We start from the raw sequence: 56,693 nt of genomic DNA, 5'->3' as shown, positions 1-56,693 counted from the left end.
ATAGGGATCGAGCGACAGCCAGATCGTGCGCAGCAGAACCTCGCCCTGCCCGGGTGTCGGAACTGCGAATTCCTCCAGGCGAAAATCAGACGGCTTGGGTTCGCCGACCGGACGCGCGGCGAGAACGATGCGTTTGCCTTGGGACATGACTTCCTCCGAACTGTGTTTCGGCGTGAACGGAAGCGGAGGCAGCGAGGCGCGTCAATACAAAAGCAGCGGAGCGGCACACTCACTGTCATCGCCCGACTTGATCGGGCGATCCAGTATTCCAGAGACGATTGTTATTGAGCCGAAAAGCCGCGACGTACTGGATGCCCCGGTCAAGCCGGGGCATGACACCGTCATTTGGGCGAGCGCGCCGAACCCACGCGCGCGCGGCGATGTGCGGAGCGAGCGACTAACCCCCGCCCGGATAATTCGGGCTCTCGCGCGTGATCGTGACGTCGTGGACGTGGCTTTCGCGCAGGCCGGCGCCGGTGATGCGGACGAACTGGGCCTTCTCGTGCAGCTCCTTCATGTCGCGTGCGCCGACATAGCCCATCGCAGCGCGCAGGCCGCCGGCGAGCTGGTGCATGACGTGGCCGACCGCACCCTTGTAGGGCACCTGGCCCTCGATGCCTTCGGGCACGAGCTTGAGCGTGTCCTTGATGTCCTGCTGGAAGTAGCGATCGGCCGAGCCGCGCGCCATCGCGCCGACCGAGCCCATGCCGCGATAGGCCTTGTAGGAACGGCCCTGCCACAGGAAGACTTCACCGGGCGTCTCGTCGGTGCCGGCGAGCAGCGAGCCGACCATGGCGATATCGGCGCCGGCGGCGAGCGCTTTCGCGAGGTCCCCGGAGAACTTGATGCCGCCGTCGGCGATGACGGGGATGTCGGCCTTCTTAGCCGCTTCCACCGCATCCATGATCGCAGTGAGCTGGGGAACGCCGACGCCCGCAACGATGCGGGTGGTGCAGATCGAGCCCGGGCCGATGCCGACCTTGATGCAATCCGCGCCCGCATCGATCAGCGCCTGGGTGCCCTCGGTGGTGGCGACGTTGCCGGCGACGACCTGCACCGAGTTGGACAGGCGCTTGATGCGGTTGACGGCATGCAGCACATGACGGGAATGGCCGTGTGCGGTGTCGACCACGACGAGGTCGACGCCGGCATCGATCAGGCGCTCGGTGCGCTCGAAGCCGGTATCGCCGACAGTGGTCGCGGCGGCGACGCGCAGGCGCCCCTGCGCATCCTTGCAGGCGAGCGGATGAGCAACCGCCTTCTCCATGTCCTTCACGGTGATGAGGCCGACGCAGCGATATTGCTCGTCGACGACGAGCAGCTTCTCGATGCGATGCTGGTGCAGCATCCGCCGCGCCTCGTCCTGGCTGACATTCTCGCGGACCGTGACGAGGTTTTCGTGCGTCATCAGCTCGGAGATCTTTTGCTGACGATTGGTCGCAAAGCGCACGTCGCGGTTGGTGAGAATGCCGACCAGCTTGCCCGGAATGTTCTTGCCGGCGCCGGTGACGACGGGAATGCCGGAGATGCCGTGATCGCTCATCAGCTTCAGCGCGTCGTCGAGCGTGGCCTCGGGGCTGATGGTGAGCGGGTTCACCACCATGCCGGACTCGTAGCGCTTGACCTGCCGGACCTGTGCCGCCTGCCCTTCGGGGTCGAAATTGCGGTGGATGACGCCGAGGCCGCCGGCCTGCGCCATCGCGATCGCCATGCGCGCCTCGGTGACGGTGTCCATGGCCGAGGCCATGATCGGGATGTTGAGCGGAATGGCGCGGGTGACGCGGGAGCGGATGTCGACCTCGCCCGGCATGACGTCCGACAGGCCCGGCTTCAGCAGCACGTCGTCGAACGTAAAGGCTTCGCGGATGCCCTGAAGTTGCACCGTGGCCATTGCCAACTCCTTCCTGCGGCCTTGCCGCAAATTCTGATGGATGAGCGCCGCCCTCGGCGTACCTTGCGGCATCGCCTTGAGAATCGGAGCCCATCGGTGGGGTTGACGCGGGTCGATAGCACGGCCGCGCGACGAATCAAAGCAATTCGGACCGCCGGCCAGCCATGCACAGGGGTTTTTGGCAATTTCAGCGGGGATAGGCTCGGTACGCCCTCCCCCCGCCGTCATTCCGGGGCGCGCCACTTGGCGCGAGCTATGGTGCGCAATTGCGCACCATAGTTCGCTATTTCGTCCCGCCCCGGAATGACGGGTGCCGAGGGTCACACCGTCGTCACGCAGGAGTTAGGTGCCATGCGTCGTTCCGCGATGGTCGCAGGCGGGCGGCGATGATAAGCCGCGAGTGATCTCTCCCTCCCCCTTTCATTACCAATCCGTCATGGTCGACAAGCAACGTGTCATTCCGCTGATCGTCGCCACTGCTCTCTTCATGGAGAACATGGACTCGACGGTGATCGCCACCTCGCTGCCGGCGATCGCGGCCGACATCGGCACCAGCCCGCTGACGCTCAAGCTCGCGATCACCTCCTATCTGCTGTCGCTCGCGGTGTTCATTCCGGCGAGCGGCTGGACTGCCGACCGGTTCGGTGCGCGGATGGTGTTCGCGGTCGCGGTCGGCGTGTTCATGGTCGGCTCGGTCGGCTGCGCGCTCTCGACCTCCGTCACCGATTTCGTGTTCGCGCGCATCCTGCAAGGCATGGGCGGCGCGATGATGACGCCGGTCGGGCGCCTCGTGCTGCTGCGCTCGGTCGACAAGAGCGCATTGGTCAACGCCATGGCCTGGGTGACGGTGCCTGCCCTGATAGGTCCCGTGATCGGCCCACCGCTCGGCGGCTTCATCACCACCTACGCGTCCTGGCACTGGATCTTCCTGATCAACATCCCGATCGGGCTGCTCGGCATCTTCATGGCGCTGCGCTTCATCGATCCCATCAAGAGCGAGACCCAGGAGCCGTTCGATCTCTACGGCATGGTGCTCGCGGGCATTGGACTTGCCGGCATCGCCTTCGGGCTCTCGGTGGCCGGACTGAACCTGCTGCCGTGGAGCACGGTCGCGGCGCTGGTCGTGGGCGGTGCGATCTCGATGACGCTGTATGTGCTGCACGCCCGGCGCACGGGGTCGCCGGTGCTGGACTTCTCGCTGCTGCGGCTGCCGACGCTGCGCGCGGCCGTGTACGGCGGCTTCCTGTTCCGGCTCGGCATCGGCGCGCTGCCGTTCCTGCTGCCGCTCCTGATGCAGATCGGCTTCGGCCTCTCGCCGTTCCATTCCGGCCTCGTCACCTTCGCCTCCTCGCTCGGCGCAATGGGCATGAAGACGCTGGCGGCGCGCATCATCCGCACCTTCGGCTTCCGCAATCTGATGACGGTGAACGCGATCATCAGCGCATTCTTCCTCGCCGTCTGCGCGCTGTTCACGGTGACGACGCCGCTGCTCATCATCATGGTCATCCTGGTGGTCGGCGGCTTCTTCCGCTCGCTGGAGTTCACTGCGATCAACACCGTCGCCTATGCCGACGTCGAGACCGCACAGATGAGCCGCGCCACCACGCTGGTCAGCGTCAACCAGCAGCTGGCGATCTCGGCCGGGGTCGCCGTCGGCGCGGCTTGCGTCGAGACCACGATGTGGTTCAGCCATGTCAGCGAGATCAACGCCACCGTCTTTGCGCCGGCCTTCGTCGTTGTCGCACTGGCCTCGGCGGCGTCGAGCTGGTTCTTCTGGCAGATGCCGGCGGACGCCGGCCACGAGATCTCCGGCCGCAAGGCCGTGGAGATCGCGAGCCGCAAGGGCGCCGGCAAGGGTGCGGAAAAGGCGGCCGTCAAGGCGGCCAGCGAGGATACGCAGGACGTGCGGGACCAGCGGCTGGGGTAGTTTCTCGCTCGTCATTACGAGCGCAGCGAAGCAATCCAGAATGCCTCCGCGGCAACAGCCTGGATTGCTTCGTCGCTACGCTCCTTGCAATGACGGATGATGTGGCTAGTGCTGTGTCCCGCCGCGAAACCCCGTGGCCAGCACGTAGCGTTCCGAGGAATCCTGCCGGCTCGCGGCCGGCTTGACGTGGCGCACGCTCGCGAAGTCGCGCTTGAGCTGGGCGAGCAGATCGGCGTCGGCGCCGCTCTGGAATGTCTTGGCCAGGAACGCGCCGCCGGGCTTGAGCACGTCACAGGCAAACGCCGCCGCGGTCTCGACCAGACCGACGATGCGGAGCTGGTCGGTCTTGCGGTGGCCGGTGGTGTTGGCGGCCATGTCGGACATCACGACGTCGGCGCCGCCGCCCAGCATCGCGGTGAGCTTTTCGGGCGCGTCGTTGTCCATGAAGTCCAGCTGCGCGAAATCGACGCCGGGAATCTCGGGCATCTCGAGCAGATCGATCGCGACGACCTTGCCCTTGCCTTCCGTGGAGCCGACGCGCTTGGCGGCGATCTGGCTCCAGCCGCCAGGCGCCGCGCCGAGATCGACCACGGCCATGCCGGGCTTTAACAGCCGATACTTGTCATCGATCTCGAGCAGCTTGAACGCGGCGCGCGAGCGATAGCCCGCGGCCTTGGCCTTGGCGACATAGGGATCGTTGAGCTGCCGCTCCAGCCACAGCTTCGACGACAATTTGCGCTTGCCGCCGGTCTTGACCTGAACATGCAAGCGGCCGGTGGTGTCCTTGGCCATCTCACCAGCTCCTGAGCGCGCCGTCCTCGCGCATCATCTCGACCAGCATGCCTTCGCGCAGGCCCCGGTCGGCGACGCGCAGGCGCGGCAGCGGAAAGGCGCGCCTGATCGCATCGAGGATGGCGCAACCGGCGAGCACGAGATCGGCGCGCTCGACGCTGATGCAGTTGTTGGACGCGCGCTCCTCGTAGCTCATGCCGAGCAGCTTGTTGATGGTCGCGGCGATGTCGGAATCGTTCATCCAGATGCTGTCGATGCGGCGGCGGTCGTAGCGCGCAAGGTTGAGATGGATGCCGGCGAGCGTCGTCACCGTGCCCGAGGTGCCGAGCAGATGCATGTCGGCGAGATCGCCGCCGTGCTCCTCCGCGAACGGCGCGACATGGTTCGCGACCTCCTGCTCCATCGCAGCGTAGATCTCCGGCGTCACGTCGCGTCCGCCGAACTGCTCGGCGAGCGTGACCACGCCATAGGGGATCGACATCCAGGCCTTGATGCGCGGCTCCGGATTTTCCGGGTCGCGCTCGATCCGCACCAGCTCGGTCGAGCCCCCGCCGATGTCGAACAGGATGGCGCCGCGCCCCCTCGGATCGACCAGCGGCGAGCAGCCGAGCACCGCCAGCGCGGCCTCGGTCTCGCGGTCGATCACCTCCAGCTCGATGCCGGTCTCGGCCGCAACGCGGCTGCGGAACCCCTCGGCGTTCGAGGCCGCGCGGCAGGCCTCGGTTGCGATCAGCCGCAGCCGCCGCGCTTTGCGCAGGTTGATCTTGTCACGGCAGATGCTGAGCGCGGCGATGGCGCGCTCGATCGCGGCCTCGCTGATGCAACCGGTCGCCGAGACGCCCTCCCCGAGCCGGATGATGCGCGAGAAGGAATCTACGACACGAAAGCCGTCCTGGGTCGGACAGGCGATCAGCAGCCTGCAATTGTTGGTGCCGAGGTCCAGCGCCGCATAGACGCCGGTTCCCGACGCCTGTGCGCCTGCCGCCGGTTCGGTGGCCAACGCCACTGCCGCCATCGACCGCTCCAGCTCGCCGTGCGGCGCATGGCCGTCGCGGAGCCGCGTGTGGTCATTCATACAAACTGTCTTTCCGCGGCCGGTCGGGCCGGTCTGGAATTGCTTTTTCGCCTGAAACATTAGCAGCGCGGCGGGTATGCGCAACAACGCATCACATGGGACCATGCCCATTCGTGCGTTGTCGTGAACGGGGTCGTGGGTTATCTCAGAAGAGTCCGGTGCCATGCTGCCGCGAAATTGCGCAAATGCCGGCTTTTCAGGTCAATTCCATGCAAGAACACACCAAATCGTCCACGCTCGAGAACGCTATTGCACTGCAAAAATATGGCGTCGGGCAGCCCGTCCGCCGCAAGGAGGACGACACGCTGGTGCGCGGCAAGGGCCGCTATACCGACGATTTCAACCTGCCCGGCCAGGCCTATGCCGTGGTGGTCCGTTCCACCCACGCCCATGGCCTCATCCGCGGCATCGGGATCGATGCCGCCAAGGCGATGCCCGGCGTGCTGGGCGTGTGGACCGGCAAGGATCTCGACGCCGCCGGCTACGGCCCCTTCACCTGCGGCCTGCCGCTGAAGAGCCGCGACGGCTCGCCCCTGCTGCAGACCAACCGCCAGCCGCTGGCGACCGACAAGGTCCGCTTCGTCGGCGATCCCGTCGCCTTCGTGGTGGCGGAGACGCTGGCGCAGGCCCGCGATGCCGCCGAGGCGATTGAGCTCGAGGTCGAGCCGCTGCCGGCGGTGACCGACCCCGAGGAAGCCGCCAAGCCCGGCGCGCCGCAGCTCTATGAGCACATCCCTGATAACGTCGTGCTCGACTACCATTATGGCGACGTCGACAAGGTCAACGCGGCCTTCGCCAGCGCCGCCCACGTCACCAGGATCGATATCGAGAACACCCGCGTCGCCGTGGTCTCGATGGAGCCTCGCGTTGGGCTGGCCTCCTACGACAAGACAACCGAGCGCTACACGCTGCAGGTGCCGACGCAGGGCGTGGCTGGCAACCGCGCCAACCTCGCCAAGAACCTGAAAGTGCCGAACGAGAAGGTGCGTATCCTCACCGCCAATGTCGGCGGCTCCTTCGGCATGAAGAACATCAACTATCCCGAATACATGTGCATCCTGTATGCGGCGAAGGCGCTGGGCCGGCCGGTGAAATGGCTCGACGAGCGCTCGACCGCCTTCCTCTCCGACAGCCACGGCCGCGCGCAGAAGATCCATGCCGAGCTCGCACTCGATGCCGAGGGGCATTTCCTCGCGGCCAGGCTGTCCGGCTACGGCAATGTCGGCGCCTACATCACCGGCGTCGCGCCCGGGCCGCTCTCGCTCAACACCGGCAAGAATTTTTCCAGCGTTTACCGGACGCCGCTGATGGCGGTCGACATCAAGGTGGTGCTGACCAACACCACGCTGATGGGCGCCTATCGCGGCGCCGGCCGGCCCGAGGCCAATTATTACATGGAACGGCTGATCGACCGCGCCGCCGACGAGATGGGCATCAACCGGCTGACCTTGCGCAAGCGCAACTTCATCAAGCCGAACCAGATCCCGTTCGCGGCCTCCTCCGGCGTCACCTATGACAGCGGCGACTTCCAGGCCGTGTTCAACAAGGCGCTCGAGATATCCGACCACGAGAACTTCGCCAAGCGCAAGAAGGAGAGCAGGAAGGCCGGCAAGCTGCGCGGCATCGCGGTCGGCTCCTATCTCGAGGTCACGGCGCCGCCGAGCCCCGAGCTTGGCAAGATCGTATTCGATGCTGACGGCACCGTGCAGCTCATCACCGGCACGCTCGATTACGGCCAGGGCCATGCCACCCCGTTCGCACAGGTGCTGAGCGCGCAGCTCGGGGTGCCCTTCGACAGCATCAAGCTGGTCCAGGGCGACAGCGACATCGTCCACACCGGCAACGGCACCGGCGGATCGCGCTCGATCATGGCCAGCGGCCAGGCCATCGTAGGCGCTGCCAAGCTCGTCATCGAGAAAGGCAAGCGCGCGGCGGCGCACCTGCTCGAAGCGTCGGAGGCCGACATCGAGTTCGAAGGCGGCAGGTTCACCATCGCCGGCACCGATCGCAGCATCGACATCATGGAGCTCGCCAAGCGCTTGCATGACGGCAAGGTGCCGGAGGGCGTGCCTGACAATCTCGATGTCGATCACACCAGCGAGCCGATCGCCTCGGCGTTCCCGAACGGCTGCCACGTCGCCGAGGTCGAGATCGATCCGGACACCGGCGTGGTGCAGATCGTGCGCTACAGCGCGGTCAACGATTTCGGCACTGTGATCAACCCGATGCTGGTCGCGGGCCAGCTCCACGGCGGCGTCGTGCAAGGCATCGGCCAGGCGCTGATGGAGCAGATCCGCTACGACGACAGCGGCCAGCCGATCACGGGCTCGCTGATGGACTACGCCCTGCCCCGCGCCGAGGACGTCCCGAACATGACGATCGGCGATCATCCGGTCCCCGCCACGACCAACCCGCTCGGCAGCAAGGGCTGCGGCGAAGCCGGCTGCGCCGGCAGCCTGTCGACGGTGGTGAACGCGGTGATCGATGCGCTGTCGGAGTATGGCATCAAGCACATCGACATGCCGCTGACCCCGGAGCGGGTGTGGCGTGCGATCCAGGACGCGAAGGCCAAGGCGGCGTAGGGGCTGCCGGAGGGACGCTCGCCGCCTCCACACCCACAACTGTCATCGTCCGCGAAGGCGGACGATCCAGTATTCCAGAGATTGCGCGGCTGGAAGCGAGAGGCCGCGGCGTACTGGATGCCCCGGACGAGCCGGGGCATGACACCGCCTTTGGCGCGACTGGCGTCGCCTTGCCCGGTCTTCGCTACGCCGCCGCCTGCTCGCGCGGCTGGTAGATCGCGGTGTGTTGGCAATGGGCCAGCGGCGTGGTGCCGTTGGCGACGACCAGCGCGTCGAGCTCGACGAAGCGGTGGCCCTTCTTCTCGTAATTCGCGGTGACTTTTGCCCGCGCGGTGATCTCGTCGCCGGCGCGTGCGGCCGACAGCAATTGCATGCGGCTGCCGACGTGGATCCACGGGCCCAGGATGGTGTTGTCCACGAGCACGCGGTTCATCACGCGCTGGATCAGGCCGGGATGGCCAAGCCCCTCACGCGCGAAGATCGGATCGTTCTCCCTGATGTCGGTGAGATAATCCGCCGCGTCCCGCCCAATCCAGCGGCGCGGCGCCGTGCCCAGCCATTTGCCCGTCTCGAACGTCGCGGGACCGACCGGCTTGCGCTCGGCCACCACGGGCACCGCGACATAGTCGTCCAGCGACACTGCCGGCGCGGACGCCGGCAGTGACGCCGTCCCGGTCGCGCAGAGCTCGGTACGACTGAACACCTCGATGGTCAGCAAGCCCTCGTGCTCGGTGGCGTCGACATCGGCGGTCTCGCCGTCATAGACCGGCTTGATGAAGCGCGCCTCGATCAATCCGCGCGCCAGGAAATCGCGCCCCCAGCGGGCGATCGGGACGTGCATCATGTAGGCGAAGACGTCGACGCCCGGCACCAGCCCGCCGGAAAAGCCGAAGCGCTGCGCCACCTTGTCGTCGTGCATCTTGTTTTCGGATTGCTTGGCGGTGTTGTAGGCCTCGACGCGGTAGGTTTCGAGCCGGTTCGGCATGGCTGGCGTTCCCCATATTCTTGTTGCTGCAGGGCCGATCGTAGGCCCGGGGGAACAGCGGTCAATCCCCTCGCCTTTGCGGCCCGGATGGGGTACCACGCGGCGAATGACCGACACCCCCACCCGCATCTATGTCGATGCCGACGCCTGTCCGGTGAAGGACGAGATCTACCGCGTGGCGATCCGGCACGGCGTGCCCGTCAGCGTGGTCGCCGGCAATTTCATCCGTGTGCCGCAGGACCCGCTGATCGAGCGCATTGCCGCAGGGAGCGGCATGGACGCGGCCGACGACTGGATCGCGGAGCGCGCCCGCCCCGGCGACGTCGTGGTGACCTCGGACATTCCGCTCGCCAGCCGCTGCGTCAAGGCCGGCGCCGACGTGCTCGCGCCGAACGGCAAGCCGTTCACCGAAGAGTCAATCGGGATGACGTTGGCGGTGCGCAATCTGATGACGGATCTGCGCTCGGCCGGCGAGGTTACGGGCGGCCCCAGATCATTCGCGCCGCGCGACCGCTCTGCCTTCCTGTCCGCACTCGACCAGACGCTGCGGCGGATCGCTCGGCGTCGCGCCGATGCAGCCGCAACCAGTCAGGGCTGACCATGGCGCCGCCGCTGATCCAACTCAAAGACATCAGGCTGACCTTCGGCGGCACGCCGCTGCTGTCGGGTGTCGAGCTCAACGTCGCGCCATCCGAGCGGGTCTGCCTGATCGGCCGCAACGGCTCCGGCAAATCGACGCTGCTGAAGATCGCGGCCGGCCTGGTCGAGCCCGATGGCGGCACGCGCTTCGTGCAGCCCGGCGCCACCGTGCGCTATCTGCCGCAGGAGCCTGATTTCGGCGCGCACAAGACCACGCTTGCTTACGTCGAGTCCGGGCTCGCGCCCGGCGACGACCAGCATCAGGCGCGCTATCTCCTGGAGCAGCTCGGCCTCACCGGCGAGGAGAACCCGCACGACCTCTCCGGCGGCGAGGCCCGCCGCGCGGCGCTGGCCTATGTGCTGGCGCCCTCGCCTGACATTCTGCTGCTGGACGAGCCGACCAACCATCTCGATCTCGCCACCATCGAATGGCTGGAAGGCGAGCTCGACGGCCGCCGCAGCGCGCTGGTGATCATCAGCCATGACCGCCGCTTCCTGACCAATCTGTCGCGCTCCACCGCCTGGCTCGACCGCGGCCGGATCAAGCAGATCGACCGCGGCTTTGCCTCGTTCGAGAGCTGGCGCGACGAGGTGCTGGCGGAGGAAGAGCGCGACCAGCACAAGCTCGACCGCAAGATCGTCGACGAGGAGCACTGGCTGCGCCACGGCGTCTCCGGCCGGCGCAAGCGCAACGTCAAGCGCCTCGCCAATTTGCATGCGCTACGCGACCAGCGTCGCAATTATCGCGGCACGGCCGGCACCGCCAGCCTCGCAGCCAGCGAAGCCGAGCAATCCGGCAAGCTGGTGATCGAGGCGAAGGGCATCACCAAGGCCTATGGCGAGCGCAAGATCGTCGACAATTTTTCGACCCGCATCCAGCGCGGCGACCGCCTCGGCATCATCGGGCCGAACGGCGCCGGCAAGACCACGCTGGTCAATTTGCTCACGGGCGGCATGCAGCCGGATTCCGGGACGATACGTCTCGGCGCCAATCTGGAGGTAGCCACGCTCGACCAGCACCGCGAAAGCCTCGACCCCAAGTCGACACTGGCGGAGGCCCTGACCGGCGGACGCGGTGATCAGATCATGGTCGGCGGCAAGCCGAAGCACGTCGTCGGCTACATGAAGGACTTCTTGTTCGCGCAGGAGCAGCGCGGCACGCCGGTGGAGGTGCTCTCCGGCGGCGAGCGCGGCCGCTTGATGCTGGCGCGCGCGCTGGCCAAGCCCTCGAACCTCCTGGTGCTGGACGAGCCGACCAACGACCTCGATCTCGAAACCCTCGACGTGCTCGAGGAGATGCTCGGCGACTACGAGGGCACGGTGATCCTGATCAGCCACGACCGCGACTTCCTCGACCGCGTCGTCACTTCCGTGATCGCGCCCGAGGGCAACGGCAAGTGGACCGAATATGCCGGCGGCTACAGCGACATGCTGAGCCAGCGGGGTGCAGACCTCAAGCGCGAGACGGCGAAAGCGCAACCGGTTGCGGAAAAGAAAGAGGAGCGCTCCGCTGCTCCCACCTCCGCGCCGAAGCGGAAGCTGAGCTTCAATGAGAAGCACGCACTGGAAACCCTGCCGAGAAAGATGGAGACGTTGCAGGCCGATATCGCCAAGCTGCAGCGCGTGCTCGACGATCCCAATCTTTATACCAAGGATCGCAAAAAATTCGACGATACGTCGGCCGCCATCGCCAAGGCACACGAAGAGCTGTCGGCCGCCGAAGAGCGCTGGCTCGAACTGGAAATGCTTCGCGAAGAGATAGAACAGGCATAGCTTATGACAACAACCCTTGCCGCCAAGATCGCCCGCGAATACGGCACGCCCTGCGCCGTCATCGACATGGACCGGGTCGAGCGCAATATCGCGCGGATCCAGAAGGCCTGCGACGACGCCGGCATCGCCAACCGTCCGCATATCAAGACGCACAAGAATCCGAGCATCGCGAAGATGCAGATCGCGGCCGGCGCCAAGGGCATCACTTGCCAGAAGCTCGGCGAAGCCGAGATCATGGCCAATGCCGGCATCGACGACATCCTGATCAGCTACAACCTGATCGGCGACGAGAAGATGGCGCGCCTCGGGGCGCTGCAGGCCAAGGCCAACATGACGGTGGCCGCTGACAATTCGACCGTCGTTGCGGGACTGCCCAAGGCTGCCGCGGCGTCCGGCCGCCCGCTCTCTGTCGTGGTCGAGTGCGATACGGGGCGCAAGCGCGCCGGCGTCGAAACGCCGGCCGAAGCCATTGCGCTGGCGCGCGAGATCGCCGGGTCCAAGGGGCTCGAATTCGCTGGCTTCATGCTCTATCCGACCGAGAACGGCTGGGCGGACGCGCAGAAATTCTACGACGAGGCGCTGGCCGGCGTGCGCGCGCACGGGCTGGACGCAAAAATCGTCTCGACCGGCGGCACGCCGAACCTCATCAACATCGGCAAGCTCAAGGGCGGCACCGAGCACCGCTTCGGCACCTACATCTATAACGACCGCATGCAGGTCGCCGCGGGCTCGGCGACCTGGGACGACTGCGCGCTACATGTCTACTCCACGGTGGTGAGCCGCGCCGCGCCCGAGCGCGGCATCCTCGATGCCGGCTCGAAGACGCTGACGACGGATGCCGGCGGGCTCGACGGCCACGGCCTGATCCTGGAGCACCCCGAGGCCAAGATCGCGAAGTTCGCCGAGGAACACGGCTTCCTCGATCTCTCCCGCAGCAACACCCGGCCCAATGTCGGCGACGTCGTCCGCATCGTGCCGAACCATGTCTGTGTCGTCGTCAACATGATGGACGAGGTCGTGATGGTCCGCGGCGAGGAGATCATCGGCACGCTGCCGGTAGCGGCGCGGGGGAAGCTGCGGTAGCGGCTGCCGTAGGGTGGGCAAAGCGAAGCGTGCCCACCATGAGCCCCTTACGCGCGAACTCGTGGGCACGGCGCTTTGCGCCTTTGCCTACCCTACGATTTCTGCAATTGGGCGAGCCACCTGAGCACACCCCTGCCCGCCGCAGCCCCCGTCGCGAACGAGGCCTGCAGCAGATAACCGCCGGTCGGCGCTTCCCAGTCCAGCATCTCGCCGGCGGCGAACACGCCCGGCAATTTGCGTAGCATGAAGCGGTCGTCGAGCTCGTCGAAGGTGATGCCGCCCGCGGTCGAGATCGCGCGCTCGATCGGGGCTATGCCTGTGAGCTGCACCGGAATGGCGTTGATCAGCTGCGCAAGCTCCGCCGGCGCGAACGAGGCCAGCGTTCGGCCGGACGCAATGGCGGCCTCCTGCATCAGGCCGATGCCGACCGGCGACACTTGCGCGGCCTTGCGCAAGAAATTCGCCAGGGATTGCTTGCCGCGCGTGCCTGATAGCCGCGTCGTCAACGCGCCGGCATCGAGGTCGGGCCGCAATGCGATCATCAACGTCGCGTGGCCGAGTTCGAGCACGGCTTCGCGCAGCTCCGCCGACAGCGCGTAGACCGCCCCGCCTTCGATGCCGCTGCGGGTGATCATGGCTTCACCGCGCACCGTGTGTGCACCGATCGTCAGCGCTACACCCTTGAGCGGCTGTCCCTCGAAGCGATCGCGGAACACGTTTGACCAGGCGACCGTGAAGCCGGAATTGGCGGGCCGCAGTCTGGAAATGGCAATGCCCCTGGCAGCGAGGTGCCCGACCCAGCCGCCATCCGAGCCGAGCCGCGGCCAGCTCGCGCCGCCAAGCGCGAGGACCGTGGCGTCGGCAACGACCGCCGCCTCGCCATCGGGCGTTCGAAACAGCAGCCGCCCCTCGCCGTCCCATCCGGTCCAGCGATGCCGGAAGGCAAACCGCACCCCGCTGGCGTCGAGGCGCCGCAGCCAGGCGCGCAGCAAGGGCGAAGCCTTGAACGCGTTCGGAAACACCCGGCCGCTGCTGCCGACGAAGGTCGGCTCGCCCAATGCTTCACTCCACGCCCGCAGCGCCTCGGGCGAGAACGCCGCGATCGCCGCTTGCAGATTCGGTGCCGCCTCGCGGTAGCGCGCCATGAACTGGGCGAGCTGTTCGCTGTGGGTGAGATTGAGCCCGCCCCGGCCCGCCATCAGGAATTTGCGGCCCGCGGACGGCATCGCGTCATAGACGGTGACGCGCGCGCCGCCCTGCGCCAGCACCTCCGCCGCCATCAGCCCGGCGGGACCGGCACCGATGACGGCGATGTCGTTATGGGTTGAGGTCATGGCGGGAGTTTAGGGCAGATTCTCACGCCTCGCTCGTCATTCCGGGGCGCGCCACTTGGCGCGAACCCGGAATCCATCAGGCGGCGGACTCTGAGGAGCAATGGATTCCGGGTTCGTCGCTTTGCGACGCCCCGGAATGACAACTTAGAGCTTGATCCCCGCCCGCGCCGCGGCCTGCGCCACGTATTTCTGCGTCTGCTCGAACGCGCCCGTCAGCGCCCTGGCCTTCGACATGTCGCTGATCTCGGCGAAATGCGCGGCGACGGCGTCGGGCGTCCATTCGGACTCCGGCAGGTTGATGCCCTCGCTCTCCAAAATCTTGATCACGGCGAAGGAGCCGGCGCCGGCGCCCATGATGGTGCGGGTCGGGGCGTCCTCGCTGAGCATGTACTCGACCGCGGGCGTGATCGCGTTCGGCTTCATCAGCTGCAGCGCCTGCGGCGGCAGCAGCTCCTCGGTCATGCGGGTCGCGGCCGTCGGCGAGATGATGTTGACGCGGATGTCGTTCTTGCGGCCCTCTTCCGCAAGCACGTTCATCAGGCCGACCATGCCCGACTTCGCCGCGCCGTAATTGGCCTGGCCGAAATTGCCGTAGAGGCCGGAGGACGAGGTCGTCAGCACGATGCGACCGTAATTGCGGTCGCGCATGCCGGCCCAGGCCGCCTTGCAGCAATAGAAGGTGCCGACGAGGTGCACGTCCAGCACCTTCTGGAAATCGGCCGCCTCCATCTTGCCGAATGACTTGTCGCGCAGAATGCCGGCATTGGCGCACAAGAGGTCGACGCTGCCCCATTCCTTGGTGGCGCGCTCGACCATGGCGGTGACCTGTTCGAAGTTCGAGACATCAGCGCCGTCGGCCATCGCCGTGCCGCCGGCCTTGCGAATTTCCTCGACCACGGCTTCGGCCGGCGACAGCGAACCGCCGGTGCCGTCGCGCGCGCCGCCGAAATCGTTGACGACGACTTTGGCGCCGCGGCTCGCCAGCCCCAGCGCATGCGCCTTGCCAAGACCATTGCCCGCGCCGGTGACGATGGCGACGCGTCCGTCGAACCTGATTGCCATGAGTGCAGTTCCTGCTTCCTTCTTCCTTCTCTCCTTGCGGGAGAAGGTGGCGCGAAGCGCCGGATGAGGGGTTTGCTTCTACGAGCGAGTCCGCGGAGAGAGACTCCCTCACCCGCCTCGCGTCCCGCGAGGCACCCTCTCCCACAAGGGGAGAGGGTGAACCCCGCTCTGGGTTGCTTTTTGAGCAGCGATGGGTTGCCGGGTCAAGCCCAGCCACGACAGGCGGAGTTACGCGAAATAGATCAACCCCAGCCAGTCCGCGGCCAGCGCCGGCTTGTCCTCGCCTTCGATCTCGACCGTGACGTTGGTGCGGGACTGCAATTCGTTCGGCTTGCGCAGCTTGGTTTCCGCCAGCACGAAACGGCCGCGGATGCGCTTGCCCGCGCGCACCGGCGAGATGAAGCGCAGCTTGTCGAAGCCGTAATTGACGCCCATCGTGGTGCCGGCGATCGCCGGCATCACTTCATAGGACATCACCGACAACATCGACATGGTCAGGAAGCCGTGCGCGATGGTGGTGCCAAACGCGGTTTCCTTCCTGGCGCGCTCCGGATCGATGTGGATGAACTGGTGATCCTCGGTGACGTCGGCATAGGTGTCGATGCGGGGCTGGTCGATCAGATGCCATGACGACACGCCGATCTCCTTGCCGACCAGGGCCTGATAGGCCTCGAGCGTGATCGGCGGCGACTTCCAGATTTGGTTCATTTGGTCACTCCTGGTGCCGTCATTCCGGGGCGATGCGGAGCATCGAGCCCGGAATCCATCGCGCCGCAGAGCCTGCTGCGAAATGGATTCCGGGCTCGCGCTTCGCGCGCCCCGGAATGACGAAATCTCACTAACTTTCGCCCCGTGCCTTCACCAGCTCCGGAAAATCCTCCTCACGGAATTCGCGGCCGCGCAGGGGATCGTCGCGATCGTCGTCGCGTTCGAGCCGTCGTAGCTGCACGCGACGGATTTTGCCAGAGATCGTCTTCGGCAGCTCGGTGACGATTTCGAGGCGGCGGATACGCTTGAACGGAGCCAGCCGGCTATGCAGATGCCTGAAGATGGAGAGTGCCGTCTCCGGCGTCCGCTCCGTGCCCGAGGTCAGCAGCACGAAGGCCTTGGGAACGGCAAGGCGGATCGGGTCCGGGCTCGGCACCACCGCGGCTTCCGCGACGAGCTCGTGCTCGAGCAGCACGCTCTCGAGCTCGAACGGGCTGATGCGGTAATCGGACGACTTGAACACGTCGTCGGAGCGGCCGACGAAGGTGAGATAGCCCTCGTCGTCCTCGAACACGACGTCGCCGCTGCGATAGAGCTCGCCTTCGGCGCCGGACAGCTTGCCGTCGTCGCCCTGGTAACCCTGCATCAGGCCGGCGGGCCGCGCGGCGCCGAGCACCAGTGTGACCTCGCCTTCCCTGGCGGGATGGCCGTCGGCGTCGCTGATCTGCACGCGATAGCCCGGCAGCGGCCGGCCCATCGAGCCGATCTTGATCTTCTGACCCGGCGAGTTGCCGGCGAGCGCAGTGGTTTCGGTCTGGCCATAACCGTCGCGGATGGTGAGGCCCCAGGCCGCCCGCACCTGGTCGATCACTTCAGGGTTGAGCGGCTCGCCGGCGCCGCAGACCTCGCGCAAGCTCACCTTGAACGCGGCCAGATTCTCCTGGATGAACAGCCGCCACACCGTCGGCGGCGCACACAGCGTGGTGACGCCGCAGCGGCCGATGGTGGCGAGCAGGCCTTTCGCATCGAAGCGCGGCTGGTTGACCACGAACACGGTCGCGCCCGCATTCCACGGCGCGAAGAAGCAGCTCCAGGCGTGCTTGGCCCAGCCGGGCGAGGAAATGTTGAGATGGACGTCCCCGGGCTTCAGCCCGATCCAGTACATGGTCGAGAGATGGCCGACGGGATAGCTGCGCTGGCTGTGCCGGACGAGTTTCGGCTTCGCCGTCGTGCCCGAGGTGAAATAGAGCAGCATCGGGTCGTCGGCGTTGGTTAAACCGTCGGCAGCAAAACTTTCGGAAGCCTTTGCCGCGTCATCGTATGACAGCCATCCGTCGGAGGCCGCGCCGACCGCGATGCGAGCGATGTTGTCCACACCAAGGCTCGCAAATTTCGCGACCTGATCCTCGGCGGCAACCACCGCCTTGGCCTTTCCGCGATCGAGCCGGTCGCGTAGCTCATCCGCCGTGAGCAGCGTGGTTGCGGGAATCACGACGACGCCGAGCTTCATCGCCGCCAGCATGGTCTCCCACAGCGGAACCACATTGCCGAGCAGCAGCAGCAGATGATCGCCGCGCTTTAGGCCTTGCGCGCGGAGGAAATTCGCGACTTGGTTGGAGCGCTTGGAGAGCGCCGCAAAGGATAGCTTTGTCTGGCGGTCCTGTGCGGCATCGACGATCCAGAGCGCGGGACGATCCCTGCTCTCCGCATTGGTTGCCAGCTCGGCGTCGAACCAGTCGAGTGCCCAGTTGAAGGGGACCGGATCCGGCCAACGGAAGTCTTGGACCGCCGTCTCGTAATCCGTGCGATGTTGCAGAAGGAACGCGCGCGCTTCCTGGAATGTCGTCATCAAGCTTTCCCGGCCAGACTCCTAACGTGCTTGATAATTCCGGAAAAATCCACCCCACCCTGGCCGGCTGCGTCGAAAGACTGATAGATCTCCTGCGCATGCTTGCCGAGCGGCGTGGCGGCACCGGCAGCCTTGGCGGCATCCTGCGCCAGCGTCAAATCCTTCACCATCAGCGCCGAAGCGAAGCCCGGCTTGTAGTCGTTGTTGGCGGGCGAGGTCGGCACCGGGCCCGGCACCGGGCAATAGGTCGTCAGCGACCAGCACTGGCCCGAGGAGGTCGAGGCGACGTCGAACAGCGCCTGATGCGAAAGACCGAGCTTCTCACCGAGTGCAAAGGCCTCGCTGACAGCGATCATGGAGATGCCGAGGATCATGTTGTTGCAGATTTTTGCCGCCTGGCCGGCGCCGGCGCCGCCGCAATGCACGATCTTCTTGCCCATGTTCTCCAGCACCGGCTTGGCCGCGGCAAACGCCTTCTCCTCCCCGCCGCACATGAAAGTGAGCGTCGCGCCCTTGGCGCCGCCGGTGCCGCCGGAGACGGGCGCATCGACCGAAAGCACGCCGTGCTTCGCGGCCAGCACATGTGCGGCCCTCGCGCTCTCGACGTCGATGGTGGAGCTGTCGATGATCAGCGCGCCCTTGGTCATGGCAGGAACGACCTCGTTCCAGACACCGAGCACGTGCTTGCCCGCGGGAAGCATGGTGACGACGACATCGGCGCCTTTCACCGCAGCGGATGCACTGTCGGCAATGCCGGCGCCATCGGCCTTGGCCTGATTACGCGAGGCTTCGACGAGGTCGAATGCCACCACCTTGTGGCCGGCCTTGACGAGGTTAGCCGCCATCGGGCCACCCATGTTGCCCAGACCAATGAATGCGATCGTGGCCATTGTCGTTTCCTCCGCTGTCGCGTTGTTTGTTAAGTAAACTTCAGCTCGTCTGCGCCGATCTCGGCGAGATACGGCGCCAGCATCTCCGGCGTCACATCCTCGATTCTTCGCGGCGACCAGGTCGGGTTGCGGTCCTTGTCGATCACGGCGGCGCGCACGCCTTCGCGAAAATCATCGCTGCGGAAGACTTCCAGCGCGGCGCGGTATTCCCGCACCAAACACTCCTCCAGGCTCGATGAAGCGCGCGCGAGCCGCAAGAGCTTCAGCGTCACCACCATGCCGCGCGGCGATTTTTCGTTGAGCGTCTTGAGCGTGGCCAGCGCGAAGTCGGAGCCGTCGCGCTCGAGCGCCGCCACGATGTCCTCCATGCGGTCGAAACCGAACAGCGCGTCGATGACAGGCTCCTTCGCGGCCACGGGCCCCCCGATCTCGGCGGTTGAAAAGCTGCCGATGAGCTTGCTCACGTCGGTGGCGGTCGCGCCGGAACCCAGCTTCGTCAGGGCCTCGCGCAGCTCGGGCAGCTTCACCGCCGGCACGACCCAATCGGCGAACTTGGCATGGATCGCATCCGGCCCGTTCATGGTCTGGCCGGTCAGCCCGAAATAGGTGCCGATCTCGCCCGGCGAATGCGCGAGCAGATAGGTGCCGCCGACATCGGGGAAGAAGCCGAGACCCACTTCGGGCATAGCGAGCCTGGTGCGATCGGTGACGACGCGGTGGCTGGCGTGGGCGGACAGACCGACGCCGCCGCCCATCACGATGCCGTCCATGAAGGCGACATATGGCTTCGGAAATTTCTTGATCCGGGCGTTGAGGATGTATTCCTCGCGCCACAGGATCTTGCCGAGGTCGCCGTTCACCTTCGAGCTTTCCCAAAGCGCGCGGATGTCCCCGCCGGCGCAGAGCCCGCGCTCGCCGGCACCTTGCAGCACGATCACGGCGACTTCAGGATCGGCCTCGAAGCGATCGAGTGCCTTGTCGATGTCGCGAAACATCTCCAGCGTCACGGCATTGATCGCCTTGGGACGGTTGAGCCTGATGATGCCGGCCGCCCCCTCGACGCGGGCGATGAGATCGCCTTCTTCCACCCCGCTCATCGCGCGCCCTCGATCAGTTTGCGCGCTACGATGAGCCGCATGATTTCATTCGTGCCTTCGAGGATCTGGTGCACGCGCAGATCGCGCACGATCTTCTCGATACCGTACTCGCTGAGGTAACCGTAGCCACCGTGAAGCTGCAGCGCATGGTTGGCGACCTCGAAGCCGACATCGGTGCCAAACCGCTTGGCCATCGCGCACAGCATGGTGGCGTCGGGGTCCTTGCGGTCCAGCGCCGCCGCGGCACGCCACAGGAAGGTGCGGGCGGCCTCGAGCTCGATCGCCATGTCGGCGAGGCGGAATTGCAGGGCCTGGAATTCGTCGAGACGCTTCCCGAACGCCTTGCGCTCCTTCATGTAGGCGCGCGCCTTGTCGAGCGCAGTTTGGGCACCACCAAGAGAACACGCCGTGATGTTGAGGCGGCCGCCGTCGAGGCCGGCCATCGCGATCTTGAAGCCCATGCCCTCTTCGCTCAGCCGATTGGCGACCGGCACGCGGGCGTTCTCGAACATCACCGCACGGGTCGGCTGCGCGTTCCAGCCCATCTTGCGCTCGTTGGCGCCGAAGGAGACGCCCGGCGTCTTGCCGTCGATGACGAGGGTCGAGATGCCGCCGGGACCGTCACCGCCGGTGCGCACCATCGCCACCAGCAGATCGGTGCCGCCGGCGCCGGAGATGAACTGCTTCTGGCCGTTGAGGACGTAATGGTCGCCGTCGCGCACCGCGCGGGTGCGCAGCGCCGCTGCGTCCGAGCCGGCGCCCGGCTCGGTCAGGCAGTAGCTGGCGATCAGCTCCATGGTGCAGAGCTTTGGCAGCCATTGATGGCGCTGGGTGTCGCTGCCGTAGGCGTCGATCATCCAGGACGCCATGTTGTGGATGGAGATGAAGGCCGAGGTGGTCGGGCAGCCGGTCGCCAGCGCCTCGAAGATCAGCGCCGCGTCGAACCGCGTCATCGCGGAGCCGCCGACATCGTCGCGAATGTAGATGCCGCCCATGCCGAGCGTCGCGGCCTCGCGCATGACGTCGACGGGGAAATGCTTCTCCTCGTCCCAGCGCAACGCATGCGGCGCGATCTTCTCCGCCGCAAACGCGAGTGCCATGTCGCGAACCGCGATCTGATCCTCGTTCAGAGCGAACTGCATCTCAAAGCCCCCGCCGGGATAGGGTCACTTCTCCCCGGAGGGGAGAGGTCGATTTGCGCAGCAAATCGGGCGAGGGGGTGCTGCTCCCATGAGAGACCGTAACCCCTCACCCGCGCCTTCGGCGCGACCTCTCCCGAAGGGAGAGGTGTTGTCCCGACGCCGCTGCAGCTCACGCCGACCGCGTCACTTCATCAGCGGGATCGAGAATTCCGCACCTTCCTTGACGCCGGACGGCCAGCGCGAGGTCACGGTCTTGGTCTTGGTGTAGAAACGGACCGAATCCGGACCGTGCTGGTTGAGATCGCCGAAGCCCGACTTCTTCCAGCCGCCGAAGGTGTAATAGGCGATCGGAACCGGGATCGGCACGTTGATGCCGACCATGCCGACGTTCACCTTGGCCGCGAAGTCGCGCGCGGCATCGCCGTCGCGGGTGAAGATGGCAACGCCGTTGCCGTAGTCGTGCTCCGACGGCAGCGCCAGCGCTTCCTTGTAATCGTGCGCGCGCACCACCGAGAGCACCGGGCCGAAAATCTCTTCCTTGTAGATCCGCATGTCCTTGGTGACGTTGTCGAACAGCGAGCCGCCAAGATAGAAGCCCTTCTCGTAGCCCTGCATCTTGAAGCCGCGGCCGTCGACCGCGAGCGTGGCGCCTTCCTTGATGCCGATGTCGATGTAGCTCTTGACCTTCTCGACCGCCTCGCGCGTGACCAGCGGACCGTAATCGGCGGACGGATCGATCGAGGTGCCGATCTTGAGGCTCTCGACGCGCGGGATCAGCTTTTCCATCAGCCGATCGGCAGTGGACTTGCCGACGGGGACCGCGACCGAGACAGCCATGCAGCGCTCGCCGGCCGAGCCGTAGCCGGCGCCAATCAGCGCGTCGACCGCCTGGTCCATGTCGGCGTCGGGCATGATGATGGCGTGGTTCTTGGCGCCGCCGAAGCACTGGCAGCGCTTGCCGGTTTGCGCGGCGCGCTCGTAGATGTACTGCGCGATCGGGGTGGAGCCGACGAAGCCGATGGCCTTGATGTCGGGGTCGTCGAGGATGGCGTCGACCGCCTCCTTGTCGCCGTTGACGACATTGAGGATGCCGGCCGGCAGGCCCGCTTCCATCATGAGCTCAGCGAGCAGCATCGGCACGCCGGGATCGCGCTCTGACGGCTTGAGGATGAAGGCGTTGCCGCAGGCGATCGCCGGCGCGAACTTCCACATCGGGATCATCGCCGGAAAATTGAACGGGGTGATGCCGGCGACGACGCCGAGCGGCTGGCGCATCGAATAGATGTCGATGCCGGGACCTGCTCCTTCCGTGTATTCGCCCTTCATCAGGTGCGGGATGCCGCAGGCGAACTCCGCGACCTCGAGGCCACGCTGGATGTCGCCCTTGGCGTCCGGCACGGTCTTGCCGTGCTCGCGGGCCAGCAATTCGGCGAGCTTGTCGTAGTCGCGCTGCACCAGCTCGAGGAACTTCATCATGACGCGGGCGCGGCGCTGCGGGTTGGTGGCGGCCCATTCTGGCTGCGCGGCGCGCGCGTTCTCGACGGCGGCGCGGACCTCGGCCTTGGACGCCAGCGCCACCTTGGCCTGAACGTCACCGGTCATCGGCTCGAAAACGTCGGCGGTGCGGCCAGAGGTGCCCTTGACCTCCTTGCCACCGATGAAATGTCCGATTGAACGCATGGAATGATCTCCTGAGGTCCGAGCCTGAACGCTTTGACAAATCCTATTGACCTGCATTTTATAGGATTCAAGTCTGAGATAATGCACCATAGATGTGCGAAAATGCTGGATCAAGGCGCTATCGACTGGGACGACTTTCGCTTCGTGCTGGCCATCGTGCGGGGCGGCTCGGTCTCGGCTGCGGCCAAACAGCTGGGCGTCGACCATGCCACGGTGATCCGCCGGGTCGACCGGCTGGAAAGGCACCTGTCGGCAAAACTGTTTGACCGGCGCAAGACCGGCTATCTCCTCACCGAGGCCGGCCAGCGCGTCGCCGACAGCGCCGAAGCCATGGAATCCACCATCGTCGCCAACCAGGAGCAGGTCGGCGGCTCGGTGGCGCGGCTGACCGGCACGGTGCGGATCGGGGCACCCGACGGCTTCGGCACCGCCTTCCTGGCGCCGCGGCTGACGCCGTTCGCCGACCGTTATCCCGATCTCGACCTGCAATTGGTGGCGACCGCGCGGCTATTCAGCCTCTCCAAGCGCGAGGCTGACATCGCCATCAGCCTGACCATGCCCAAGGAGGGCCGCATCGTCGGCCGCAAGCTGCTCGACTACCGCCTCGGCCTCTATGCCGCGCCCGCCTATCTCGACCGCTTTCCAATGATCACCTCGCGCGAGGTGCTGCCGCAGCACCGCTTCGTCGGCTACATCGAGGAGCTCCTGTTCACGCCGGAGCTCGATTATCTGCCGCAGGTGTCGCCGCGGATCTCCGCGCGCTTCCGCAGCGCCAATCTGATCGCCCAGCTCAATGCCACGCTCTCCGGTTTCGGCATCGCGGTGCTGCCCCACTTCATGGCGACCGACTATCCGCAACTGGTTCCGGTGCTGCCCGACGAGATCTCGATCACGCGGACGTTCTGGATGCTGATGCACGCCGACAGCAAGGATCTGGCGCGCATCCGCGCGGTGGCGGATTACATCGGCGAGATCGTCGAGCGCGAGCGGGCGTTGTTTGCGGGGCGGTAGCACCGCGTCGTAGTCCTGTAGGGTGGGCAAAGGCGCAGAGCGCCGTGCCCACCATATCTCTCCGATAGCAACGAAGTCGTGGGCACGCTTCCGCCTTCGCTCTTCGAGCTACGGCGGACAAGTCGCTTTGCCCACCCTACAGGACCCCGCCTAGGTCTTCGCCTTCTTCGTCACCGCCACCTTCGGCTCGCGCTTTGCGCCCTCCAGGGCAACGTCCCGGCCCGCCTTCAGCACCTCGTCGGACAGCTCGCTCGACCCCGCGATACGCGCGAGCAGCATGGTGCCGGCCATCGTCGCCAGCGTCGCGATCGCCTGCTTGCGTGCGGCCTTGCGCGGCAGGTTCGGGATGTAGTCCGCCAACAGCTCGATCATCTCGTCGAGCTTGCCGGCAAAGGCCTTGCGCGCCTTCGGGCTCTCGCGGGCGATCTCGGCACCGAGGGCGGGAATCGAGCAGCCATGGCCGGGATTGTCGCGATGCAGCGCCGAGAGATAGGCCTCCGCGATCAGCGCCAGCCGCTTTTCCGGCGAAACCTCGTCGGTGATCTTGCGCCAGTGCTCCATCGAGCGGTCCATCGCATAACCGAACGCCTCGATCACCAGCGCCTCGCGGGAGTCGAAATGCGCGTAGAAGCCGCCATGGGTCAGGCCGGCCTCCTTCATCAGATCGGCGACGCCGATGCCGTGGGCGCCCTTCTCGCGCAGCCGCACGGAAGCCTTCCTGACGATACGGTCGTGGGTTTCCTGCTTGTGTTCCCGGGAATAGCGCATGCGGGTCTCATTGAATGTCGGAAATCATTTCATAACACGCGGAGGCCGAAATGGCTGCATTAATTCATGTTAAGTTGCTGCCGATCATGGAAAAGGTTGCAGTTGCATGCACCGCGAGGGCGCCCTTGCCGTCGCGGACGAAGCCCTCGGTGTAGCTGGTCTGCCGCCCCAGCTTGATCACCTTGCCTTCGGCCGAGATCAGCCCGGAACGGACCGAGAGCGGACGCAGGAACGCCAGCTTCAAGTCCAGGGTCACCGAGCTCTGGCCGGCCTCGAGCCGGGTCGAAATCGCACAGCCCATGGCGGTATCGAGCAGCGCCGCGGCGGTCGCGCCGTGGATGAGGCCGATGGTGTTCTCAAGATCCTCACGCGGCTCCAATTCCATGACAATCCGGCCTGGCTCGACCACGGCCATGGTGAAGCCGATCAGTTTCGCGAAAGGCGGCGGCGGCAGTCGGCCGTCGCGAATGCCCAGCATGGCGTCCATGCCGGACAGCGCCATGGCCGCTCTCGCCACCGGCGCAGGCACCTGCCAGTCCACCACACGCTCACGCCGCTGCGCCGGCGAAAACAGGTCGAGTTGATCGCTAGGGGTCATAGACGCCTCTTTGAATGATGTACGTCATACTACGCCGCGGACTTCGCGCTGGCAACTGGCGACTTGACAAGCCGGGGATTTCGGCCCGGAAGTAACACCGACCGCTGCGCCTTGTGCGCGCCACCAAAGCCGACCGGGATCCCAAGATGGAAATGCTCAACCACCATTGCGGCGTAACGCGCGATGCGCGCGGCGTCGTCCATGTCGCGATCTGCAATGCCGGCCCGCTCAACATTCTCGGCTCGCCGGTGACCGATGCCGTGCGCGAGGGCTTGCAGCAGCTCGGCTCCGACCGCAGCATCCGCGTCGTGGTGCTGCGCGGCGCGAGCGAGAGGAGCATGATCGGCGGCGCCGACATCAAGGAGATGGCAAAACTCGACCAGGCATCGGCCGAGGCCTTCATCAGCCGCCTGCGCGATCTCTGCGAGGCCGTGCGCGCCTTCCCCGCCCCGGTCATCGCGCGGATGCCCGGCTGGTGCCTCGGCGGCGGACTGGAAGTGGCGGCGGCCTGCGACTTCCGGATCGCGGCGCGTGACGCGCATTTCGGCATGCCGGAGGTGCGCGTCGGCATCCCCTCGGTGATCCACGCGGCCCTGCTGCCGCGCCTGATCGGCTGGGCGCGCGCGCGCTGGTTGGTGATGACGGCGGAGAATATCGACGCAGCCACCGCGCTGGCCTGGGGCCTCGTCGACAAGGTCGCGCCGGAGGGCGGGCTCGATGCCGAGGTCGAGCACCTCGTGAAGGCATTGCTTGAATGCGGCCCCGAGGCGCTGCGGTCGCAGAAGGCGCTGCTGCGGCAGTGGGAAGAGCTGCCGCTGACGGAGTCGGTGAACCTGAGCGTGAAGGTGTTCGGCGAGTCGTTTTTGACCGACGAGCCGACGCGGCTGATGGGCGCGTTTGTGAACCGGAAGCGGTAGGCGCACCAAAGACGGTGTCGTGCCCTGCGAAGGCGGGGCATCCAGTACGCCGTGGCTTCTCGGATCTAGCCGCACCGCCTCTGGAATACTGGATCACCCGCCTTCGCGGGTGACGACAGCGTGCCGTGAAGAAGCATTCCCTTCACTCGACCGACCAAATCTCATCCTCATCACGACATTTTCTCATCCCGGCCGCGGTTGCATTTTTTGCGCCGCATCATATGATGACCATAATCTTACCCACCATCGCCAGGGAGTTCCGTCATGGCCGAAGCCGCCGATCCCGTCGTCATCGTCTCCGCCGCCCGTACCCCGCTCGGCCGCTTCATGGGCGAATTGTCGCCGCTTGCCGCGCACAAGCTCGGTTCGCACGTGATCGGGGCGGCGCTGGAGCGCGCCAAGCTCGCGCCGGAGAAGGTCGACGAGGTCTTCATGGGCTGCGTGCTGCCGGCGGGACAAGGCCAGGCGCCGGCGCGGCAGGCGGCCCGCAGCGCCGGCTTGCCCGATGCCACCGGCGCCACCACCGTCAACAAGGTCTGCGGCTCCGGCATGAAGGCGACCATGCTGGCGCATGACATCATCCGCGCCGGCTCGGCCGACATCGTCGTCTCCGGCGGCATGGAGAGCATGAGCAATGCGCCATATCTGCTGGCCAAGGCGCGCGGCGGCTATCGCGTCGGCCATGACCGTATCATCGATCACATGATGATGGACGGCCTGGAGGATGCCTACGAAACCGGCCGCTCCATGGGCGATTTCGGCGAGGCCACCGCGGAAGCCTACCAGTTCACCCGCAAGGACCAGGACGCCTACGCCATGGAGACGCTCACCCGCGCCCGCAAGGCGGTCGAGGGCGGCGCGTTCAAGGCCGAGATCGCGCCGATCACGCTGAGCGAGAAGGCGGGCCCCCGCATCGTTTCCAATGACGAGCATCCGTTGAAGGTCGACCCCGCCAAGATTCCGGGCCTCAAGCCTGCATTCCGCGCCAACGGCACGATCACGCCGGCGGCCTCCTCCGCCAATGCCGACGGAGCCGCGGCCCTGGTGCTGACCAAACGCTCGCTTGCCGATCGGAACGGGCTGCCGGTTCTCGCCGAGATCCGGGGTCACGCCACCCACAGCCAGGAGCCGCAATGGTTCACCACGGCGCCGATCCCGGCGATCCGCAAGCTGCTGGACAAGGTCGGCTGGGCTACCTCCGACGTCGACCTGTTCGAGATCAACGAGGCCTTCGCCGTGGTGGCGATGGCGGCGCAGCGCGATCTCGGCATTCCCCGCGAAAAGCTGAACGTCAACGGCGGCGCCTGCGCGCTCGGCCATCCCATCGGCGCCACCGGCGCGCGGTTGATCGTGACGCTGCTGCATGCGCTGGAGGCGCAGAACCTCAGGCGCGGCGTCGCCGCGCTGTGCATCGGCGGCGGCGAGGCCACGGCCATCGCCGTCGAGCGGCCGGTCCGCTGACCTCGATGTCTGAAATTGAGGGAAGTCTGGCATTTCAGACTTTCCTCGCCTGTGCCAGATTGCAACGATGATGCGGGTCCCCATGGGGCTCGACAACCATGATTGAGGCCCGATGATCTCGAACTGGCTCGCGGCAGCACTGTCCCGCCGCAACATCCATTACGGTTGGGTGATGGTCGGCGTCACCTTCCTTGCCGCGCTGATCAGCGCCGGCACGGTCGGCGCGCCCGGCGTGTTCATCGTTCCGCTGCAGAAGGAGTTCGGCTGGAGCACGGCGGAAATTTCCTCGGCGCTGTCGATCCGCTTCATCCTGTTCGGACTGATGGCGCCGTTCGCGGCCGCCCTGCTCAACCGCTATGGCCTGCGCAACGTCACGCTGGTTGCGCAGCTGATCGTCGTCTCGGCCCTCGTCGCCTCGCTCGGCATGACCGAGGTCTGGCAGCTCATCGCGCTCTGGGGCGTCGTGATCGGGATCGGCACCGGCATGACCGCCCTGGTGCTGGGCGCGACGATCGCGACGCGCTGGTTCGCGGCAAGACGCGGCCTCGTCGTCGGCATCATGACCGCGAGCGTCGCCACCGGCCAGCTCGTGTTCCTGCCGCTGCTCGCGAGCCTCACCGAACGCTACGGCTGGCGGCTCGCGCTCGGCTTTGTCTGCGTCATGCTCGGCGTTTCCGCACTGGCCGTACTGCTCGCAATGCGCGACCGGCCGAGCGATGTCGGCCAGCGTCCGTTCGGCGACGAAGGCACCGAACCCCTGCCCGCGCCGCCCGTCAGCCACGGCTCGATCACCGCGGTGGCGCTCGGCACGCTGGCCGACGCCTCGAAGTCGACCGCGTTCTGGATCCTGTTTGCGACCTTCTTCGTCTGCGGTGCCTCGACCAACGGCCTGGTCCAGGTGCACCTGATCCCGATGTGCCTCGATTTCGGCATCCCTCAGGTGCAGGCCGCTAGCCTGCTCGCCGCGATGGGCATCTTCGACTTCTTCGGCACCATCATGTCGGGCTGGCTGTCGGACCGCTACGACAACCGCCATCTGCTGTTCTGGTATTACGGCCTGCGCGGGCTCTCGCTGATCTTCCTGCCCTTCACCGATTTCTCGTTCTACGGCCTCTCGCTCTTCGCGCTGTTCTACGGGCTCGACTGGATCGCGACCGTGCCGCCCACGGTGCGGCTCACCGCGCAGAAATTCGGCCCCGAGCGCGCCAACCTGGTGTTCGGCTGGATCTTCGCCGGCCATCAGCTCGGCGCCGGCGCCGCGGCGTTCGGGGCAGGCTTCTCGCGAACAGTCTATCAGAGCTACCTGCCCGCGTTCTTCATCGCCGGCGCGCTCTGCGTGTTCGCCGCCCTGATCGTGCTGGCGCTGTCGCGGCAACCGAAGACCGAGCCGAAGCCGGCGATGGCGTAAGGTCGTGGAGGCCATTGAGCTCCTGGTGCGCAACGTGCACCGGGAGACGGGAACCGACAACTCGTCTCGTCATTGCGAGCGCAAGCGAAGCAATCCAGTCTGTTTCCGCGGAGGGAGGCTGCAAGGGCGCGGATGGCTAAGACAAACCCGACCCATGACGCTGCCGGTGCAGTGCCCCTTCACATGCGATGATCCGCCTACCCCGGCCCCGGCATGTTGCCTGCGAACTGCGGATAGCATTCGCGCAGCTCCTCGCGGATCCGGCCCCGGATCAAGGCCAGCGTCGCCTCATCCGGCGACGGCGTCGTGACATCACATTGCTCGTTGTCGTAGGCGAAGCCCGTGGTGCCGCGAATGTCGCGCCAGTCATATCCGGGATGGGTGCTCTCGAGGCGAAAGCGTCCCGCCTCGCGCGCGAAGGAAAACAACGCCGCGTTGGTCAGCAGCGCATGCGGGCCGCCGCGCCGATAGACCGTCTCGTCGGTGACGCCAGGCGCAGACACGAAGTCGACGCGCTCCACCAGGGAGCGCAGGCTGTGCTCTTCCCGAAACAGGACGACCCGCGGAACGAGGAAATAGAGGTAGGCGGAGCCGAACGAGCCGGGCCACCTGACCGGATTGTTCGGATAGTCGCCGGTGCCGACGAGATTGACGTTGCCCTGGCCGTCGATCTGGCCGCCGCCAAGGAAAAAGGCGTCGAGGCGTCCCTGCGCGGCGCAATCGAACAGCTCCTCAGCACCGCCGGTGAACGAATTGTGCTTGACCGAGCCGAGGATCGAGACCTGCAGGCGCTCCAGTCCGTCACGCTCGTTGAGCGCACGCAGCAGCATCGCTCCCGCCGCGGGCATCGGCGAGGATTGACCGACCGCAACATGCCGCACGCCTTTCAGCAGCCGCGAGATCGTGTAGATCATCAACTCGCGGCTGGTGCACGGCTCGCTCATGCCGCGCTCCTCGAACACCGGATGTAGGCCTGGAAGCCTTCCGGCGAGCGCGCCGCGCGCGCGTACTTCTCGACCTCCTGCCCGTCCCTGGGATATTCGGCGTAGAGCCCGGTGGGCCACCCGCCGTTCTTCAGCTCCGCCACCGCGCTGACGTAGATCGCCGGCAGGACGCCCGCGGCCATCTTCTCGTCGTCGAGCAGCGAGACCTCGGAAATGCGCTCGACGGTCACGAAGGCCTGCTTCGACGCGTGCGCGAGCAGCATCACCTCGCGCCGGCGCCCCAGCCGGACGTTGCCGAACCGGTCCGCTTCGGGCGCATGAAACAAGGCGATGTCGGGCTGGATCGCCGAGACCGCCACGATCTTCTCGCCGTCATCGAACGGATTGGAGATCAGCTTCCAATCGTCCCGTTTCTTCAGGACGTCACTGCCGATGATGCCGCGGATCGGCATGAACGGAACGCCCTTCTCGGCGGCCGACAGGCCTGCGAACACCGCGGGACAGGTCGCGTCGCGAAGGCGAATCGCTCCGTCGCGGACGGCCCGGCTGAAACATGGCGCGCCGCCCGCCTCGCCGAGACTGACCGCGCTGGTCTCCAGCGTCGCCACGGCACCGGCGCCGATGAGCATGTCGACCTGCATGCCGCCGATCGGCGCACAGACCACGTGCAGATCGCGGATGCCGCGCTCGATCAGCATCCGAACCAATCCCGGCGCCGCAGCGTAGTCGTCCGGTGCCAGACCAAGCTTGCACCCCGAGGGTATCATCTCCGCCATCTTCTGCGGCGTTACGAAATCCGTCATCTCTCCACCTCTCCCTCGCTTCCCAGGAGGCCGATCGAACAGGATCGACTTCCGGCTTCGCCCGCGGCACCTGAGCCGCGCGCCCCCGATCGTGAACGTGCGGACCCGGTCAGCCGCGTCCCATGCCGTAGAACTCCGCGTTCGGACGCATGCTGGTGACGTTGGCAAGCCGGTTGGAGAGGCCGAAGAAGGCCGTGATCGCGGCAATGTCCCAGACGTCCTCTTCCGTGAACCCGTGCGATTTCAGCGTGGCGAAATCGGATTCGGACACCTTGTAGGCCTCCGTCGAGACGCGGACGGCGAAGTCGAGCATCGCCTTCTGCCGATCGGTAATGTCCGCCTTGCGGTAATTGACCGCGACCTGATCGGCGATCAACGGATCCTTGGCGCGGATGCGCAGGATCGCGCCATGCGCGATGACGCAATATTGGCATTGATTGAGGTTGCTGGTCGCAACCACGATCATTTCCCGCTCGGCCTTGGTGAGGTTGCCCGGCTTGTCCATGAGCGCGTCGTGGTAGGCGAAGAAGGCGCGAAACTCGTCCGGCCGGTGCGCGAGCACCAGAAAGACGTTCGGAATGAAGCCGGACTTCTCCTGGACGGCCAGGATACGGGCCCGAATGTCGTCCGGCATGTCGGCGAGATCAGGGACAGGAAAGCGACTGATGGCAGGTGCCTGGGTCATGGCCTCAATTTCCTTAGGGCTGGTCCGTGGGAATTACTCCCCGTCGCCTTCTTCATGTCCTTGCGGCCGGGCCGTTGCAAGAAACCCACGGATGAATGCGTCGAGCGCGTCGGGGCGTCGTTCCAGCTTCGCCCGCGGCACCGTCCCCTCCCGGCCGATCCAGAAGAAATGCGCAAGGCCAACAATCAATGCCCGCTTCGATGTCGCAAGGCAATGCGGGTTGCTGTAGACCAGCCCCGCGCGCCGGTGGCGGTCTGGAGCACCGACAGTCCCCGCAGCATCAAGGGCCGGGCTTGTCCGGGCCATCCACGCCATTCCACGCAGCACAAAGAACGTGGATGCCCGGGCCTTCGCCGCGCCGAAGCGGCTTCGGCCGCGCAGGCGGGACAAGCCCGGGCACGACGCCGCTGCTAAATTCTAGCCGTGATTGCCCTGCCCGCTCCCGCGAGACTAACAGGTCTTCTGCTGCAAATGCTGGACGCAGGTGCAGGTGGTCACCCCTGTTCCATATTTCACGTCGTAATACGGAAAGCTGGTGGAGCCGCTCGGGCCGTTGGTCGAGCAGCGCGGAAATAGATAATAGCTGTCGGACAGCTTGACGGTGCCCGCGATGGTGAAGCCGAGATTGGGCGTGTAGTCGTAGGACACCTCGCTCAGGATGAGAGAGATATTGGCATTGGTGGTGCCGCCCGGTGCGGTAAAGGACGACAAGGTCATCTGCTGACCGACGGTTCGTGCGCCCGAGGCGCTTGTCGACTTGCTCCATCGCACCGTCGCATTGCCGTTGCTGTCGGTCGAGACCTGCGAGACCGTGATCGTCATCAGGGACGTGCTGCCATTCTTGACGGGATACGGCGCCATGATGGCAGTCGCAGCCGCGAGAATGCCATCCATTTGAGTCGTGCTGACGGCCGTGTTCTGCGTGATCATGTCGGCAACACTGTGCGCGGTGGCGCTGACCTTGACGTTCATGGAGAGCGCGTTGCCGAGCTCGACGCCGCCGACATAGAGCAACAGCATGAACGGCGTCACGATGGCGAACTCGGTCGCCGCAACGGCGCGAACATCGGTCAACAGGTGACGGGCGCGGGACGACAGGGCGGAGATCATCGGATGGCTCATGGCTCGTTCTGGAACGCGGCGGACGACATGATCAGCCGGTTGCCGTTGCTGAGGTTCGACAGGTTGAAACCGAGCGGACCGAGGACGACCGGCCACTCGTACATGATGCGGAGCACGACGATATCGCCGGGCTGACCCGGGTTGTATTGCCAGACGTTGGAGACCTTGCCCGAGCCGTCGTAGGTCAGGGTCGGCATCGCCGTGTTTGCGGAGGTCCACGAGGTCGCGACTTGCATGTCGACCATCATGCCGCTGCAGTTGAACAGGATCAGGATCTGGTCGCAGACCTTCTGCTTGAAGACGGCCTGGGTCATGTTCGCGGATTGGACCTGCCCGGTCATGACGAGGCGCGCCGACTGCCGCACGATGGATTCGAGCGTCTGCTGGGCGAAGAAGACCAGAAAGGTCTGGATCAGCGCGATGACGAGGGCGAGAAACGGCGCGGCGACGAGCGCGAACTCGACCGCCGTGGCGCCCCTGCTATCCCGCGCGAAACCGGCGCAGCGATCGCGGCGTCTCCTCATTGTGGCGGGGGATCCGGACATGGCCTCTTCCTACTGCACGAGGCTGGCCGTGCTGGACGCAACCTTGATGAACAGGTCCGTCAGTGCCTTGCTGATGTCGCCGCCATTCTGAACGTTTGCGTACAGGCCCGGCGACGCACAGGATTTAAGCCGTTGTGCGATCGTGCCCGTCGACGAGGTCGGGTTGTTGAACTGCGCGATCCGGCCGTTGTACCAGCCGTCGCTCGGCAGTTGCAGATACTCGGTGTAGAGGACCGCGATACGGATGTTCCGACTCTTGATGGTATCGCATACAGCGGTGTTGAGCGGTTGCTGGCATCGCAAAGTCGAGGTGTTGGCCTGCGGAAGCGGATAGGTGGCACTGGGATCGCAGCTGCCTCCCGTCTTTGGAATCAGCTTGTCCTCGACGCCGTCGGTGACAAGGAAGACCACTTCCTGCGGCGTACCGGCCGCGGTACCGTCGCCGGGATTGGGCATGACGGCATTGAGGTCCGTCAGCCCCTTCGAGATGTCGGTGCCGTAGTCGGTCGTGTAGATGCAGGCGCCCTTGCTGTCGAGAACGGGGCAGTTCTGATGGTCGACCTTCAGCAGCTGAATGTTGCCGATCTTCGTGCCGGCGGTGGTCGGGGTGGTCAGCGTCTGGATCGTATTCAAGGCGTAGTCGAAGGTGTAGATGGCGGCCTTGTAGGTCGTATTGTTGATCGCCGACATGCACTGCATAACGCCGCCCGTGGTGCCCGACTGCGGACAGGTCCACGGCCCGACCATCAATTGCTTGACGGCGTTGGTCACGAGATCGATCCGCAACGTGATGTTGTTCGCACGTGCGACCGTGAGATTGTCCTTGTTCGTCGAGCTGGGGTTTGCATTGTTGGGATGGGCCTCGTGGCAGGCGAATGCGCAATTCTTCGCGTAAGTGGGCTGGTTCTTCGTGGCGAGAACCATGTTGTCGATGTCTTTCTGGGTGGCCGCCAGCGCCATCGACGGAGAATCGTCCAGCAACAGGTAGAAATTCATGTTGGGGGCGCTGGACGCCTGCGCCGTCGCCGAACCCGCCACCTTCCAGGTCTGCTTGCCGAGCACGCCGGGGAAATTGTTGACCGATTCCGCAGCGTAAGCCACCGTGATGGTCCGCGACAGACCGACATCCGTGACCGTGACCGTCGGCGTCGGCACGGTGGCGAGCCCGGGAAGTTTCGCCTTCGCAGCGAAGACGGCAGCCGCCGTGTTCCGGATGGTGGCCTCGTCGGTCTGCGTCAGCATCGCGGGGCGCACGGCTGCGATCGCGGCCGCATCGGCGGCTGCGTTCAGCTGCTCGCGCTTGCGCAAAGCCAGCGTGTAGTCGAGCGTCATGCCCAGGAGAAAGATGATAGGAACCATCGTCAGCGCGAAGATGATGGCGACGTTGGCCTTCCGGTCTGTCGCGAAACAGAGCATTGCGCGGCGGAGCATGTCGTTCATCCTGGCCGCCGTCGTTGCGGCAGCGGTCCTTTCCTTGAAATCGCCGGACGAGGCCGCCGGGTTTCGATCCCTGCGCTCGCCCGTCACAGGCGGGATATGACGATGGCTCTCTTAATCAACGCTTACGGACAATCCGCAAAGAACAGCCGAAGCGGACCGGGATGTCTCATATCGAGAAGGCATCATTAATGTCGCTTGAATCCGGTCGCAGACATTGGCGCTAAACCCTAAGCATCGCCCCGTAGAAAACCGGAGTGACGTGCCGGCCGGCGGAGTGCCGCAGTCGCCCGGGTGCGGCCCGGATCAAACGGGAAATCCGAAGACGACCCCATGCCGCCTGCGCAGGCCTGCCCGTCTGGACACCCCGGGTGAGAGACATTTTGCCGTTAGACTCCACGGCGCAAACGTGGACAATGCTCTTACGCACGCCGCGTGCGCAGTGCACATCAAGATGCGCCAGGGGAAACAAATGCCGGTTGCCGGTCCGTCGTCCGAACCCATCATTCCAACCGTTCCGCTCACCGTCCCATTGCGCGATTCGCTGCGCGCGATCGTGGGTGAGAAAGGCCTTATCGAGGACGCGCACGGCATGCAGCCGTTCGTGACGGATTGGCGCGGATTGCTGGCTGGAAACGCCGGCGCGGTGGTTCGCCCCGGCAGCACCGAGGAAGTCGCGGCGGTGGTCCGGCTCTGCCACGAGCATGGGATCGCGATCGTGCCGCAGGGTGGAAACACCGGCCTGATGGGCGGCGCCACGCCCTGGCCCGCGCACACCGGCATCGTGCTGTCGCTCGGCCGCATGAACCGCGTGCTGGACATTGATGCCACCGGATACACTATGACGGTCGAGGCCGGCTGCGTGCTGCAGACCCTGCAGGAGACGGCAAGCCGGCACGACCGGTTCCTGCCCCTCAGCCTCGGCGCCCAGGGCTCGTGCATGATCGGCGGCAATCTGTCGACCAACGCCGGCGGCGTGCAGGTGCTCCGCTATGGCAATGCCCGCAATCTCGTGCTGGGTCTCGAGGTCGTGCTGCCGAGCGGCGAGGTCTGGGACGGCTTGCGCGCGCTCAAGAAGGACAATACGGGCTACGACCTCAAGCACCTCTTCATGGGCGCCGAAGGAACGCTCGGTATCATCACCAAGGCCGTGCTCAAGCTGTGGCCGGCGCCCAAGGACGTCTGCACGTCATGGCTGGCGATCCGGGATCCGCGCGCGGCGCTGGAGATCCTGTCGGAGGCCCACAGCGCATCCGAGGACAATGTCGGCTCCTGCGAGCTGATGAGCCGCGCCGCCGTCGACATGGTGCTTCGTAACATCCCCGGCACGCAGGATCCGCTCAAGGCGGACACGCCATGGTACCTCCTGCTCGAATGGTCGTCCGCGCGGGCGCGGCAGGACGGGACCGGCGGCATCGCCGAGAAGATGGAGCAGTTTCTCGCCGATCAACTCGAGGCCGGACGCGTGATCGACGCGGTCGTCGCCCAGACCGGACAGCAATCGCAGAACATGTGGCGCATCAGGGAGAGCGTCGCAGGGGCCTCGCGCGCCGAGGGGCCTGGGCTGAGCTACGACATCTCGGTGGCGATCTCCCGGATTCCGGAGTTCATCGATCTCGGGCTCAAGGCCGTGCTCGACATTCTCCCGACCATCCGGCCCTATCCTTTGGGGCACATCGGCGACGGCAATCTGCATTTCTCATTCATGGCCCCGGTGGGCATGGACCAGCAGACGCTGACGCAATACAAGGCCGCCATCACGCGGGCGGTGAACGACCTCATCACGTCCATGGACGGCTCGATCTCGGCCGAGCACGGTATCGGCATCGACAAGCTGGACGAGCTCAGCCACTATCGCTCCAAGACCGAACTCGACATCATGCGCACCATCAAGCGCGCGCTCGATCCGCAGAACATCATGAATCCCGGCAAGGTGCTGCGGCTGGGGTGAACGCCGCGCACCTTCGCCATCGTCTCAGCCGTGCGGATTGACGACTGTGTAGCCCCGCAGCGAGCGCGCGTGGATTCGCGTGGCGCGCCCGCCGGAATTGGCGTCGTACGCCATCCACGTGTCGCCGCCGAGATGCTGCTCCAGAACGAAGACATGGCCGCGGCGCGCCGCGACCATTCCCGGCGCCGGGGCCGCGCGCGGAAAGCGCAGCCAGTTGGACGCGAGATTCAATTCCGGCACAACACGGCCGAACACGCGCAAGGACGCACCGCAGCCGCAGAATGACGACGGGCAGCCGGCCGGGCGCCCCCCGACGACGCGCTCGCCGGAGACGCTGATCGTCGTGGCGGCGTTGCCGGTATCGGTCACGGTCATTTGCATCGAGCGATAGGCCTGCAAGGAAGCCTTCGGCAATGAAGCTCTCTGGATTGAAACCCCGGGAGCCCGCTCGCGACGCACCTGCGAGTGCGAGAAATCGCAGGGCATGGTGACGTTGCATTCGGGCGCTTGGACGATGCGATAGGGCCGCGCCTCGGCAGCGGCGGACATGGCTATAACGACGACGCACGCAGAAACAACTTGTCTTATCATTGCAGGACTCTTGGTTGGAGGGTCCTGCCCCGCTGCGGAGAAACCAATATTGGTTTGTCCGAAATGGGCCGAAAGGGCGGCAAAAAAAGCCTTTTACTTACGCCCTTTAACTTAGGTTATGTTCATATCGCGCCAAAGCCGCGCATGCGCATGGGCTCAACCGGGCTGCATGATCGCAGCCGCGATCTTCTCCGCCGACATCAACACCGGAAAATTGGTGTTGGCGCACGGCACCACCGGGAAGATGGAGGCGTCGACGACGCGCAGGCCCTGGATGCCCTTGACGCGGCCCTGGTTGTCGACCACCGCCATCGGATCGTCCGCGCGGCCCATGCGGCATGAACAGGAGGCGTGCCAGACGCCGATGGTGGCCTTGCGCACGAAGGCCTCCAGCGCATCGTCGTCGTTCATGACCTGATCGAAGGTGAAGCCTTCGACCACGAAATTGTCGATCATGTAATGGCGCAGCGCCGCCGGCCCGTCCATCAGGGCCGCGGCAATCGCGGTGAGGATCTTGTTCTTTGTGTTGACCACGCCGATCTTGCGCACCTTGTCGGTGTAGGCGGCCGGAAACGGCTTGTCCGTCACCTTCCTGACGACGTCGCTCATCTGGATCGCCGCCATCTTGCGAAAGCCGCTCATCAGGCGATCGAGATCGCGCCGGTCGGACAACAGGTTGAATTCGACGATCGGCTCGGCGGAGGGATCGCGCGAGGCGAGCTTCACCTGTCCGGTCTCCGAATAGGTCTTGTTGACGAAGGTCAGCAGCGAGCCGATCTGCTCACCAACCGCGTGCCAGGCCGATTTGGAGAGCAGGACCACGAACATGTCGCCCTTCGGCACACCGGCAAGACCCGAGGAGTAGCGCAGGCCCAGCTGCATGTGGCGCCTGGTGTGCTCGTTCATGCGCGCACCGCGGCGAACGAAGGAGGACAGCGAGATCGAGGGATGATCCATCAGGCGCTGGCCGACGCCCGGCAGTCCCATCAGCACCGGAATGCCCAAGTCCTTGAGATGGCCGACCGGCCCGATGCCGGCACGCAACAGATGCGCCGGCGAATGGATGGCGCCGCTGGAGAGGATGATCTCGCGTCCGCGGAATTCCTGCTCGCGTCCGTCGACGACGGCCTTCACGCCGACGCATTGCGTGCCTTCGAACAAGAGCTCGCGCACCTGCGTGTTGGTGGAGATCGTGAGATTGGCGCGCTTGCGGGTGTCGCGATCAAGATAACCCATCGCGGCCGAGACGCGCTGCTCGGCCTGGTTGGAGTGCGTCACCGGGAAGAAGCCGTCGACGAACTCGCCGTTCTGGTCCGGCAGGAACTGATGGCCGGCCTGCTGGAAGGCTTCGGCGAATGCCTGGGAATGCTTGGTCCAGTGCTCCCTCGGGATACGGCGAACCGGGATCTTGCCGTCCTTGCCGTGATAGGGACCGTCGAAATCGAGGTCGCGCTCGACCTTCTTGAAGAAGGGCAGCACCTCGTTCCACGTCCATCCTTCGGCGCCGCGCGCGTCCCATTCGTCGTAATCGGTCGGTGCGCCGCGATTGGCCATCTGGCCGTTGATCGAGGAGCCGCCGCCGAGCACGCGCGCCTGCTCGTATTTGCGCAAGGGTGGCCGCGCCTCGTTCGGATTGTTGTGGCTGACGACCTGGGTCGTGACCTTGAGCTCGGTCCAGTGGAAGCGCGGATCGAAATAGGCGGTGCCCGGATAGCTGTCCCGAATTTCAGCCGGCTCGTTGCCGGGCGGCGTGTCCTGTCCGGCCTCGCACAGCAGGACCCTGTTGGCGCTTCTGGCCGAAAGCCGGTGCGCCAGCACGGACCCTGCCGAGCCGCCGCCGACGATGATGAAGTCGTACACGATTGGCGTTTCCTGTTGTTCTTGTTGGGCGAGCTTAGCCCGTTATTGTTTTGCTGTGGAAGGATCTCGAACTGCGTCGGCGCCCACTTCTCTCGTGTCCCGGACGCGCTGCAACGCCTCGGGCGTTGCGGCGCAGAGCTGGGACCCAGGAGATCGCGAGCTCGCTGCTGCATGGGCCCCGGCTCTGCAGCGCACCGCTGAAGGAGCGGCGCGCTGCGTCCGGGGCACAGGATGCTACGGCCGGATCGAAAAATTCTCCGGCGGCCCCGGCTTACGCAGCGGCTCGGCGAGGCGCGCGAACTCGCACAGTAGCGATCGCGTCTTGCGGGGATCGATGATCTCCTCGACCCAGAATTTCTCGGCCGAGCGGAACGGCGAGCGCAGCTTGTTGAGGCGCTGCTGGATCTCCTCCAGCTTCGCCGCCTTGTCCTCGGCCGCATCGATGTCGGCGCGATAGGCGGCCTCGATGCCGCCCTCGAGCGGCAGCGAGCCCCAATAGGCCGACGGCCAGGCGTAGCGGATCGAGAAGCGATCGGCGGGCTGATGCACGACGCCGGCGACGCCGAAGGCGTTGCGCAGGATCACGGTGCACCAGGGCACCGTGGTCTGGTTCACCGCGGCCATGGCGCGGACGCCATGGCGGATGGTCGCCGCCTTCTCGGCATCGAGGCCGATCATGAAGCCGGGGCAGTCCATGAGGTAGACAATCGGCAGATGGAAGGTCTCAGCGAAGTCGACCCAGCGCACCACCTTCTGGCAGGCATCCGCCGTCCAGGATCCGCCATAGTGGAAGCTGTCGCTGGCCAGCACCATCACCGCCCTGCCCTCGAGCCGCGCGAGGCCGACGATGATGGGCTTGCCGAAATTCCTGGCGACCTCGAAGAACGAGCCCCTGTCCACGACTGATTCGATGATCGGCCGGATCTTGTAGACCTGCTTGCGGTTGCGCGGCACCGCGTTCATCAGCGCTTCGTCGCTGCGCTCCGGATTGTCGGTGCATGGCAAGGTCGGCGGCAGCTCGTAGACCGATGATGGCAGGTAGGACAGGAAACGTCGCGCGCAAGCGAACGCCTCCTCCTCGGTGTCGACGGCATGATCGATTGCGCCGGCGCGGGTCTGGATGTCGGCGCCGCCGAGCTCCTCCTTCGAGAGGTCCTGCCCCAGCGCCTTCACCACCGGCGGCCCCGCGACAAACATCGCGGACTTCCGCGTCATGACGGAATAGTGGCTGGCGGCAAGGCGCGCGGCTCCCAGGCCCGCCACCGAGCCGAGGCCGAGCGCGACGACCGGCACGCGCGACAAGTTCTCCGTCGTGAAGCGGTACCAGCGCGTGCCGCCGATGCCGCCCGGCAGGTTGGCCGCGCCCTTGGTCTCGATGGTCTTGACCGAGCCGCCGCCGCCGGAGCCCTCGATGACACGCACGATGGGGAGACGCAAATCGTGCGCCATCTCCTCGGCCATCAACGGCTTTGCCGAAATGGACGCATCAGCCGAACCGCCGCGGACCGTGAAATCGTCGCCGACCACGACCAATGGACGCCCGTCGACGCGGGCGCGGCCGAACACGCAGTTGGCCGGCGTCAATTTCTGCAATTCGCCGCCGGCATCGTACTCGCCGATGCCGGAGACGGCGCCGATCTCGTGAAAGCTGCCTTTGTCGGTCAGCTTGTCGATGCGCTCCCGAACAGTCAGCCGGCCCTGGTCATGCTGTCGCTTGACCTTGTCAACGCCGCCCATCTCCCGCGCGAAGGCTTCGCGCCGGGCGAGCTCGTCGAGTTCCGGCTTCCAGTTCATTCACTCCCTCCGAATGGATCGGCTTGTTATTGTTGTGCACGGCCATTGCGACCGGTTTGCGCGGGATGCGGCTGTTGAAGACGTCACCTTCGGCGCCCTCAAGCAGGCCGCCGAGCGAACGCCCGAGCTCGAGCATCAATGGCGCGACCTCGGCATGCAGCCGCTCCTCGTCATACATCGCCGAAAGCAGGCCGATCGTGATAACCACGAAGGTCTGGTACTGCGGCGACCATATCGGCAGCGCGAGACCGTTGATGTGCGGGCTCCACAGGCCGCAGGCCACGACATAGCCGCGCTCGCGCAGCATTTGCCGGTTGGCTTCGATGCGCGGCTTCAGGATCTTCGCCGCCTCGGGAGCCTCCCGCTCCATCTCCGCGATGAAGGCATCCCCGACCTCCGGCGCCAGCGCCGCGGTGTAGGCCGCGCCCGCGGCGGTGGAGGCCATCGCGATGCGGCTGCCGGTGCCCTCGTGCAGGCCGAGCGCGGTCGCCGAACGTGCGAACAGGAGATAGACGAGATGGAATCGATCCGGAACGACGAAGCCGACCGTCCCAGGCAAGTGGTCGGCGACTTCCTGCAGCCGCTGCCGGATCATGCTGCGCAGCTGCGCGCCCTTCATCATCGTGGCGCTCATCGCGACCGCGCTCGGGCCGATGCGATATTTCTGATCGCGCGGCAGATAGACCAGTTGCCCCATCCGCGTCAGCGTGTGCGTGAGCCGCGACACCGTCGAGCGCGGCAGACCGCAGCGATTTGAAATCTCGAGATTGCCGAGCCTCGCCTCATGGCCTTCGAAGCATCGCAACACGTCGAACGCGCGCGAGACCACCTGGATGACATCTCCCTCGCCGGCATCGCCAGCGAGTGCGCCTTGCCTACTCAACCGCTCCGATCGTCGTCCCATGTTCCCTACCGTATGTTCCGCTCTGCGGAATTAAATTCCACTTGCAGACGACGCTACCTCAGGCATTTTGCAACGACAACAAAAAGGCGATGGCATGCCAGAAATTAAGATCGTCACCGAGATCGCGGGACGCGTCTGCGCAACTCCCGTGCAAGTTGGAGGAACCGTCGCGGATGGCGATGACGTTGTGGTGGTCGAAGCCATGAAGATGGAGATACCGGTCTCTTCGCCCGCAAGCGGCACGATCACGTCTCTGCTGGTGAAGCTCGACGACGTCGTCGCGGAGGGTCAGGCCATCGCGGTCATCGCGTGCTGACTGTTCTGTTTCGGAGTTTTGCGCGACAATCTGTCAGCCTCATTCCCGCATGCGAGCTACGGCGTTGCCATCGCTCGATCGCGGTGACATGATCTGTTGCAAACAAAACGTTGTTTCAAACAAAGAAGGAAATCTTCGCGGCAAAGCGAGGATCATGGGAGGGAAACATGCTTCGTAGGCTGCTCGTGCTCGCGCCTGCCTTGGTGGCAGGCATTTCTTTTGCGTCTACACGCTACTCGTTCGCCGAAGACCTCAAGCTGCCGGCGACATTGGCCTTCACCGCCTATGACACCGGCACCGCCGGCTTCAACATCGCGGTCGGCGTCGGCAAGATGATGAAGGACAAGTACGGCACCGACGTGCGCGTGCTGCCTGCGGGCAACGACGTCGCCCGGCTTGCGCCGCTGCGCGCCAAGCGCGCCGTGTCCTCGGCGATGGGATCGGGCACCTATTTCGCGCAAGAAGGCGTGTTCGAGTTCGGCGCGAAGGAATGGGGCCCGCAGCCGCTGCAGATCCTGCTCTCGTCGGTCGACTGCAATTGCGGCTCGCTCGGCGTTGCCGCCGACACCGGCGTGAAGGAGCTGAAAGACCTCAGGGGCAAGCGCGTCGGCTTCGTGGTCGGCTCGCCGGCGCTGAACCAGAACTCGCTCGCGGTGCTGGCCTTCGCCGGCCTGACGCAGAAGGACGTCAAGGTCGTCGAGTTCGCGAGCTACGGCGCGATGTGGAAAGGCCTGATCAACAACGACGTCGATGCCGCCTTCGGCACCACCATCACCGGCCCTGCCAAGGAAGCCGAGACCTCGCCGCGCGGCCTGATCTGGCCTCCGCTGCCCGCCAAGGACAAGGAAGGCTGGGCGCGGATGCAGAAGGTCGGCTCGTTCTTCTTCCCGCAGGTCGCGACCTGCGGCGCCGGCATCACGCCGCAGAAACCGGTCGAGCTCGGCAATTACCCCTACCCGATCTTCGTGGCCTACGCCTCGCAGCCGGCCGACCAGGTCTATGCGATGACCAAGGCCATGATCGTCAATTACGACGCCTACAAGGATTCCGCGCCCGGCGCCGGCGGTCTTGCCGCCGATCGCCAGACCAAGAACTGGGTGGTGCCGGTGCATCCCGGCGCGGTGAAGGCGCTGAAGGAGGTCGGGCAATGGAGCGATGCGCAGGAGGCGCACAACAACAAGCTGATCAAGCGACAAGAGGTGCTCGGCGCGGCATGGGCCGATTACGGCAAGTCCAATCCGCCGGCGGATGACAAGGCGTTTCTCGACGGCTGGATGAAGGCCCGCGCCGCGGCGCTCGCGAGGGCGGATATGCCGAACGGGTTCGAGGAATAGGGCGAGGTGTCGTTGGGTTTGATCGCAGCCCCGCGAGAAGTGCGCTCCCTCTCCCGCTTGCGGGAGAGGGTTGGGGAGAGGGTATCTCCACGGTGGGATTCCCCCAGAGGCGAAAGCCCTCACCCGCGCCTTCGGCGCGACCTCTCCCGCAAGCGGGAAAGGTTGAATCCGCGGGCCGAGCGATTCAAACAACGGCCATTCGCTTAGTCAGTTACCAGCCCACGCCCCGGGATCAATGATGTCTTCCTCCACCTCCACCGCCCCGCAAGACGCGGCCACGCGGGTCGTGTTCGACGATCCGCATGGCGCCGCCGCCAATCTGCAGGAAGTGGAGGTCACGCGCGTGCGCACGCTGCGCGGCGCCTGGCGCTGGATGCTGGTGGCCGCGACCGCGGCGACCATCCTGCTGTGCATCAACCAGCAATTCTCGCTGCGATTCTTCATCGGCTACACCCAGCTCAACACCGAATATTTCTACCTCCTGATCGCGTTGATGCTGCCCTTTACCTTCCTGATCTTCCCGGGCACCGGGCGCGCGCCGCTCGACCGCATTCCCTGGTATGACCTCGTCCTGTTCGTCGCGACCTTCGCGGCGGCCATCATGCTGATGTCGAACGTACGCAAGGCCGCTGAGGCCGGCTGGGAATTCGGCGGCGCGCCGACCAGCGTGATCGCCGCGGGTCTCGTGATGTGGGCGATCCTGATGGAGGCGCTGCGCCGCACCGGGGGCTGGAGCCTGCTGCTGAGCGTGCTGCCCTTCACCGTCTATCCGCTGTTCGCCGAAGCCGGTTGGCTCGGACCGTTCCGCGGCACGCAGTCAACGCTGGAGCAGGCGACCGCCTATCACGTGCTGTCGGGCGAGAGCCTGCTCGGCATTCCCATCCAGGCCTTTGCCGACACCGTGATCGGCTTCCTGGTGTTCGGCACCGCGCTGATGATGACCGGCGCCGGCAAGTTCTTCATCAACCTCGCCTTCGCGCTGTGCGGTACCTTCCGCGGCGGTGCGGCCAAGGTCTGCATCTTCGCCAGCGGCCTGCTCGGCATGATGTCGGGCTCGATCATCTCCAACGTGCTGACCGCGGGGACCATGACCATCCCCGTGATGAAGAAGAGCGGCTTCCGCGCCTCCTATGCGGCCGCGATCGAGGCCTGCGCCTCGACCGGTGCGGTGCTGGCGCCGCCGGTGATGGGCGCCACCGCGTTCGTGATCGCGCAGTTCCTCAACGTCAGCTATGCCGACGTCGCGGTGGCCGCGATCATTCCGGCCGTGCTCTATTACGCCGGCCTGTTCATGCAGGTCGACGCCTACGCCGCGCGCCACAAGCTGAAAGGCATTCCGCGCGCCGAGCTGCCGCGGGTCATGGATACGATCAAGGACGGCTGGTACTACGTCTTCGTCATCGCGCTCTTGGTCGTGATGCTGCTCTACTTCAAGCGCGAGAGCCATGCGCCGTTCTATGCCACCGCGCTGCTGCTCGTGCTCAACCAGTTCTTCTCCAAGGACACGCGCTGGACGCTTGCGACCATCGGCAAATTCCTTGAGGTCAACGGGCGCACCTTCGTCGAGCTCGTCGGCATCCTCGCCGGCTGCGGCCTGCTGATCGGCGCATTCTCGATGACTGGGGTGGTGTCGAGCCTTGCCAACGACCTCTTGCATATCGCCGGCGACAATCCCTTCCTGCTGCTGGCGATGTGCGCCCTGACCAGCCTGATCCTCGGCCTCGGGCTGACCACGACGGCCTGCTACATCTTCCTTGCCATCCTGGTCGCGCCCGCGCTGGAGAAGCTCGGGCTCAACCGCATGGCGGTGCACATGTTCATCTTCTATTGGGGCATGCTGTCGTCGATCACACCGCCGGTCGCGATCGCCTCCTTCGCCGCGGCCGGCATCGCCGGCTCGCCGGCGATGAAGACCGGCTGGGAATCGATGTGGGTCGGCAGCATCATCTATTTCCTGCCGTTCTTCTTCGTGCTCAATCCGGCGCTGGTGCTGCAGGGGCCGAGCCCGTATCTGGCCGGCCTCGGCCTGATGGGGCTCGCCGCCTTCGGTACGCTGTTCATCTGCGGCGGCATTCAGGGCTACCAGCCTTTCGTCGGGGACTTGCGCGGGACCGGCGCGCTGGAATGGCCAATCCGCGTGCTGCTGGTGATCGGCGGCTTCGTGGTGGCCACGCCCGGCGGCGGCATCATGCCGCTGTCGCAGCTGCAGGTGACGCTGCTCGGCCTTGGCATTCTCGTGCCCACCGCCTTGCTCGCGCTCGTGCTGGTCCGGCGGCAGACCATGGTGCCGGACGGGTTGCGCGCCCCCTGATTGCGTTGCACAAGTGAGGCGATGACACCGCTCTCGCCTCTCGCCGCCGCCTGGACCCGTTCGCAACCGCCCTTGCTGCGGTTTCTGGACAATTGCCTCAACGAATTCTCTGCCGAAACTTCGGGCAGCGTTGCCGACTACATTCCCGAGCTGAGCAAGGCCGACCCTGCCTGTTTCGGCATCAGCCTCGCGACCCTGGACGGCCACGTCTACGAGGTCGGCGACTCCAGGGTGCCTTTCACCATCCAGTCGATGTCAAAGCCGTTCGTGTTCGCGCTGGCGCTGGACCTGCTCGGCGCCGGCAGGGTCGAGCGCGCGATCGGCGTCGAGCCCTCGGGCGATCCCTTCAACTCGATCCGCCTCAACGCCGAGAACCACCCGTTCAACCCGATGGTCAATGCCGGCGCCATCGCCTGCACCGGGCTGATCCACGACAGCAAGGGCGCAGAAGCCTTCGAGCAGATCCGCCTCGCACTCGGCCGCTTTGCCGGCCGCGAGCTCGCCGTGGACGAGGCCGTCTATGCGTCCGAAAGCCAGACCGGCGACCGCAACCGCGCGATCGCCTATCTGCTCAAGACCAACGCGGTGATCTCGGACGACGTCGCCGCCGTGCTCGACGTCTACTTCCGGCAATGCGCCGTGCTAGTCACCGCGCGCGACATCGCGGTGATGGCGGCAACGCTGGCCAATCGCGGCGTCAATCCGGTGACGGGCGAGCAGGTGCTGACGCCTTATGCGATCTCGCGCACGCTCTCGGTGATGACCTCGTCGGGCATGTACGACTATGCCGGCGAATGGATCTACCGCATCGGCATTCCCGCCAAGAGCGGCGTCGGCGGCGGCATCCTGGCCGCGCTCCCCGCCCGCCTCGGGCTCGGCAGCTATTCGCCAAAGCTCGACAAGCACGGCAACAGCGTGCGCGGCATGAAGGTCTGCGAGGCCCTGTCCTCGCATTACGACCTCCACATGCTCAACCGCAGCGACGACGCCCGCAACGCCGTCATCGCCGATTACGATATCGGCAAGAGCCCGTCCCGCCGCGTGCGCCGGCCGCAGGAGCGCGAGATCCTGGCCGCGCACGAGCAGGAGGTACGGGTCATAGAGCTGGTCGGCACGCTGTCGCTGTCGGCCGTCGACTACGTCTCGCGCCGGCTGGCCGGACGACCGCGGCCGCAAATCGTCGTGTTCGACCTGCACCGTGTCACGTCCACCACCCGCGCAGGCGCGCGGCTGATCGCCGAAGCCTTCGAGGAGCTCGCGGCCCTGAACGTCACAGTGGTGCTGTCCGGCGTCAGGCGCGCCTCCAGGGAATGGGACAGCCTGCGGGAATGGACCGCCGAGTTGAAGAACGTCCGAGACTTCTACCTGCTCGACACCGCGATCGAATGGGCCGAAGACCAGATCGTCTACCGCTATGGCGGCTCGATCGACTTCCACGAGACCACCGAGCTTGCCGAGCAGCCGCTGCTTGCCGGGATGAGCGAGGAAGAGCTGACCGATCTCGCCTCGATCTGCACGATCCGAACCTATCAGGCCGGCGCGAAGATCATCACCACGGGAGATCCTGCCGAGTCCCTGTTCTTCCTGCGCAGCGGCGCGGTGCATGTCACGCTGCCCGACGGCGTGCGGCTGGCGACGCTGACCGCCGGCATGGCGTTCGGCGAGATGGCGCTGCTGGAGCAGACGCGCTCGGCCGACGTGTTCGCCGACATGGCGGCGACCGCGTTCGAAGTGCCGCTGAAAGCGTTCGAACGCTTCCGCAAGCAGCACCCGCGCGCCAGCGAGCGCGTCATGCGCAACCTCGCGCAGCTGCTCGCCGACCGCCTGATCGTCGCCAACGCGAAGGTGGACATTCTGACCTCGACGTGAGCCAAGGAGGTCTTCGCTCCCTCGACAGGCGATGGTGCTGCATCTGGCCTTTGCGTCGACCTGAACGCACGCCTCGTCCTTCGAGACGACCGCTTTGCGGTCTCCTCAGGATGAGGCTAAGAAGCACCGTTGCTCGCTGAAACTTCTGCCGCGCGCTCGATCCTCATCCTGAGGCCCGCCAACGGCGGGCGTCTCGAAGGATGGCCGCAACGATTGTCGCGTCACCGGCTCGCTGCCTCGCTCAGACGTCGCTTGATCTTCTTTGCGCTGGCTTCGAGCAGCGCCGACGGCTGCTGGCCGGTCGCGGCGCACAGGCAGGCCCAGTAGTAGATGACATCGCCGAGCTCATCGACCAGACCGGCCTTGTCGAGCCAGTCGTCGCGCAGCAGCTTCTTGATGTGATCGGCGACCTCGCCGGCTTCACCGGCGAGACCGAGGCCGAGATAGGACAGCCGCTCGTTGGACGGATGCTCACCGACCTTGGCAATGGTCGCGGCCCAGGCCGCGTACTCGTCGATCGTCATGAGCATCCCTCGCCGCGTCTTTGCGATCAGCCTACCACTTCGGTGACGGGTTGGAGATCGATTTCGAAGGTCTCCAGAAATTTCGAGGTCATGACGTAGAACCCGACCGAGAGCTGCAGCTCGACCAGCGCGGCCGGCGTCAGCTGCGACGCGATCGCCTTGAACGTCGCATCGGTTGGCTTCCTCAGCTTGACGATCTCGTCGGTGAAGGCGAGCGCGGCGCACTGCACCTCGTTGAAGCAGCTCGCCGCCTGCCAGTTCTCGAGCGCCTCGTTCTGCGCGTCGGTGACGCCGACATTCTTGCCGATCCGCTTGTGCGCGACGATCTCGTACGGCGCCTCACACAGGATCCCGGTGCGGGTGATCGCGAGCTCGCGCACGATCGGATCCAGCTCGCCCTTGTGGCGGATCGCGCCACCCAGCCGGCAGTACTGCTCGAAGTAGCTCGGCGAGTGCGCCATCATGCGGAAGATGTTGGCGTTGCGGTTCTTGTCGAGGATCTCGCGGGTGCGGTCGGATGCCTTGGACGGGTCGCTGTACGGAATGCGGGCCATGATTTTCCTGAAGTTTTCCCAGAGCCTTTGATGCTTTTGCAATTGCCGGCGAGAGTTCCTTGAAACTCTATTCTTGCGTCGACGCAGGAGCAACATCATCGAGTCAAATTGCCGCCGCATTGCTGATCGACCCTGGGACGATCGATATTCGCCGCGTGGGGACACGTCGCGGCGGATACTCGAGAAGTGGGGTGTTCCGAGTAAAACAATTGGCCGTCGGGTGCGCTAGCCGCACAACGATGAGTCACGCCCAAGTCTAGGGAGAAAACGGCATGAAGGAAGCCACCAAGGGGGCGGCCTCGGGAGCGCTCGCGCATATGCTGGCGGTGACGGCGATGCTCGTCATCGCCAGCATCTTGTTCTACGGGCGCTAGGTGTTCAGTCCCGAGGTCAAGTGGATCGGATCGCGACTGAAGCGGCTTGGCTCGCCACCCCATGCTTTACAGATGGCCTCGAATGGTGTGAGGCCGCGAAGGCTTTTGAGCCGCTTGGCGAAGTCGCTGTATCGCAGTTCGGATGGCATGCGTTGTCGTGGCGCTGCCGTGGAGTACCTGTCCCATAATCCCTCCCGGAATACGGGATCAGATTGACTGATTCCCCCACACTCCGGGACTAAACACCTAGTTGGAGTTTTAGCGTTTTCGTCATTCCGGGGTGGCTCTCGCACAGGCCAGGCCCAGAATACCCGTTCCAGGCTCGGTCGCATGACCGCCCCCGAATGACGAATCCCTCTACGTGTCCTTCGTGAAGAACGGCACGAGCCTGCCGGTAAACGGCCTGAAGCTCGCGATGACCGAATCGCCGATGGCGAGGTCATTGTCACCATGGGCCATCATGCGAAAACCTTCGGCGCAATCGACCAGCAGGATGTTGTAGGGCACGTGCGCCCGCGTCTCCGGCGTGGCGGCACGGCAGACCAGCGAGGCCGCGTAGACCGTGCCCTTGCCGTTGGCGCGCAGCACGCGCGGTTCCGATTCTCCACATGCCGCGCAGAAGGCCCGGTGGAAATACTGCACGTGCCCGCATGAGGTGCAGGCCTGGTAGGTGATAGCCGCTTCGCCCCTGGTCCAGTCCGCCGGAGAATCGCTCATCGCACCCGCTCCAGGAACATGCTCACGTGCGATGACAGCACGCCGCCGTCGCCATGCAGCAGCGCGATCGAGGCATCGCGCACCTGGCGGGCAGCCGCCCGCCCCGTCATCTGCAAATGCGCCTCGACCAGATGCGCCATGGCGCCGCCGACGCCGCAATGGCCGTAGCTGAGCAGGCCGCCATGGGTGTTCAGCGGCATCGCGCCGTCGCGGCCAAAATGACCTGATCGCACGCGGGCCGCGGCTTCGCCGCGACCGGCAAGGCCGAGGTCTTCCAGCAGCATCGCGAGCGTGATCGTGAAACTATCGTAGATCGCGGCGTAGCGCACATCGGAGATCGCAAGGCCGCAAGCCTGCTTGGCGCGCGCGATGGAGATCTCGGCGCCGAGCTCATGAAGCGCGGGCGCGGCCGTGACATGCTGATGGGTATGCGCCTGGGCGCAGCCGCGGATGCGCACGCCCACCTCTCCGGTTCGCTCGTGGCTGATGACGAAAGCCGCGCCGCCGTCGGAGACCGGGCAGCAGTCGAGCAGCTTGAGCGGCATCGCCACCGGCTTCGAGGCCATGACGTCGGCGACCGTGATGGGATCGTGGAATTGCGCGCCGGGATGGGTGCAGGCGTGGGCGCGCATCAGCACGGCGAACTCGGCGAGATCCCGTTCGGTCACGCCGTATTCGTGCATGTATCGGTTGGCGACGAGGCCGTAATAGGCGGGAATGGTCGGCCCGAGCGGCACCTCGTAGTCGGGATGGCCGACCTGCGCCAGCGCCTGGATCGAGGCATCACGGCTCTGCCCGGTGAGGCGGTTCTCGCCGGCGACGACGAGCACGTGGCGGCAGACATTGGCTTCGATGAGGTGATGAGCGAGCATCGTCATCGCAAGGCCGGTGGCGCCGCCGACCTGGACGGCGTGGGCGTAAGCCGGGCGGATGCCGAAATGCTCGGCGAACACGGTCGCCAGCATGATGTGGGGCGAGACGGTGGAATAGCCGCAAAGAATGCCGTCGATGTCGCTCCGCTTGAGGCCGGCGTCGTCGAGCGCCGCTTGCGCCGCCTTGCTCATCAGGTCCAGCGAGGACGAGCCTTCATGCTTGCCGAACGGCGTGAGGCCGACGCCGGTGATGAAGCTCATCGTCACTCCTCCTCGTCATTCCGGGGCGCGCCGTCAGGCGCGAGCCCGGAATCCATACTCACGATGGTGGTTATGGATTCCGGGCTCGCGCCCAAGGGGGCGCGCTCCGGAATGACGGATAAGAGAGCCGTTTTCATATCGCCCCTACTCCGGCGCCGACCGCGTCGCGCCATCGCGGACCATGGCGGCGATCTCGTCGGCGGAATAGCCGAGCTCGCGCAAAATCTCCGCGCCGTGCTCGTTGAGCCGCGGCGCCAGCCGCACCGGCTCGGCCTCGGTCTCCGACCAGGTTGCCGTCACCTTCATGCTGCGGATCGGACCTTCCGTCGGATGGGTCACGACCGGGAAGAAATTCGTCGCCTCCAGATGCGGATCGTGCAGGATCGAGGCAAGGTCGTGCATCGGCATCACCGGCACGTCGGCCTTGGTCAGCAGCTCGATCCATTCGGCCGTGCTGCGCGTCTCGAAGATGCGCGCGAGCTCGGCGTAGACGACGTCGATGTTGGCGGCGCGCCCCGCGAAGGTCGCGAATTTGGGATCGGCGCGCAGGTCGTCGCGCGCGGTCGCCTTGAAGAAGTTCTCCCACTGCTTGTCGTTGTAGACGATGACGCTGAGATAGCCGTCCGAGGTCTTGTAGGGTCTGCGGTCGCGCGAGAGGTGGCGGGCATAGCCGCCCTTGTCCAGCGGCGGCTCGTAGGTGAGGCCGCCCATGTGGTCGCCCATGACGAAGCCGGCCATGGTCTCGAACATCGGGATGTCGACGCGCTGGCCGCGGCCGGTGCGGTCGCGATGCACCAGGCTGGCGCAGATCGCCCCGACGGCGGTGAGGCCGACGATGCGGTCGACCAGCGCGTTCGGCACGTAGCGCGGCACACCGTCGCCGGTCTGCGCCATCAGCGCCGGAAGGGCCGTGGCACCCTGGATCAGATCGTCATAGGCGGGCTTTGCGGCATAGGGCCCGTCCTGGCCGAATCCGAACACGCCGGCATAGACCAGACGCGGATTGATGGCGGACACAACATCGTAGCCGAGCTGAAGCCGCGCCATCGCCTGCGGACGGACGTTGTAGACGAGCACGTCGGCGTCCTTCAGAAGCCGCAGCACGGCCTCGCGGCCGGCGGGCTTCTTCAAATCGAGGCAGATCGAGCGCTTGCTGCGGTTGGTGTTGAGGAACACCGGGCCCATGCCGGCGTGGCGCGTCGGACCAATCAGCCGCGTGACGTCGCCGTCGAGCGATTCCACCTTGATGACGTCGGCACCGTAGTCTCCGAGCATCTGGGTCGCATAGGGCCCCATCAGCACGGTCGTCATGTCGATGACCTTGATGCCCTTCAGCGGCCCCATCGTTCGCTCCCGATTGCGCAGGGCTCAAGGCGCGGCCCCGCGAATTCGGTCCAGCTAAAGACAGCGAGGCCGTGCGCGCAAGGGCGGCCGGCGTATGGCCGCATGCGCCGCGCGGCGATACCGGCCGCTATTTCTTCTGGCGGGATTCGCGGATCCTGAGCAGCCGGTCGAGCTCGTCATTCTGCTGGCTGATCCGGTCGGCGATGCGCGACTCGCTCTGCTCGCCCGAGGCGGCCGCGGCCTGCTCGATGAGCTGGCGGATATTGTCCTCGAGGATCGCGATGCGATCGTTGAGTGCGTCCATCGACAGCGAGTCTTCGTAGTCAGTGCTCATGATGCGTTCCCTGCTAGGAGCCGTAGGGTGGGCCAAGCGAAGCGGGCCCACCATGATCTAACGCAAGGAAAAGGTGGGCACTGCGCATACGCGCCTTTGCCCACCCTACGAGGGACCTACTTCAGCGGCTCCAGGATGGAGACGTAGTTGGCGACCGCGGCCCCGCCCATGTTGAAAATGCCGCCGAGCTTGGCGTTCTTGAGCTGCATGCCCTCGGGGGCCTGGCCGGCGAGCTGCATCGCGGTCATCACGTGCATGGAAACGCCGGTGGCACCGATCGGATGGCCCTTGGCCTTGAGGCCGCCGGACGGGTTGACCGGCAGCTTGCCGTCCTTGAGCGTCCAGCCTTCCTTGATGGCACGGGCGCCCTGCCCCTTCGGCGTCAGGCCCATCGCTTCGTACTCGATCAGCTCGGCGACCGTGAAACAGTCATGGGTCTCGACGAAGGAGAGATCGGACAGCGTCACACCGGCCTTTTCCAGCGCGCGCTGCCAGGCGACGGTGCAGCCCTCGAACTGGAGGATGTCGCGCTTGCTCATCGGCAGGAAGTCCTGGGCATGCGCGGTGGCGCGGAAACCGATCGACTTGGCCATGCCCTTGGCGGTCTCGGCGTCGGCCAGCACCAGCGCCGCGGCGCCGTCGGACACCAGCGAGCAGTCGGTGCGCTTCAGGGGGCCGGCGACGTAAGGGTTCTTCTCGCTCTCGGCGCGGCAGAAGTCGAAGCCGAAATCCTTGCGCATCTGGGCGAAGGGATTGGCGACGCCGTTCTTATGGTTCTTGGCCGCGATCAGCGCCAGCGCATCGGACTGGTCGCCGTATTTCTGGAAGTAGGAGCTGGCGATCTTGCCGAACACGCCGGCAAAGCCGCCGACGGTGTCACCGTCCTCGGGCAGATAGGAGGCCTTGAGCAGGTTCTTGCCGATCTCCGCGCTGGGGGTGCGCGTCATCTGCTCGACGCCGACGACGAGCACGACCTTGGCCGCGCCTGCGGCAATCGCGCGCAGGCCCTGATGCACGGCGGCAGATCCCGTGGCACAGGCATTCTCGACCCGGGTCGCCGGCTTGAAGCGCAGCTTCGGATCGGCCTGGAGCACCAGCGAGGCGGTAAAATCCTGCGGCGAGAACCCGGCGTTGAAATGGCCGAGCACGATCTCGTCGACATCGCCGGCCGAAATACCGGCATCCGCCAGCGCCTCATTGGCAACGCGGGTGATGAGGCTTTCGACGGTTTCGGTGTCGAACTTGCCGAACGGCGTATGCGCCCATCCGACGATGCTGGCGGTCATGGTCATCTCTCCCTGGGGGTCTTCACCTGAGCTAAGTCTTAGCCCAGGGATGGCAAGACTTCACGCGGCTTTCAGGGCTTTCAGGGTGCGCTGGCAGATGGCTGTTATGCCAGCCCAGTTCCCGGCCCGGATCTCTGCCGTCGGGCACAGCCAGGAGCCGCCGACCGCAACCACGTTGGGCTCGGCGAGCCAGCTCGCCGCATTGGCCTCGCCGATGCCGCCGGTCGGGCAGAACCGCACGTTCGGGAACGGACCGGCGAGCGCGCGCAGGCCCTTGATGCCGCCGGCCTGCTCGGCCGGGAAGAATTTTGCGACGTCGAAGCCGTGTGCCAACGCCATCATCAGCTCGGACGCTGTGGCAATGCCCGGCGCGAACGGCAGGGAGCTGTGGGTCGCGACCTCGAGGAGATCGGGGGTCAGGCCCGGGCTGATGCCGAAGGCAACGCCGAGCTTCTCGACACGGGTAAAATCGGCCGGATTGAGGATCGTACCGATGCCGACGACAGCCTCGGGCACTTCGGCCATCATCGCCCGCGCCGCCTCGATCGCAACTGATGTGCGCAGGGTCACCTCCAGCGTGCGGATTCCGCCGGCGACCAGCGCGCGCGCCAGCGGCACGGCGTCCTGGATGCGCTCGATGGTGAGGACGGGAATGACGGTCGCGTCCCTGAACAGCGCGACGAGGTGGTTCTGTTGGGCAGTCGTGGGCATGGGATCTCGATTCACTTGGTCGCTTGACGCGAGACCGGCGGCCGGTGCCGCTTCTTCGGCGGCATGGCATAGCCCGGAATGATGGCGCCGGGATAGCAGATCACGACGCTGGCGAGGCGATGCCCGGCCTGAGCGGCCTCGACCGGATCGGAACCGGCGAGCCGGGCGGCAATGTAGGCGGCGGCAAAGCTGTCGCCGGCCGCGGTGGTGTCGACGACCGGCTTGGACATCGGTTCGGCGCGGACCTCGCTCGTACCGCCGGGGAAGCGCAGCAGGCTGACCGGCTCGGCGAGGCGGAACACCAACTCGGGCGCCGGAATGCGCGCCATCAGCTGGTCGTTGCTCTCGCCGGGATAGAGCGCGAGCAGATCCTCGGTCGAGGTCAGCACGATGTCGGCGACCGCAAACGCCGACGCGAACACCTCCCGCGCGATGTCGCGGTCCGGCCATCCCCGCGCACGGAAATTGGTGTCGAACACGAAGCGGGTGCCGAGCAGGCGCGCACGCCTGATCGCCGCGAACAGGCGCTCGCGCCCCGGCGCATCGTAGATCGAGAGCGTGATCGCGGAGAGATAGACGATGTCGTAGCTCATCAGCGAGTTGAGCAGCTCGTCGGTCTCCGGCAGGTTCATCAGCTGGCGCGCCGCCGCGCTGTCGCGCCAGTGAAAGAACTGGCGCTCGCCCTTGGCATCGAGCTGGATCATGTAGAGGCCGGGCAGCTTGCCGGCCAGCCGCACGACGCGCCTCGTGCCGACGCCTTCGCTCATCCAGGCCGCGATCATCTCGTCGCTCAGGGCATCGTCGCCGAGCGCGGTGAGATAGTCGACCTTGACCTCGAGCCGCGCCAGATAGACGGCAGTGTTGAGGGTATCGCCGCCGAAGCCGCGTGAATAAAGCCCGCCCCCCTGCCCGGCGGACGCGCCGCCCTGCGCCTGCCGGAGCTCGACCATGCATTCGCCGATGCAAGCAACGCTCGCCATCACCAGGCCCGCTCAGTCAGAGATCAGGCGACGAAATTGCCGCCGAGCTCGTCTTCGATATGAATGCGGATGATATCGTCGAAGGTCTTCTCGGCGGTGGTGAAGCCGAGCTCGAGCGCCCGCTTCGGGCTGAAATTGCGCGGCCAGCCGCCGACGATGCCGACGATGAAGGGATCGGGCTCGCGCTTGATGCGGGCGGCGACCTTCTCGCCGGCCACGCGCTTCAGGGCCGCGATCTGCTCGCCGACCGTGGCCGACAGGCCCGGCATGGTCAGGTTGCGGCGCGGGCCGACGGCGGCGAGATCCATGGTGCCGGCATGGAGCAGGAAGCCGACGGCCGAGCGCGGCGTGGCGTGCCAGTGACGGACATCCTCGGACACCGGGAGCACCGCTTCCTTGCCGGCCAGCGGCTCGCGCAGGATGTTGGAGAAGAAGCCGGAGGCCGCCTTGTTGGGCAGGCCGGGCCGGATGCAGATGGTCGGCAGGCGGATGCCGATGCCGTCGAGGAAGCCGCGACGGGAATAGTCGGCCAGCAGCAATTCGCCGATCGCCTTCTGCGTGCCGTAGCTGAGCAGCGGGGTGTGGAAGAACTCGTCGCCGATCGCATCCGGGAACGGCGCGCCGAACACCGCGATCGAGGACGTGAACACCACGCGCGGCTTGTAGCCGCCGCCAACGAGCCTGATCGCATCGAGCAGCATCCGCGTGCCGTCGAGATTGATGCGGTAGCCCTTGTCGAAATCGAGCTCGGCTTCGCCGGAGACGATCGCAGCCAGATGGAAGATCACGTCCGGACGGCCGGCGATCAGCTTCTCGGCGGCGCCCGGCACGGCGAAATCGCCCGACATCGTCTCGACGGGGAAACCGGCCTTCTCCGGCGGCTTCGGCTCGACCACGTCATGCATGGTCAGCTTCGCGATGTCGCTGTTGCCGAGCCGACCGTCGCGCAGCAGCCGTTCACAGAGTTTGCGGCCGACCATGCCGGCGGCGCCCAGAACCAGAATGTGCAAGAGCTCAACTCCTTGTCATTGGCCGGAGCGCGCCGCTCCTGGCGCGCACTCGGCAAAGCCCGCGATCATTCCTTCACGGCGCCGGTCATCGCGGACACATAATGCTCCACGAAGAAGGCGTAAAGGATGACGAGCGGCAGCGAGCCGGCCAGGGCTCCCGCCATCAGCGAGCCCCAGCGGTAGATGTCGCCGTCCACGAACTCGTTGACGATCGCGACCGGCACCGTCTTGTTGCTGGTCGACTGCAGGAACGTCAACGCGTAGATGAACTCGTTCCAGCACAGCGTGAAGCAGAAGATGAAAGCCGAGATCAGGCCGGGGATGGCGAGCGGCAGCACGATCTTGATCAGGATCTGCCAGCGGCTCGCCCCGTCGATCAGCGCGCATTCCTCGAGCTCGAACGGGATGGTCTTGAAATAGCCCATCAAGAGCCAGGTCGAGAACGGGATCAGGATGGTCGGATAGGTCAGGATCAGCGCCAGCGGCGAGTCGAACAGGCCGTACTGAAACACGACGGTGGCGAGCGGGATGAACAGGATCGACGGCGGCACCAGGTAGGCGAGGAAGATCAGCCCGCCGACCAGATTG

The 56,693-nt window shown here is 65.7% G+C and carries 51 protein-coding genes and 1 pseudogene (2 of these 52 only partly in view); 14 read left to right on the top strand and 38 right to left on the bottom strand.

Annotated elements, in window-relative coordinates; translation table 11 throughout:
* Nucleotides 1-147, bottom strand: the start of a protein-coding gene (locus DCM79_RS31395; protein ID WP_257177881.1) for an NADP-dependent oxidoreductase. Its footprint begins 876 nt before the window's first position; only the first 147 of its 1,023 coding nucleotides appear in the window; it begins with the start codon at nt 145-147; its stop codon lies off the left edge, out of view.
* Between the two features lie 250 nt (nt 148-397).
* On the bottom strand, nt 398-1,891 hold the full coding sequence (gene guaB / locus DCM79_RS31390) for an IMP dehydrogenase (RefSeq protein ID WP_257177880.1): 1,494 nt from the start codon (nt 1,889-1,891) through the stop codon (nt 398-400).
* Between the two features lie 436 nt (nt 1,892-2,327).
* Between guaB and DCM79_RS31385 the strand changes: the two genes are divergently transcribed.
* Complete coding sequence (locus DCM79_RS31385) at nt 2,328-3,818, top strand: MFS transporter (protein WP_257177879.1); 1,491 nt, start codon at nt 2,328-2,330, stop codon at nt 3,816-3,818.
* Between the two features lie 105 nt (nt 3,819-3,923).
* Here DCM79_RS31385 and DCM79_RS31380 read toward each other — a convergent pair whose 3' ends face one another.
* Together DCM79_RS31380 and DCM79_RS31375 are read right to left on the bottom strand one after the other, a co-directional pair.
* Nucleotides 3,924-4,610 (bottom strand): RlmE family RNA methyltransferase, encoded by a 687-nt coding sequence (locus DCM79_RS31380; RefSeq protein WP_257177878.1) that lies wholly within the window; start codon nt 4,608-4,610, stop codon nt 3,924-3,926.
* A 1-nt stretch (nt 4,611) separates the two neighbouring features.
* Nucleotides 4,612-5,685, bottom strand: a complete 1,074-nt coding sequence (locus DCM79_RS31375; RefSeq protein ID WP_257177877.1) for a Ppx/GppA phosphatase family protein — start codon at nt 5,683-5,685, stop codon at nt 4,612-4,614.
* A gap of 209 nt (nt 5,686-5,894) precedes the next feature.
* Between DCM79_RS31375 and DCM79_RS31370 the strand changes: the two genes are divergently transcribed.
* Nucleotides 5,895-8,267, top strand: a complete 2,373-nt coding sequence (locus DCM79_RS31370) for a xanthine dehydrogenase family protein molybdopterin-binding subunit (protein WP_257177876.1) — start codon at nt 5,895-5,897, stop codon at nt 8,265-8,267.
* Nucleotides 8,268-8,451: 184 nt separating this feature from the next.
* Here the strand turns inward: DCM79_RS31370 and DCM79_RS31365 are convergent, their stop codons facing one another.
* Nucleotides 8,452-9,252, bottom strand: a complete 801-nt coding sequence (locus DCM79_RS31365; protein ID WP_257177875.1) for a hypothetical protein — start codon at nt 9,250-9,252, stop codon at nt 8,452-8,454.
* A gap of 106 nt (nt 9,253-9,358) precedes the next feature.
* On the opposite strand from DCM79_RS31365, the gene DCM79_RS31360 reads away from it, so the two are divergent.
* From DCM79_RS31360 to DCM79_RS31350, 3 genes are read left to right on the top strand one after another with little or no spacing between them, the layout of a single operon-like run.
* Nucleotides 9,359-9,850, top strand: a complete 492-nt coding sequence (locus DCM79_RS31360) for a YaiI/YqxD family protein (protein ID WP_257177874.1) — start codon at nt 9,359-9,361, stop codon at nt 9,848-9,850.
* Nucleotides 9,851-9,852: 2 nt separating this feature from the next.
* Nucleotides 9,853-11,664 (top strand): ABC-F family ATP-binding cassette domain-containing protein, encoded by a 1,812-nt coding sequence (locus DCM79_RS31355; protein WP_257177873.1) that lies wholly within the window; start codon nt 9,853-9,855, stop codon nt 11,662-11,664.
* Nucleotides 11,665-11,667: 3 nt separating this feature from the next.
* Nucleotides 11,668-12,747 carry a D-TA family PLP-dependent enzyme gene (locus DCM79_RS31350; protein ID WP_257177872.1) on the top strand — a complete coding sequence of 360 codons (1,080 nt, stop codon included), beginning with the start codon at nt 11,668-11,670 and terminating at the stop codon, nt 12,745-12,747.
* 92 nt (nt 12,748-12,839) lie between these two features.
* Here the strand turns inward: DCM79_RS31350 and DCM79_RS31345 are convergent, their stop codons facing one another.
* From DCM79_RS31345 to DCM79_RS31310, 8 genes are all read right to left on the bottom strand, one after another.
* Complete coding sequence (locus DCM79_RS31345) at nt 12,840-14,081, bottom strand: TIGR03862 family flavoprotein (RefSeq protein WP_257177871.1); 1,242 nt, start codon at nt 14,079-14,081, stop codon at nt 12,840-12,842.
* A 144-nt stretch (nt 14,082-14,225) separates the two neighbouring features.
* Nucleotides 14,226-15,143 (bottom strand): SDR family NAD(P)-dependent oxidoreductase, encoded by a 918-nt coding sequence (locus DCM79_RS31340; RefSeq protein WP_257177870.1) that lies wholly within the window; start codon nt 15,141-15,143, stop codon nt 14,226-14,228.
* A 228-nt stretch (nt 15,144-15,371) separates the two neighbouring features.
* Nucleotides 15,372-15,851: a MaoC family dehydratase gene (locus DCM79_RS31335; protein WP_257177869.1), complete on the bottom strand. Its 480-nt coding sequence runs from the start codon at nt 15,849-15,851 to the stop codon at nt 15,372-15,374.
* Between the two features lie 130 nt (nt 15,852-15,981).
* On the bottom strand, nt 15,982-17,700 hold the full coding sequence (locus tag DCM79_RS31330; protein ID WP_257177868.1) for an AMP-binding protein: 1,719 nt from the start codon (nt 17,698-17,700) through the stop codon (nt 15,982-15,984).
* Nucleotides 17,700-18,590 carry a 3-hydroxyisobutyrate dehydrogenase gene (gene mmsB / locus DCM79_RS31325; protein ID WP_257177867.1) on the bottom strand — a complete coding sequence of 297 codons (891 nt, stop codon included), beginning with the start codon at nt 18,588-18,590 and terminating at the stop codon, nt 17,700-17,702. Before mmsB ends, DCM79_RS31330 begins: the two co-directional genes overlap by 1 nt.
* A gap of 29 nt (nt 18,591-18,619) precedes the next feature.
* Nucleotides 18,620-19,687, bottom strand: a complete 1,068-nt coding sequence (locus tag DCM79_RS31320) for an enoyl-CoA hydratase/isomerase family protein (RefSeq protein WP_257177866.1) — start codon at nt 19,685-19,687, stop codon at nt 18,620-18,622.
* Nucleotides 19,684-20,829, bottom strand: a complete 1,146-nt coding sequence (locus DCM79_RS31315) for an isobutyryl-CoA dehydrogenase (protein WP_257177865.1) — start codon at nt 20,827-20,829, stop codon at nt 19,684-19,686. Before DCM79_RS31315 ends, DCM79_RS31320 begins: the two co-directional genes overlap by 4 nt.
* Before the next feature lie 183 nt (nt 20,830-21,012).
* Nucleotides 21,013-22,509, bottom strand: coding sequence for a CoA-acylating methylmalonate-semialdehyde dehydrogenase (locus tag DCM79_RS31310; protein ID WP_028135797.1), 1,497 nt, complete (start codon nt 22,507-22,509; stop codon nt 21,013-21,015).
* A 102-nt stretch (nt 22,510-22,611) separates the two neighbouring features.
* Here DCM79_RS31310 and DCM79_RS31305 point away from each other — a divergent pair, with 102 nt between their 5' ends.
* The gene (locus DCM79_RS31305; protein WP_257177864.1) at nt 22,612-23,520 is read left to right on the top strand and encodes a LysR family transcriptional regulator; all 909 of its coding nucleotides are present in this window, start codon (nt 22,612-22,614) and stop codon (nt 23,518-23,520) included.
* A 150-nt stretch (nt 23,521-23,670) separates the two neighbouring features.
* Here the strand turns inward: DCM79_RS31305 and DCM79_RS31300 are convergent, their stop codons facing one another.
* Both DCM79_RS31300 and DCM79_RS31295 read right to left on the bottom strand, forming a co-directional pair.
* Nucleotides 23,671-24,288: a TetR/AcrR family transcriptional regulator gene (locus DCM79_RS31300; RefSeq protein ID WP_257177863.1), complete on the bottom strand. Its 618-nt coding sequence runs from the start codon at nt 24,286-24,288 to the stop codon at nt 23,671-23,673.
* 64 nt (nt 24,289-24,352) lie between these two features.
* Nucleotides 24,353-24,886: a PaaI family thioesterase gene (locus DCM79_RS31295; protein WP_257177862.1), complete on the bottom strand. Its 534-nt coding sequence runs from the start codon at nt 24,884-24,886 to the stop codon at nt 24,353-24,355.
* 146 nt (nt 24,887-25,032) lie between these two features.
* On the opposite strand from DCM79_RS31295, the gene DCM79_RS31290 reads away from it, so the two are divergent.
* The 3 genes from DCM79_RS31290 to DCM79_RS31280 all read left to right on the top strand — a co-directional run bounded on the left by DCM79_RS31290 (nt 25,033) and on the right by DCM79_RS31280 (nt 28,672).
* Nucleotides 25,033-25,803, top strand: coding sequence for an enoyl-CoA hydratase (locus tag DCM79_RS31290; protein WP_257177861.1), 771 nt, complete (start codon nt 25,033-25,035; stop codon nt 25,801-25,803).
* A gap of 264 nt (nt 25,804-26,067) precedes the next feature.
* A complete protein-coding gene (locus DCM79_RS31285) occupies nt 26,068-27,264 on the top strand; it encodes an acetyl-CoA C-acyltransferase (RefSeq protein ID WP_257177860.1) in 1,197 nt (398 codons plus the stop codon).
* Nucleotides 27,265-27,376: 112 nt separating this feature from the next.
* A complete protein-coding gene (locus DCM79_RS31280) occupies nt 27,377-28,672 on the top strand; it encodes an MFS transporter (RefSeq protein ID WP_257177859.1) in 1,296 nt (431 codons plus the stop codon).
* Between the two features lie 197 nt (nt 28,673-28,869).
* Here DCM79_RS31280 and DCM79_RS31275 read toward each other — a convergent pair whose 3' ends face one another.
* The 7 genes from DCM79_RS31275 to DCM79_RS31245 form a co-directional block, all read right to left on the bottom strand.
* Nucleotides 28,870-29,616 carry a CoA-transferase gene (locus DCM79_RS31275; RefSeq protein WP_257177858.1) on the bottom strand — a complete coding sequence of 249 codons (747 nt, stop codon included), beginning with the start codon at nt 29,614-29,616 and terminating at the stop codon, nt 28,870-28,872.
* The gene (locus DCM79_RS31270; protein ID WP_257177857.1) at nt 29,613-30,419 is read right to left on the bottom strand and encodes a CoA transferase subunit A; all 807 of its coding nucleotides are present in this window, start codon (nt 30,417-30,419) and stop codon (nt 29,613-29,615) included. Before DCM79_RS31270 ends, DCM79_RS31275 begins: the two co-directional genes overlap by 4 nt.
* 109 nt (nt 30,420-30,528) lie before the next feature.
* Complete coding sequence (locus DCM79_RS31265; RefSeq protein WP_257177856.1) at nt 30,529-31,104, bottom strand: peroxidase-related enzyme; 576 nt, start codon at nt 31,102-31,104, stop codon at nt 30,529-30,531.
* 33 nt (nt 31,105-31,137) lie between these two features.
* Nucleotides 31,138-31,494, bottom strand: coding sequence for a TetR family transcriptional regulator C-terminal domain-containing protein (locus DCM79_RS31260; RefSeq protein ID WP_257177855.1), 357 nt, complete (start codon nt 31,492-31,494; stop codon nt 31,138-31,140).
* A gap of 60 nt (nt 31,495-31,554) precedes the next feature.
* Nucleotides 31,555-32,214, bottom strand: coding sequence for a TadE/TadG family type IV pilus assembly protein (locus DCM79_RS31255; protein ID WP_257180907.1), 660 nt, complete (start codon nt 32,212-32,214; stop codon nt 31,555-31,557).
* An 8-nt stretch (nt 32,215-32,222) separates the two neighbouring features.
* Nucleotides 32,223-32,750: a TadE/TadG family type IV pilus assembly protein gene (locus DCM79_RS31250; RefSeq protein WP_257177854.1), complete on the bottom strand. Its 528-nt coding sequence runs from the start codon at nt 32,748-32,750 to the stop codon at nt 32,223-32,225.
* 30 nt (nt 32,751-32,780) lie between these two features.
* Nucleotides 32,781-34,202: a TadE/TadG family type IV pilus assembly protein gene (locus DCM79_RS31245; RefSeq protein ID WP_257177853.1), complete on the bottom strand. Its 1,422-nt coding sequence runs from the start codon at nt 34,200-34,202 to the stop codon at nt 32,781-32,783.
* A 478-nt stretch (nt 34,203-34,680) separates the two neighbouring features.
* On the opposite strand from DCM79_RS31245, the gene DCM79_RS31240 reads away from it, so the two are divergent.
* Complete coding sequence (locus DCM79_RS31240; protein ID WP_257177852.1) at nt 34,681-36,159, top strand: FAD-binding oxidoreductase; 1,479 nt, start codon at nt 34,681-34,683, stop codon at nt 36,157-36,159.
* Nucleotides 36,160-36,183: 24 nt separating this feature from the next.
* Here DCM79_RS31240 and DCM79_RS31235 read toward each other — a convergent pair whose 3' ends face one another.
* The 4 genes from DCM79_RS31235 to DCM79_RS31220 form a co-directional block, all read right to left on the bottom strand.
* On the bottom strand, nt 36,184-36,558 hold the full coding sequence (locus DCM79_RS31235; protein WP_306556657.1) for a hypothetical protein: 375 nt from the start codon (nt 36,556-36,558) through the stop codon (nt 36,184-36,186).
* A gap of 348 nt (nt 36,559-36,906) precedes the next feature.
* Nucleotides 36,907-38,610 carry a GMC family oxidoreductase gene (locus tag DCM79_RS31230; protein ID WP_257177850.1) on the bottom strand — a complete coding sequence of 568 codons (1,704 nt, stop codon included), beginning with the start codon at nt 38,608-38,610 and terminating at the stop codon, nt 36,907-36,909.
* A 234-nt stretch (nt 38,611-38,844) separates the two neighbouring features.
* Entirely contained in the window at nt 38,845-40,404 is a 1,560-nt protein-coding gene (locus DCM79_RS31225; RefSeq protein WP_257177849.1) for an acyl-CoA carboxylase subunit beta, read from the bottom strand.
* Complete coding sequence (locus tag DCM79_RS31220) at nt 40,334-41,308, bottom strand: IclR family transcriptional regulator (RefSeq protein WP_257177848.1); 975 nt, start codon at nt 41,306-41,308, stop codon at nt 40,334-40,336. Before DCM79_RS31220 ends, DCM79_RS31225 begins: the two co-directional genes overlap by 71 nt.
* Before the next feature lie 94 nt (nt 41,309-41,402).
* On the opposite strand from DCM79_RS31220, the gene DCM79_RS31215 reads away from it, so the two are divergent.
* From DCM79_RS31215 to glsA, 4 genes are all read left to right on the top strand, one after another.
* On the top strand, nt 41,403-41,624 hold the full coding sequence (locus DCM79_RS31215) for an acetyl-CoA carboxylase biotin carboxyl carrier protein subunit (RefSeq protein WP_257177847.1): 222 nt from the start codon (nt 41,403-41,405) through the stop codon (nt 41,622-41,624).
* A gap of 167 nt (nt 41,625-41,791) precedes the next feature.
* On the top strand, nt 41,792-42,958 hold the full coding sequence (locus tag DCM79_RS31210) for a TAXI family TRAP transporter solute-binding subunit (protein WP_257177846.1): 1,167 nt from the start codon (nt 41,792-41,794) through the stop codon (nt 42,956-42,958).
* A 235-nt stretch (nt 42,959-43,193) separates the two neighbouring features.
* Entirely contained in the window at nt 43,194-45,269 is a 2,076-nt protein-coding gene (locus tag DCM79_RS31205) for a TRAP transporter permease (RefSeq protein WP_257177845.1), read from the top strand.
* Nucleotides 45,270-45,290: 21 nt separating this feature from the next.
* A complete protein-coding gene (glsA, locus tag DCM79_RS31200; protein WP_257177844.1) occupies nt 45,291-47,138 on the top strand; it encodes a glutaminase A in 1,848 nt (615 codons plus the stop codon).
* Nucleotides 47,139-47,359: 221 nt separating this feature from the next.
* On the opposite strand, the gene DCM79_RS31195 is transcribed toward glsA, so the two are convergent.
* The 12 genes and pseudogenes from DCM79_RS31195 to DCM79_RS31140 form a co-directional block, all read right to left on the bottom strand.
* Nucleotides 47,360-47,662, bottom strand: coding sequence for a nucleoside triphosphate pyrophosphohydrolase family protein (locus tag DCM79_RS31195; protein WP_257177843.1), 303 nt, complete (start codon nt 47,660-47,662; stop codon nt 47,360-47,362).
* Nucleotides 47,663-47,688: 26 nt separating this feature from the next.
* Nucleotides 47,689-48,216 carry a carboxymuconolactone decarboxylase family protein gene (locus tag DCM79_RS31190; protein WP_257177842.1) on the bottom strand — a complete coding sequence of 176 codons (528 nt, stop codon included), beginning with the start codon at nt 48,214-48,216 and terminating at the stop codon, nt 47,689-47,691.
* A gap of 370 nt (nt 48,217-48,586) precedes the next feature.
* Nucleotides 48,587-48,706: pseudogene (locus DCM79_RS31185) on the bottom strand (IS481 family transposase); the annotation flags it as partial.
* Nucleotides 48,707-48,947: 241 nt separating this feature from the next.
* Entirely contained in the window at nt 48,948-49,307 is a 360-nt protein-coding gene (locus DCM79_RS31180; protein ID WP_257177841.1) for a Zn-ribbon domain-containing OB-fold protein, read from the bottom strand.
* Nucleotides 49,304-50,440: a thiolase family protein gene (locus tag DCM79_RS31175; protein WP_257177840.1), complete on the bottom strand. Its 1,137-nt coding sequence runs from the start codon at nt 50,438-50,440 to the stop codon at nt 49,304-49,306. Before DCM79_RS31175 ends, DCM79_RS31180 begins: the two co-directional genes overlap by 4 nt.
* Before the next feature lie 144 nt (nt 50,441-50,584).
* Nucleotides 50,585-51,784: a CaiB/BaiF CoA-transferase family protein gene (locus DCM79_RS31170; protein ID WP_257177839.1), complete on the bottom strand. Its 1,200-nt coding sequence runs from the start codon at nt 51,782-51,784 to the stop codon at nt 50,585-50,587.
* Between the two features lie 127 nt (nt 51,785-51,911).
* Complete coding sequence (locus DCM79_RS31165) at nt 51,912-52,118, bottom strand: hypothetical protein (RefSeq protein WP_028135770.1); 207 nt, start codon at nt 52,116-52,118, stop codon at nt 51,912-51,914.
* A 116-nt stretch (nt 52,119-52,234) separates the two neighbouring features.
* Nucleotides 52,235-53,404, bottom strand: coding sequence for an acetyl-CoA acetyltransferase (locus DCM79_RS31160; protein WP_257177838.1), 1,170 nt, complete (start codon nt 53,402-53,404; stop codon nt 52,235-52,237).
* Between the two features lie 60 nt (nt 53,405-53,464).
* A complete protein-coding gene (gene eda, locus DCM79_RS31155; RefSeq protein WP_257177837.1) occupies nt 53,465-54,115 on the bottom strand; it encodes a bifunctional 4-hydroxy-2-oxoglutarate aldolase/2-dehydro-3-deoxy-phosphogluconate aldolase in 651 nt (216 codons plus the stop codon).
* A gap of 11 nt (nt 54,116-54,126) precedes the next feature.
* Nucleotides 54,127-55,095: a sugar kinase gene (locus tag DCM79_RS31150; RefSeq protein WP_257177836.1), complete on the bottom strand. Its 969-nt coding sequence runs from the start codon at nt 55,093-55,095 to the stop codon at nt 54,127-54,129.
* Between the two features lie 23 nt (nt 55,096-55,118).
* Nucleotides 55,119-56,105, bottom strand: a complete 987-nt coding sequence (denD, locus tag DCM79_RS31145; protein ID WP_257177835.1) for a D-erythronate dehydrogenase — start codon at nt 56,103-56,105, stop codon at nt 55,119-55,121.
* A gap of 65 nt (nt 56,106-56,170) precedes the next feature.
* Nucleotides 56,171-56,693: the 3' portion of a carbohydrate ABC transporter permease gene (locus tag DCM79_RS31140; RefSeq protein ID WP_257177834.1), read on the bottom strand. 401 nt of this gene lie beyond the right edge of the window; only the last 523 of its 924 coding nucleotides appear in the window; its start codon lies beyond the right edge, outside the window — the gene reads right to left on this strand; the stop codon is at nt 56,171-56,173.

It is taken from the genome of Bradyrhizobium sp. WBOS07 (assembly GCF_024585165.1).
GTDB classification, from domain to species: Bacteria; Pseudomonadota; Alphaproteobacteria; order Rhizobiales; family Xanthobacteraceae; genus Bradyrhizobium; species Bradyrhizobium japonicum_B.
The sequence above is the reverse complement of the archived record's forward strand: the minus strand, read 5'-3'. Positions and strand labels throughout refer to the sequence as shown.

Coding starts and splice junctions, on each gene's coding strand:
- DCM79_RS31225 (WP_257177849.1), bottom strand. CDS start 40,404: ATGAACTGGAAGCCGGAACTCGACGAGCTCGCCCGGCGCGAAGCCTTC.
- DCM79_RS31375 (WP_257177877.1), bottom strand. CDS start 5,685: ATGAATGACCACACGCGGCTCCGCGACGGCCATGCGCCGCACGGCGAG.
- DCM79_RS31320 (WP_257177866.1), bottom strand. CDS start 19,687: ATGAGCGGGGTGGAAGAAGGCGATCTCATCGCCCGCGTCGAGGGGGCG.
- DCM79_RS31250 (WP_257177854.1), bottom strand. CDS start 32,750: ATGAGGAGACGCCGCGATCGCTGCGCCGGTTTCGCGCGGGATAGCAGG.
- DCM79_RS31385 (WP_257177879.1), top strand. CDS start 2,328: ATGGTCGACAAGCAACGTGTCATTCCGCTGATCGTCGCCACTGCTCTC.
- DCM79_RS31175 (WP_257177840.1), bottom strand. CDS start 50,440: ATGAGCTTCATCACCGGCGTCGGCCTCACGCCGTTCGGCAAGCATGAA.
- DCM79_RS31255 (WP_257180907.1), bottom strand. CDS start 32,214: ATGATCTCCGCCCTGTCGTCCCGCGCCCGTCACCTGTTGACCGATGTT.
- DCM79_RS31220 (WP_257177848.1), bottom strand. CDS start 41,308: ATGGGACGACGATCGGAGCGGTTGAGTAGGCAAGGCGCACTCGCTGGC.
- DCM79_RS31180 (WP_257177841.1), bottom strand. CDS start 49,307: ATGAGCGATTCTCCGGCGGACTGGACCAGGGGCGAAGCGGCTATCACC.
- DCM79_RS31245 (WP_257177853.1), bottom strand. CDS start 34,202: ATGCTCCGCCGCGCAATGCTCTGTTTCGCGACAGACCGGAAGGCCAAC.
- mmsB (WP_257177867.1), bottom strand. CDS start 18,590: ATGGCCACGATCGCATTCATTGGTCTGGGCAACATGGGTGGCCCGATG.
- DCM79_RS31315 (WP_257177865.1), bottom strand. CDS start 20,829: ATGCAGTTCGCTCTGAACGAGGATCAGATCGCGGTTCGCGACATGGCA.
- DCM79_RS31150 (WP_257177836.1), bottom strand. CDS start 55,095: ATGGCGAGCGTTGCTTGCATCGGCGAATGCATGGTCGAGCTCCGGCAG.
- DCM79_RS31365 (WP_257177875.1), bottom strand. CDS start 9,252: ATGCCGAACCGGCTCGAAACCTACCGCGTCGAGGCCTACAACACCGCC.
- DCM79_RS31285 (WP_257177860.1), top strand. CDS start 26,068: ATGGCCGAAGCCGCCGATCCCGTCGTCATCGTCTCCGCCGCCCGTACC.
- DCM79_RS31275 (WP_257177858.1), bottom strand. CDS start 29,616: ATGAGCGAGCCGTGCACCAGCCGCGAGTTGATGATCTACACGATCTCG.
- DCM79_RS31240 (WP_257177852.1), top strand. CDS start 34,681: ATGCCGGTTGCCGGTCCGTCGTCCGAACCCATCATTCCAACCGTTCCG.
- DCM79_RS31340 (WP_257177870.1), bottom strand. CDS start 15,143: ATGGCAATCAGGTTCGACGGACGCGTCGCCATCGTCACCGGCGCGGGC.
- DCM79_RS31350 (WP_257177872.1), top strand. CDS start 11,668: ATGACAACAACCCTTGCCGCCAAGATCGCCCGCGAATACGGCACGCCC.
- DCM79_RS31300 (WP_257177863.1), bottom strand. CDS start 24,288: ATGCGCTATTCCCGGGAACACAAGCAGGAAACCCACGACCGTATCGTC.
- DCM79_RS31290 (WP_257177861.1), top strand. CDS start 25,033: ATGGAAATGCTCAACCACCATTGCGGCGTAACGCGCGATGCGCGCGGC.
- DCM79_RS31345 (WP_257177871.1), bottom strand. CDS start 14,081: ATGACCTCAACCCATAACGACATCGCCGTCATCGGTGCCGGTCCCGCC.
- DCM79_RS31335 (WP_257177869.1), bottom strand. CDS start 15,851: ATGAACCAAATCTGGAAGTCGCCGCCGATCACGCTCGAGGCCTATCAG.
- DCM79_RS31215 (WP_257177847.1), top strand. CDS start 41,403: ATGCCAGAAATTAAGATCGTCACCGAGATCGCGGGACGCGTCTGCGCA.
- DCM79_RS31310 (WP_028135797.1), bottom strand. CDS start 22,509: ATGCGTTCAATCGGACATTTCATCGGTGGCAAGGAGGTCAAGGGCACC.
- DCM79_RS31270 (WP_257177857.1), bottom strand. CDS start 30,419: ATGACGGATTTCGTAACGCCGCAGAAGATGGCGGAGATGATACCCTCG.
- DCM79_RS31170 (WP_257177839.1), bottom strand. CDS start 51,784: ATGGGGCCGCTGAAGGGCATCAAGGTCATCGACATGACGACCGTGCTG.
- DCM79_RS31355 (WP_257177873.1), top strand. CDS start 9,853: ATGGCGCCGCCGCTGATCCAACTCAAAGACATCAGGCTGACCTTCGGC.
- DCM79_RS31160 (WP_257177838.1), bottom strand. CDS start 53,404: ATGACCGCCAGCATCGTCGGATGGGCGCATACGCCGTTCGGCAAGTTC.
- DCM79_RS31195 (WP_257177843.1), bottom strand. CDS start 47,662: ATGACGATCGACGAGTACGCGGCCTGGGCCGCGACCATTGCCAAGGTC.
- DCM79_RS31165 (WP_028135770.1), bottom strand. CDS start 52,118: ATGAGCACTGACTACGAAGACTCGCTGTCGATGGACGCACTCAACGAT.
- DCM79_RS31370 (WP_257177876.1), top strand. CDS start 5,895: ATGCAAGAACACACCAAATCGTCCACGCTCGAGAACGCTATTGCACTG.
- DCM79_RS31210 (WP_257177846.1), top strand. CDS start 41,792: ATGCTTCGTAGGCTGCTCGTGCTCGCGCCTGCCTTGGTGGCAGGCATT.
- DCM79_RS31380 (WP_257177878.1), bottom strand. CDS start 4,610: ATGGCCAAGGACACCACCGGCCGCTTGCATGTTCAGGTCAAGACCGGC.
- eda (WP_257177837.1), bottom strand. CDS start 54,115: ATGCCCACGACTGCCCAACAGAACCACCTCGTCGCGCTGTTCAGGGAC.
- DCM79_RS31280 (WP_257177859.1), top strand. CDS start 27,377: ATGATCTCGAACTGGCTCGCGGCAGCACTGTCCCGCCGCAACATCCAT.
- DCM79_RS31360 (WP_257177874.1), top strand. CDS start 9,359: ATGACCGACACCCCCACCCGCATCTATGTCGATGCCGACGCCTGTCCG.
- DCM79_RS31190 (WP_257177842.1), bottom strand. CDS start 48,216: ATGGCCCGCATTCCGTACAGCGACCCGTCCAAGGCATCCGACCGCACC.
- glsA (WP_257177844.1), top strand. CDS start 45,291: ATGACACCGCTCTCGCCTCTCGCCGCCGCCTGGACCCGTTCGCAACCG.
- DCM79_RS31295 (WP_257177862.1), bottom strand. CDS start 24,886: ATGACCCCTAGCGATCAACTCGACCTGTTTTCGCCGGCGCAGCGGCGT.
- DCM79_RS31205 (WP_257177845.1), top strand. CDS start 43,194: ATGATGTCTTCCTCCACCTCCACCGCCCCGCAAGACGCGGCCACGCGG.
- guaB (WP_257177880.1), bottom strand. CDS start 1,891: ATGGCCACGGTGCAACTTCAGGGCATCCGCGAAGCCTTTACGTTCGAC.
- DCM79_RS31265 (WP_257177856.1), bottom strand. CDS start 31,104: ATGACCCAGGCACCTGCCATCAGTCGCTTTCCTGTCCCTGATCTCGCC.
- DCM79_RS31305 (WP_257177864.1), top strand. CDS start 22,612: ATGCTGGATCAAGGCGCTATCGACTGGGACGACTTTCGCTTCGTGCTG.
- DCM79_RS31330 (WP_257177868.1), bottom strand. CDS start 17,700: ATGACGACATTCCAGGAAGCGCGCGCGTTCCTTCTGCAACATCGCACG.